We start from the raw sequence: 56,101 nt of genomic DNA, 5'->3' as shown, positions 1-56,101 counted from the left end.
GAGGAATCAAAAAAAACTTTCCGGAAGGGGTTGTATCCGCCGCCGAGGTTTGCGAATCTCTAGGTGGCGATCGGGACGGCCCGCAACACCGGCCTCTACAGACCGCCAGAACCCCTCCTCTCACCACAAGGTCCACACCAGGCAACTGGGAGTCGGCCCTTCCCGCGCGGAGGGATTCGTGAAAGCGTTCACATTCACAAGCACCCTGCATGTAAGACCCAAGGAGAGGTAGCAGCCATGGACTGGCGTCACAACGCCGTTTGCCGCGAGGAAGACCCCGAGCTGTTCTTCCCCATCGGCAACACCGGTCCTGCGCTGCTGCAGATCGAGGAAGCCAAGGCCGTCTGCCGTCGCTGCCCTGTCATTGAGCAGTGCCTGCAGTGGGCGCTCGAGTCCGGCCAGGACTCCGGCGTCTGGGGTGGCCTCAGCGAGGACGAGCGCCGCGCGATGAAGCGCCGCGCCGCCCGCAACCGGGCGCGCCAGGCCAGCGCCTGACGCCCACGCCCCCACGAGCCTGAGCCCGGCGGCGCGTACAGCGCGTACGCAACCCCCGCCCCCGAGCCGCAGCCGCGCAGCACCCCCGGTGCGCATCGCAACGTGAACAAGAAGCCCCGGACCCACCCGGTCCGGGGCTTCTTGCTGTGCGCGTCCGCCCGTGGCTTCTGGTGATGCGCGTCCGCTCCGGGCCTCCGGCGGTGCGCGCCGGGCGTCACTTGTCGGCGCGTACCGGGATGTCGAGGACGACGCGCGTGCCGCGCTCCGGGGCGCGGACCATGTCGAACGTGCCGCCCAGCTCGCCCTCGACGAGGGTGCGGACGATTTGCAGACCCAGATTGCCCGTGCGATGCGGATCGAAGCCTTCCGGCAGGCCGACGCCGTCGTCCTGGACGGTGATCAGCAGCCGGACCTCCTTGGAGGTGCCGCCGCGCACCGCGGACACCTCGACGGTGCCGGTGTCGCCCTCGCGGAAGCCGTGCTCCAGGGCGTTCTGCAGGATCTCGGTGAGGACCATCGACAGCGGCGTGGCGACCTCGGCGTCGAGGATGCCGAAGCGTCCCGTGCGCCGACCCGTCACCTTGCCGGGCGAGATCTCCGCGACCATCGCGAGGACGCGGTCGGCGATGTCGTCGAACTCCACGCGCTCGTCCAGGTTCTGCGAGAGCGTCTCGTGGACGATGGCGATGGAACCCACCCGGCGGACCGCCTCTTCGAGCGCCTCGCGGCCCGAGACGGAGTCGATGCGGCGCGCCTGGAGGCGCAGCAGGGCCGCGACCGTCTGGAGGTTGTTCTTCACCCGGTGGTGGATCTCCCGGATGGTGGCGTCCTTGGTGATCAACTCGCGCTCTCGGCGGCGCAGTTCGGTGACGTCGCGCAGGAGCACGAGCGACCCGATGCGCGGGCCCTTGGGCTTGAGCGGGATGGCGCGCAGCTGGATCACGCCGTCGCCGCCCTCGATCTCGAACTCGCGGGGCGCCCAGCCGCTGGCGAGCTTGATCAGCGCCTCGTCCACGGGCCCGCGGGACGGGGCGAGTTCGGCGGTCGCCTTGCCCAGGTGGTGGCCCACGAGGTCGGCGGCGAGACCGAGGCGGTGGTACGCGGACAGGGCGTTGGGGGACGCGTACTGCACGATGCCGTCCGCGTCGAGGCGGATCAGGCCGTCCCCCACGCGCGGGGACGCGTCCATGTCGACCTGCTGGTCGGGGAACGGGAAGGAGCCCGCCGCGATCATCTGCGCCAGGTCGGACGCCGACTGGAGGTAGGTGAGCTCCAGGCGTGACGGGGTGCGCACCGTCAGGAGGTTGGTGTTGCGGGCGATGACGCCGAGGACGCGGCCCTCCCTGCGCACGGGGATGGACTCGACCCGGACGGGGACCTCCTCGCGCCACTCCGGGTCGCCCTCGCGCACGATGCGGCCCTCGTCGAGGGCGGCGTCCAGGAGCGGGCGGCGGCCGCGCGGGACGAGGTGGCCGACCATGTCGTCCTGGTACGAGGTGGGGCCGGTGTTGGGCCGCATCTGCGCCACGGAGACATAGCGGGTGCCGTCGCGCGTGGGGACCCACAGGACGAGGTCGGCGAAGGACAGGTCGGAGAGCAGCTGCCACTCCGAGACCAGCAGGTGCAGCCACTCGAGGTCGGAGTCGCCGAGGGCTGTGTGCTGGCGTACGAGGTCGTTCATGGAGGGCACGTGTGCGAGCGTACCTGGCGCTCCGGGCAGGGCCCGAGGTCCGCTCCCCCGCGCGCGGAGGCAGTCGGCGCACCGACGGGCCGCGGCGCCAGGGCGGGACCCTCAACCCGTCCCCAACACCGCAGCCCTTTGGTGCATCGGCGGCCGGACTGTGCGGTATCGGCCGCCGATTCGGGAGAAGCCGACGCGGTCAGGGCAGAGAGCGCCGGTTCCTCGGTCCGCTCTCCTGTGCGGGGAGGGCGGAGCTTATACCCCGCATTGTGGACTAGACCATTCTCGTCTGTCTACGTACGGGGAGATGTTTGTTGCCGTGCCGCGCGGGAGGGGCCGGGACACGCCGTCTCAGCGCGCGGAACCCACCGGGTCGGACGCGGGCCAGGCCCGCATCGACACCTCCGCGACGGCCTCCAGCTCCTCGCGGGTGGCGCCGTCCCTCGACTGCTGGGACAGGCCCTGCAGGACGGCGCCCACATAGCGGGCGAGCGCCGCGGTGTCCGTGTCGCGGGGCAGCTCGCCGCTCGCGACCGCGGTCTTGATGCGGTCCTCGAACGAGGCGATGTTCGCGTTGCGCTGGTCGCGGAGGGTCTGCTCCACCTCGGGCGTCGCGCAGTTGACCGCGGCGTGGATGACGAGGCAGCCGTGCGGATGCGACGGGTCCGTGTACTCCGCGGCCGCCTCGCGCAGCATGCGCTCGACGCCCGCGCGCACGGTCGGCTCCTCGTCCATCGCGCGGGCGCCGAAGGCTCCGTACGAGACGGCGTAGCGCTGCAGGACCTCGGCGAACAGGGTCCGCTTGTCGCCGAAGGCCGCGTACAGGCTCGGCGCGCCGATGCCCAGCTCGCGGGTGAGGTCGGAGACGGACGTCGTCTCGTACCCCTGCTCCCAGAACGTGCGCAGGGCCTTCTCCAGGGCCGTCTCGCGGTCGAAGGAGCGGGGTCTGCCTCGCTGTTTCGTCGCCATGGGAAAAATTCTATAGCGGGCACTAGAAAAGAGGGAATGAGATCGGGTACGGTCTTTGTGTAGCGACCGCTAGAGAAAGAGGGGGGCGCCTGACCATGGGTGCGCTGAAGGGGAATGCGACGGGGGCGGCTTCCGGGGAGGCGACACCGGGGGCAGCCGGCCTGACGGCCGGATCCACGGCCGGATCCGCCGCGGGGCGGCTGGCGGGGAGGACCGCGCTCGTCACGGGCGGCAGCCGGGGCATCGGGCGGGGCATCGCCGAGCGGCTCGGCCGGGACGGCGCCCGGATCGCCGTGCACTACGGCAGCAACGAGGCGGCCGCGAAGGAGACCGTGGCCGCGATCGAGCGGGCGGGCGGCTCGGCGTTCGCGATCGGCGCGGAGCTCGGCAGGCCGGGGGACGCCGAGGCGCTGTGGTCGGCGTTCGACGCGCACGCGGACGGCGTCGACATCCTGGTGAACAACGCGGGCATCGGCACGTCACGCCCCTTCGCGGACACCGACGAGGCGGAGTTCGACCGGCTCTTCGCGGTGAACGCCAAGGCGCCGTACTTCATCACGCAGCTCGCCGCGGAGCGCCTGCGGGACGGCGGCCGGATCATCAACATCTCGTCCGGCGTCTCCCGCGCCGCCGTCATGCCGGACATCCTGACGTACGCGATGACGAAGGGCGCCCTGGACGTCTTCACGCGGAACCTGTCGAAGGTCCTCGGCCCCCGGGGCATCACGGTGAACTCGGTCGCCCCGGGCGTCGTGGACACGGACGTCAACGCCGCCTGGCTGCGCGGCGAGGGGAACGAGGCGGCGTGGGCGGGCGCGGCGGCCCTGTCCGCCCTCGGCAAGGTCGGCACGGTGGAAGACATAGCCGACGTGGTCGCGTTCCTGGCCTCGCCGGACGGGCGCTGGGTGACGGGCCAGTGGCTCGACGCCACGGGGGGTTCGCTGGCCTGAGGGGTCAGCGGGTCTCCGTCACCTTGGCCAGCGCCCTGGGCGCGTCGGGGTCCTGGCCGCGGGCGATCGTGACCTCGTAGGCGAGGAGTTGCAGGGGGATGATCTCCAGGATCGGCTGGAGCTCCTCGGCCACGCCCTCCGTCGGCAGCACGAATCCGGCGGACGCCTGCTCGACCTGGGCCTTGGGGCCGATGACCACCAGGTCGGCGCCGCGGCCGCGCAGCCGGTCGAGGACGGGCTGGAGCGCCTCCCCTCCCCTGCCGTCCGTGACCACCGCGATGACCGGCGAGATGTTGTCGACCATGGCGAGGGGGCCGTGCAGGAGGTCGGCGCCGGAGTAGGCGAGGGCGGGGATGTAGCTGGTCTCCATCAGCTTCAGGGCGGCTTCCTTGGCGGTGGGGTAGCCGTAGCCGCGCGAGGTGATCACCATGCGTTCGGCGAAGCGGTAGCGCGCGGCGAGGGTGCGGATCTCCTCGTGACGCGCCAGGAGGTCCGCGGCGAGGCCGGGCAGGGCCCCGGCCTGGGCGCCGTCGCTCCCGTGCAGGCCCTCGACGAAGAGGTACAGGGCGAGCAGGGACGCCGTGTAGGTCTTCGTCGCCGGGAGGGCCTTCTCCGGGCCCGCGAGGATGTCGATGTGGTGCTCGGAGACGGCGGCCAGGGGCGAGTCCGGGTTGTTGGTGACGGCGAGGGTGACGGCACCGGCCTCGCGGGCGGCCCGGGTGGAGGCCACCAGGTCCGGCGAGCCGCCCGACTGGCTCACGGTGATGACCAGGACGTCCCGCAGGTCGGGCTTGGCGGCGTAGGCCGTGGTGGTGGACATGGAGGTCAGCCCGCAGGGCAGGCCGAGACGGACTTCGAGGAGGTACTTGGCGTAGAGCGCGGCGTGGTCGGAGGTGCCGCGGGCGGTGAGCAGCACGAAGCGGGGGCGCTTCGCCGCGACCTCTTCGGCGGTCCGGCGGATCCGGGGGGCGCCGATGTCGAGGATGCGCCGCAGCACGTCGGGCTGCTCGGCCATCTCCCGGGACATGATGCGGCCCGGCTGCTCGCTGTACGGGGAGGAGGGGGTCACGGTCATGCGTACCACTCTGCTCGCTCCCGGCCCGGAGCGCTCCTTGTTCGCCGGGGACGGGGGGCTGCGCGGGCCGGGCCCGGGCGGGGTCCGTTCGCCGGGGCTCGTAGGCGCGGCGGGGCGGGGGCTCGTGGGCGCAGCGGCCGGGGGCGCGAGGGCGCAGCGGGCCGGGGGGCCGCCTCGCCGGGCGTCGTGGACGGGGAGGCGGAAGCATGGGTGCGGAAGGGCTGCGCCGCAGGGGGGCAGCTCTGCTAGATTGGTCTATACCACACCGTCCCCCTTCTCCAGATCGGCAGGCCCAGCGTGGAAGTTGTCATCGTCCCGGACGCCAAGGCAGGCGGCGAGCTCATCGCGGAGGCCATGGCCGCCCTGGTGCGCCGTAAGCCTGACGCCCTGCTCGGTGTCGCCACCGGCTCGACCCCGCTGCCCATCTACGAGGCCCTGACCGCCAAGGTCCGCGACGGTGCCGTGGACGTGGCGCGGGCGCGGATCTGCCAGCTCGACGAGTACGTCGGGCTTCCGGCCGGGCACCCGGAGTCGTACCGCTCGGTGGTGCTGCGTGAGGTCGTCGAGCCGCTCGGCCTGAGCGAGGCGGCCTTCATGGGTCCGGACGGCAGCGCCGAGGATGTACAGGGCGCCTGCGAGGCGTACGACCGCGCCCTCGCCGAGGCGGGCGGGGTGGACCTCCAGCTGCTCGGGATCGGCACGGACGGGCACATCGGGTTCAACGAGCCCTGCTCGTCGCTGGCCTCGCGGACGCGGATCAAGACCCTGACCGAGCAGACCCGGGTGGACAACGCGCGGTTCTTCGACGGCGACATCGACCAGGTCCCGCACCACGTCATCACGCAGGGCATCGGCACGATCCTGGAGGCGCGGCACCTGGTGCTGCTCGCGACGGGCGAGGGCAAGGCGGACGCCGTGGCGGCCACGGTCGAGGGGCCGGTGGCGTCCATCGTGCCCGCGTCGGCGCTGCAGCTGCATCCGCATGCGACGGTCGTGGTGGATGAGGCCGCGGCGTCCAAGCTGAAGCTGTCGGACTACTTCCGGCACACGTATGCCAACAAGCCTGCCTGGCAGGGGCTCTAGGCCTCCGGCCCGGTAAGCAGCTCGGCGCCGGGTCGCCCCTCCCTTCCAGGGTGGGGCGGCCCGGCGCCGTTGTGTTTGCGTACCGCTTGGTCCCGGGTGCGGGCCGGGGGCACAAACGGGCGTGGCTACGCGCCCGTGATGGCCTCCGCTGCTGCGGTGCCGCACACTCGGGCCGCGCCGTGGGTGGCGATGTGCAGGGCGCCCGTGGGCTTGGCCTGCGGGACGCCCATTTCCACGACGATGGTGTCGGGGCGGGTGGCGAGCAGGTGGTCGACGGCCGCCGTCATCCAGGGATGGCGGTGGGCGTCGCGGACGACGGCGACGATCCGCCGGTCCCCCGCCGCGGCCAGGGCCTCGCGGCCCGCGTCGGCGCCGGTGAAGGAGCCGGTCTCGGTGCCGGGCAGCCGGCGGCCGAGTTCGGCGGCGACGCCCCACGGGGTCTCGTCGCCGACGGCGATGTTGGCCACCGGCGTGAACGCGGCGACGTAGGGGGCGCTGGTCAGCGGACCCGCGTAGGTCTCGCTGTGGGTGACGGTCAGCGCGCGGCGGGCCGCGCGCAGGCCGATCTCGGTGTCGGGCACGCCCCCCGAACGCCCGGCCGCGCCCGACACCGAGGTCCAGTGCGCGAGCGCCCTGACCCGGGCAGCCGCGTCGGCGAGCCGCTCCTCGGGCAGCTCGCCCGCGCGCACCGCGGCCACGAGGGCGTCGCGCAGACGGCGTACCGTCAGCTCGTCGTGGAGGCCGCCGCCGACGCAGATGGCGTCGCAGCCGGCGGCGACGGCGAGGACGGTGCCGCGTTCGATGCCGTACGTCGAGGAGATGGCCTGCATCTCGATGCCGTCGGTGACGATCAGGCCGTCGAAGCCGAGCTCGCCGCGGAGCACGTCGGTGAGGATGCGCCGGGAGAGCGTCGCCGGGTACTCCGGGTCGAGGGCCGGGACGCTGATGTGGGCGCTCATGACGGCCTGCGTGCCCGCGGCGATCGCGGCCCGGAAGGGGGCGAGTTCGCGGGCGCCCAGGACGTCCGCGTCGACGCCGATGTGCGGCACGGCGTGGTGCGAGTCGACGGCCGTGTCGCCGTGGCCGGGGAAGTGCTTGGCGCAGGCGGCGACGCCGGAGGACTGCAGGCCCTCGATGTAGGCGGCGGTGTGCCGGGCCACCAGGTCCGGGTCCGCGCCGAAGGAGCGCACCCCGATGACCGGGTTGTCCGGGTCGGAGTTGACGTCCGCGGACGGCGCCCAGTTGAAGGTGACGCCGCACTCGGCGAGGCGGCGGCCCAGCTCGGCGGCGACGCCGCGGGTGAGCGCGGTGTCGTCCACCGCGCCGAGCGCGTGGTTGCCGGGGAAGGACGAGCCGGTGCGCACTTCGAGGCGGGTGACGTCACCGCTCTCCTCGTCGATGGCGACGATGAGGTCCTCGCGCTCGGCGCGCAGCTGGGCGGTGAGCGCGGCCACCTGCTCGGGCGTCTGGACGTTGCGGCCGAACAGGCCCACGGCGGCCAGGCCCTCGCCGATGTGGCGGAGCAGCCAGTCGGGGGCGGTGGTGCCGCCGAAGCCGGGCTGGAGGACGGTCAGGGCGTCGCGCGTCAGGGCGTCCGGCGCGGATGCGGTAGAGCTCATGGGTGTGCGTTATCCCTTCACGGCACCGTCGGTGAGGCCGGCGACGGCGCGCCGCTGGAGGAAGACGAAGAGGAGCAGGATCGGGATGGCGAAGATCGAGGAGGCCGCCATGGTGGCGCCCCAGTCGTCGCCGTAGACGGTCTGGAAGCTCGACAGCCAGGACGGGAGCGTCTTGGACTCCGGGTCCTTGTTGACGAGGAGGGCGATCGGGAACTCGTTCCAGGCGGTGATGAAGCCGAAGAGCGAGGTGGACATCAGGCCGGGGGCGAGCAGCGGCAGGATGACGCGGCGGAAGGCCTGCATGCGGGTGCAGCCGTCGACCATCGCCGACTCCTCCAGCTCCTTGGGCACGGCGGCGACGAAGCCGCGCAGCGTGAGGATCGTGAAGGGCAGGATCATCACCATGTAGAACAGCGTCAGCGGGACCAGGCTGTTCAGCATCTCCGCGTCGCGCACGATCATGTAGATCGAGATGACCATGACTTCCCAGGGCGCCATCTGGGCCAGCATGAAGCCGATGATGAAGCCCCGGCGGCCCTTGAACCGCATGCGGGCGAGGGCGAAGGCCGACAGCAGGGCGATGATGAGCGAGAAGACGACCGCGAGGACGGTGACGGTCACCGAGTTGATGACCATCTGCCAGAAGTGGTCGGCGTCGACGGCCGTCTTGAAGTGCTCGAAGGTGAAGTCGAACGGGATCCAGACCGGGTCTTCGCTGATGATGTCGCCGGTCGGCTTGAAGGCCGTGGCGAACATCCAGTAGACGGGGAAGACGAGGCCGATGAAGAGGATGACGGCGATGACGTTGGGCCAGACGCGGCCGAACAGGGAGCGCTTCACGCGTCCTCCTCTTGCTTGAGCACGATGCGCAGGTGGTACGCGGTCAGCACCAGCATGATGATGATGGTCAGCATGGCGATGGCGGAGCCCATGCCGTAGTGCTGGTTGCCCGAGCCCTCGATGTAGGCGTAGACCGGCAGGATCTCGGTGAGCCGCTCCGGACCGCCCTTGTTGATCGCGTAGACCTGGGCGAGGGCCTTGAAGACCCAGATGACCTCGAGGAAGGTCGTGGCGTACAGGAAGGGCCGCAGGAACGGCAGGGTCACCGAGGTGAACTGCTTCCAGGCACCGGCGCCGTCGAGGGACGCGGCCTCGTAGAGCTCCTTGGGGATCGTCGTGGTGGCGGCGTACAGATTGATCGCCACGAACGGGATCGACATCCACACGATCAGCGTGATGATCACGAAGAAGGTGGAGTACTGGCCGCCGAACCAGTCGTAGTCGGCCATGGAGCTGAAGCCGATCTTGGCGAGGACCCAGTTGACGACGCCGTAGCGCTGGGCGAAGAGCCACTGGTAGACGGTGGTGCCGCCGATGACGGGCATGGCCCAGGCGAGGACGAGGCCGAAGAGCAGCAGCCGTCGCATCTTGTTGCCGAGCTTGGCGAGCAGCAGTCCGATCAGGGTGCCGAGCACCATGATGAGGACGACGTTGATGGCGGTGAAGACGATCGACCGCCCGACGACGCGCCAGAAGTCCTCGCTCTTGAGGACCTCCTTGTAGTTGTCGACGCCGTTCCACTCGGTGAGATGCAGGATGACCTGTCTCATGTTGAGGTTCTGGAACGACAGGATCCCGTTGTTCACCAGCGGCCAGCCCAGGAACACCAGGGTGGCCACGAGTGCGGGAAGCAACAGCAGATACGGCGCCAGAGCCCCGGCCCTGGCGCGGGGCGTGCGCGGGGCCCCGGTGCGCCCGCCGCCCGACTTCACTACCTCCGGCGGGCCGGAGGGCGGCCGTTCGGTCTGTACGGTCATGCTCGCCATCTCTCTCATCGGCACGTCACACAGGAATGCGCCGGGGGCGGCGAGGCAGCGGGCCGCGGGCCGCGGGCACGACCCTGCCTGTTGTCACCGCCCCCGGCGGGGCGCTTCCTTACTGCTTCTGCGACAGGCGCTTGTTGAACTCGCCCTCGACCTTCTTGGCGGCGTCGGCGGGCGATTCGCCGTTCATGACCGCGGTCAGGTAGCTCTTGATCGGGTTGGGCTCGTTCTCGACGGCGGCCCACTCCGGGATCAGCGGGGTGATGCCACCGCCGGCGGCGGCCGGAGCCATGGCCTCGGCGGCCGGGTTGCCCTTGAGGTTGGACTCCAGGGCCTGCTTGTTCGGGATCACGCCGCCTTCCTTGGCGAGCTGGCCCTCGAACTTGTCGGACATCGCGATCTTCAGGAACTCCTTGGCGAGCTCCTGCTTCTTGCTGGTCGCGGCGACGGCGAGGTTGGAGCCGCCGAGGAAGACGCCCTCGGGCTTGTCGGCCGCGTCGCCCGGGATCGTGAAGTAGCCGATGTCCTTCTCGATCTTCTTGTTGGCCTTGATGGCCGTGGCGGCCTCCCAGCTCATGCCGATGAAGGCGCCGGTCTTGCCCTTGGCGAAGACCTCGGCCTGCTGCGGGGTGGCCTCGTCCTTGTTCTTCGGCGCCTTCGACAGGGCCTGGAACTTCTTGTACGTCTCGGCGGCCTTGGCGACCTTCGGGTCGTCCAGGTTGGAGACGTACTTGTCGCCGTCCTTCTTGACCAGCTCGCCGCCCTGTCCGATGACGAGGCCCACGAAGTGGTACCAGTTCTGGCCGGGCAGGTAGATCGGCTCCGCGTCGGTCTTGTCGCCGATCTTCTTCAGGTCGGCGTAGAACTCGTCGCGGGTCTTGGGCGTCTTCTTGATGCCCGCGTCGGCCCAGACCTTCTTGTTGTAGAGCACGACGCGGTTCAGGACGAACCACGGGGCGGCGTACTGCTTGCCGTCGACGACCGTGGACTTGTTGATCGAGTCGGTCCAGTCGGAGCCGATCGACTCCTTGAGGTCGCTCAGGTCGGCGAGGCCGCCGGACTTGGCGTACGCGGCCGTCTGGGTGTTGCCGATCTCGAAGACGTCCGGCGGGTTCTCCTCGGAGAGGGCGGCGGTCAGCTTCGGCTGGATGCCGTTCCAGTCCTGGACCTCGAGCTTGAGCTTGGCGCCCGTCTTCTTCTCGAAGGCCGTCTTGACGTCCTTGGTCCAGCCGTCCGGCGTCGAGCCGTCCATGGCCCAGAGCGTCAGCGTCTCACCCTTGAAGCCGTCCGCCCCGGACTTCTTCTTGTCGCCGTCGTCGCCACCGCAGGCCGCGATCGAGACCAACATGCCCGCGACACCGATCGCCGCGATGAGCTTCCGCTTCACGTCATCCTCCTTTGGATGCCAGCCAACCCCCCACCCGCAGCGACCAAGAGGACCGAAAGACTGCCCGTGGGACTGGACCTGGTCTTTAATGGTGTAGACCAGTACGGGGGAGCTTGGCCTAGACCTTTTGGGGTGTCAAGGGTGTATAAGAAGGGCAGTCGGCTCCGTTATCGGACCGACACCTGAGCGGCACGGCTCTCCCCCGACGGCTTCGCTCGAACAGGGGTGACCCCCCTGGGCCGGACCGTGCCACGATGTGAGCCGCGACAGACGGAGGAGCCGGTGACGGCAGCAGCACAGGAGCCGGTGAGAGCAGCACAGGAGCGGGAAAGGCGGAGCATGGGCACAGAGGCGGGCAGTACCCGGGCAGAGGTGGGCACCTCGGCGACGGCATCCGCGAGCGCGGCCGCCCCCACCCTCACGACGGGCGACGGCTCCGGCCCCGCCAAGTCCGTGCGCCCGGCCCGCGTGCCCAAGTACTACCGCCTGAAGCGGCACTTGCTGGACATGACCGAGACCCTGCCGCCGGGCACCCCGGTGCCGCCCGAGCGCACCCTCGCCGCCGAGTTCGACACCTCGCGCACGACGGTGCGCCAGGCCCTGCAGGAGCTGGTCGTCGAGGGCCGCCTGGAGCGCATCCAGGGCAAGGGCACGTTCGTGGCCAAGCCGAAGGTGTCGCAGGCGCTCCAACTCACCTCGTACACCGAGGACATGAAGGCCCAGGGCCTGGAGCCGACCTCCCAGCTCCTGGACATCGGGTACATCACCGCCGACGACACCCTGGCCGGCCTCCTGGACATCGCCGCCGGGGGGCGCGTCCTGCGCATCGAGCGGCTGCGGCTCGCCAGCGGCGAGCCGATGGCCATCGAGACCACGCACCTGTCCGCCAAGCGCTTCCCGGCGCTCAGACGCTCGCTCGTGAAGTACACGTCCCTGTACACGGCCCTCGCCGAGGTCTACGACGTGCACCTCGCCGAGGCCGAGGAGACCATCGAGACCTCCCTGGCGACCCCGCGCGAGGCGGGCCTGCTCGGCACCGACGTGGGCCTGCCGATGCTGATGCTGTCGCGGCACTCCGTGGACGGCGGCGGGCAGCCGGTGGAGTGGGTGCGCTCGGTGTACCGGGGCGACCGCTACAAGTTCGTGGCCCGGCTCAAGCGACCCCAGGACTGAGACCGCCCAAGCGGCCGCGGGGCGGGGACGTTCACGCGGCCGCGGGGCTGAGACCGCGGGGCCAAGCCCCAGGACCGAGGCCGCCCAAGCCCCCCGGGCCGCGGCGGCACCGCGTTTCACCCTGCCCGCCCCGTAGCGCGGATCACTTTCCTGCCCTACCGTCCTCCCGTCACCGCAGACACGCGACCGGGAGGACGGCCCGTGCGCACAGCCACCCCCAAGACCATCGCCCTCTGGAGCCTCGTCGCGCTGGTCGGCGCCGCGGGCTGGACCGTGCTCGCGCTCTCCCGGGACGAGGAGGTGTCCGCCGCCTGGATGGTGGCCGCCGCCCTCGGCTCGTACGCCATCGCCTACCGCTTCTACGCGAAGTTCATCGCGTACAAGGTCCTGCGCGTCGACAAGCGCAGGGCCACGCCCGCCGAGCGGCTCGACAACGGCATCGACTACCACCCGACCGACCGGCGCGTCCTGCTCGGCCACCACTTCGCGGCGATCGCGGGCGCCGGACCCCTCGTCGGACCGGTGCTCGCCGCCCAGATGGGGTACTTGCCCGGCACCATCTGGATCATCGCGGGAGTGATCTTCGCGGGGGCCGTGCAGGACATGGTGGTCCTGTTCTTCTCCACCCGCCGCGACGGCAAGTCGCTCGGCCAGATGGCGCGGGACGAGATCGGCCCGTTCGGCGGCGCCGCCGCCCTGCTCGCCACCTTCGCCATCATGATCATCCTGCTCGGGGTGCTCGCCCTGGTGATCGTGAACGCCCTCGCCGAGTCGCCCTGGGGCACCTTCTCCATCGCGATGACGATCCCGATCGCCCTGTTCATGGGCTTCTACCTGCGCGTCCTGCGCCCCGGCCGGGTCAGCGAGGTCTCGCTCATCGGCATCGCACTGCTGCTGCTCGCCCTGGTCGCGGGCCGCTGGGTGGCGGAGTCCTCGTGGGCGGAGGCCTTCACGCTCGCGCCGTCGACGCTGGTCATCTGGCTGGTGGCGTACGGCTTCATCGCGTCGATCCTGCCGGTGTGGATGCTGCTCGCGCCGCGCGACTACCTGTCCACGTTCATGAAGATCGGCACGATCGTGCTGCTCGCGCTCGGCGTGGTCGTCACCCTGCCGACGCTCAGGATGGACCCGGTCACCGACTTCGCCTCGCGCGGCGACGGACCGGTCTTCGCGGGCTCGCTCTTCCCGTTCGTGTTCATCACGATCGCGTGCGGCGCGCTCTCCGGCTTCCACGCCCTGATCTCCTCCGGTACGACGCCGAAGATGATCCAGAAGGAGACCCAGGTCCGGATGATCGGCTACGGCTCCATGCTGATGGAGTCGTCCGTGGCGGTGATGGCCCTGATCGCGGCGAGCATCATCGACCCGGGCCTGTACTTCGCGATGAACGCGCCCGCGGGCGTGGTCGGCGACACCGTCCAGGAGGCGTCACGGGCGGTCGCGAACTTCGGGTACACCATCTCCCCCGAGGACCTGGCGCGGGCCGCCGCGGACGTCGAGGAGAGCTCGCTGCTCTCGCGCACGGGCGGCGCCCCCACCCTCGCGATCGGCGTCTCGGAGATCTTCTCCAAGGTCACCGGGGACTCGCTGCGGGCCTTCTGGTACCACTTCGCGATCATGTTTGAGGCGCTGTTCATCCTCACCGCGCTCGACGCGGGCACGCGCGTGGGCCGGTTCATGCTCCAGGACATGCTGGGCAACGTCTACAAGCCCTTCAAGAACGTGAGTTGGAAGCCGGGCCTGGTGCTGACCAGCGCGGCCGTGACCGGCCTGTGGGGCTACTTCCTCTGGGTCGGCGTGCACGAGCCGCTCGGCGGCATCAACCAGCTCTTCCCGATCTTCGGCATCGCCAACCAGCTGCTCGCCGCCGTCGCCCTCGCCGTGTGCACCACGCTCCTGGTGAAGTCCGGACGGCTCAAGTGGGCCTGGATCACCGGGGTTCCGCTGGTCTGGGACGCGACGGTGACGCTCACGGCGAGCTGGCAGAAGGTGTTCTCCAGCGACCCGCGCGTGGGCTTCTTCAAGCAGCGCTCCGTCTACCAGGACGCCATCGACGACGGCAAGGTCCTGCCGCCCGCCAAGACCATGGACGACATGCACACCGTGGTCACCAACTCCACGGTGGACGGGGTGCTTTCGGCGGCCCTCGCGATCCTCGTCGTGATCGTGCTCCTGGACGCGGCCCGCGTCTGCGTCCGGCACGTCCGCGACCCGCTGTCCTCGCGCCTGAGCGAGACGCCGTTCGTGGAGTCGAGGACCGTCGCGCCCGCCGGGCTCGTCGCCACGAAGGAGGAGAAGGCGGAACTCGCGGCCTACGAGCGCGCCGAGGCGGGCTCGTCGTGACCGGGCCGCTGCGCCGCGCGCTGCGCGCCGTCCGTTGGTACGTACGGGAGTTGACGGACGAGTCCGCGTACGAGCGGTACGTGGCGCACGTCCGCAAGGAGCATCCGGCCGCGGCCGTGCCGACCCGGCGGGCGTTCGAGCGTATGCGGACGGACCGCCAGGAGTCGGACCCGCGGCAGGGGTTCCGCTGCTGCTGAGGAGCCCTTTCGGCCCTTCTGTGGCTCGTCCGTTATACGGACAGGGGTTCCGTAGCCCGAGACCGTCGCTTAGATTTCCCGCACGTTAAACACGGGATAAGTGAGCGAACGGAGCCGCGGTATGCCAGATGTGCCTGAAGTGCCGGTTGCGCCTGAAGTGAGACAGCCGGTGGTCACGCCGGTCCGTGTGGTCATCGCCCTCTGTCTCGTGGCGCCCTTCGTGGCCATGCTCTGGGTGAGCTCCTACGCGAAGGCCGACCCGGCCTTCATCGGCATCCCGTTCTTCTACTGGTACCAGATGCTGTGGGTGCTGATCTCGACCGCGCTCACGATGATCGCCTACCAGCTGTGGCAGCGTGACCAGCGCGGCCGCGCGGCCGCCCGCGCCCAGGGGGGTGCGCGGTCATGAACGACGGCGTGAACGGCGTCGCACTCGCCGTCTTCATCTTCTTCTTCCTCGCGGTGACGGTCATGGGCTTCCTGGCCTCCCGCTGGCGCCGGGCCGAGAACGAGCAGAGCCTCGACGAATGGGGCCTCGGCGGCCGGTCGTTCGGCACCTGGGTGACCTGGTTCCTGCTCGGCGGCGACCTCTACACGGCGTACACCTTCGTGGCCGTGCCCGCGGCGATCTACGCGGCGGGCGCCGCCGGGTTCTTCGCGGTGCCGTACACCATCCTCGTCTATCCGCTGATCTTCACCTTCCTGCCGCGCCTGTGGTCGGTGTCGCACAAGCACGGCTACGTCACCACCTCCGACTTCGTGCGCGGGCGCTTCGGCTCCAAGGGGCTCTCGCTCGCGGTGGCCGTCACCGGCATCCTCGCCACGATGCCGTACATCGCGCTCCAACTCGTCGGCATCCAGGCCGTGCTCGACGTGATGGGCGTCGGCGGCGGCGAGGACACCAACTGGTTCGTCAAGGACCTGCCGCTGCTCATCGCCTTCGGCGTGCTCGCCGCGTACACCTACTCCTCGGGCCTCAGGGCCCCGGCCCTGATCGCGTTCGTGAAGGACACCCTGATCTACATCGTGATCGCGGTGGCCATCATCTACATCCCCATCAAGCTGGGCGGGTTCGACGAGATCTTCCAGGCGGCGAACGAGAAGTTCTCGGCGACGAACGAGGCGACCGGCAAGCCCGTCGGCGCGCTCGTGCCCGGCGACGCGGGCACCTGGACGTACGCGACCCTGGCCCTCGGCTCGGCGCTCGCCCTGTTCATGTACCCCCACTCGATCACCGCGACGCTGTCCTCGCGCAGCCGTGACGTGATCCGCCGCAACACCACGATCCTGCCGCTGTACTCGCTGATGCTGGGCCTGCTCGCGCTGCTCGGCTTCATGGCGATCGCGGCCGGGGTGAAGGTCGAGAACGGACAGCTGGCGATTCCGCAGCTGTTCGAGGACATGTTCCCCGACTGGTTCACCGGCGTCGCGTTCGCGGCGATCGGCATCGGCGCGCTCGTGCCCGCCGCCATCATGTCCATCGCGGCCGCGAACCTCTTCACGCGCAACATCTACAAGGACTTCCTGAAGCCCGACGCGACGCCCGAGCAGGAGACCAAGGTCTCCAAGCTGGTCTCACTCCTGGTGAAGGTGGGCGCCCTCGCCTTCGTGCTCACCATGGACAAGACGGTCGCCATCAACTTCCAGCTGCTGGGCGGCATCTGGATCCTGCAGACCATGCCCGCGCTCGTCGGCGGCCTGTTCACCCGGTGGTTCCACCGGTGGGCGCTGCTCGCCGGCTGGGCGGTCGGCATGGTCTACGGGACGGTGGCCGCGTACGGCGTCGCCTCGCCGACGCAAGCGCACTTCGGCGGCTCCTCCAAGGAGATCCCCGGCATCGGCGAGATCGGCTACATCGGCCTGACGGCGTTCGTCCTGAACGTGGTCGTGACGGTCGTCCTCACCTTCGTCCTGAAGGCGCTCAAGGCCCCCGAGGGCGTCGACGAGACCTCCCCCGAGGACTACACGGCGGACGCCGGCGACAAGGGCGTGGCCACCGAACTGCCCAAGGTGGGGGCGGGCCACTGAACCAGGGCGGTACGCACGGACGGGGCCGGGGCACGGGCCGGCGGCGGGCGCATGCGAAAGGATGTACGCATGAGACGTTCCCGCCGCCTCCTCCCAGCTCTGCTCCTCGCCCCGCTCGCCCTCACCGGCTGCGGCTCGGACAGCCTCGACAGCGCGGCGCCGCCGGACCGCTCCGAGCTCAAGGCGCGCGCCGAGGCGGCGCAGACCGTCGTGGAGCACGTGTACGTGACGCAGGCCGACGGCTTCGAACTCGCCCGGCAGTCGGTGGGCGTGATCGGTGACTACGGCTTCCAGTCCACGTACGTGCGGGACAAGGGCGGCGCGCAGCTGACCCTCTCCGTCGACCGGGGCACCGTCACCGACAAGAACTGCCGCACGGTCCCGCCCGCCGCCGAGAGCTGCGAGAAGGACGGCAAGGGCTGGTACCGCGTCACGGGCTCCCGGCACGAGTACGTCCGCTCGGAGAACGGGCTGCGCGTCCAGCTCGCCGCCGACCGCGGCGCGGTGGACCGCGCCGTGCTGCGCGCCGCCGCCGAGGACGCCCACCCCGCCGACGACCGCGAGCTGGACGCCACCCTGCCCGAGCCCGCCGACCCCGGAGGCCCGGCCGCGGACGGCGGCGGGACGGGCCTTCCTCCGGACCGCGGCGACCTTCCCCCGGACGGGGACGGCGCCCCGCAGGACCCGCCGGGCGCGAGCGGCTGACCGGCCGGCGCGGGGGCTCTCGGGCACACTGCCGCGCATGGACATAGTCATCAGGCGGGCCCGGCCCGCCGAGTACGCGGCTCTCGGCGACCTCACCGTCGAGGCGTATCTGCGCGACGGGTTCCTGGCGTTCGGCGCCGAGGACGGCGGCTACCGGGACCACCTGCGCGACGTCGCGGGGCGGGCCGACGCGGCCGAGGTGCTCGTCGCGGTGGCGGGCGAGCAACTGCTCGGGGGCGTGACGTTCGTGCCCTCGGCCGGGCCCATGACGGACATCGCGCGCGCGGACGAGGCGGAGGTCCGGATGCTCGCCGTCGCGCGCGCGGCGCGCGGACGGGGTGCGGGCGAGGCCCTGGTGCGCGCCTGCGTCGAGCGGGCCAGGGCCGCGGAGCGCGCCGCGGTCGTCCTGTCCACGCAGCCGACGATGCGCGCGGCACAGCGGCTCTACGAGCGGCTCGGCTTCGTCCGCGCCCCGCGCCGGGACTGGGAACCGGTCCCCGGTCTGACCCTTCTCTCCTACGAGTTGACGCTCTGACGGGCACACGAGCGACCACACCCCGTGAGGAACCGGTCACCTCCGACACAACATCTAGGGGTGCCACCGAAACCCAGCACAAGATGTATGCTCGTCCTCGCTGTCGTCGCAGGGGAATCCGGTGCAAGTCCGGAACTGTCCCGCAACGGTGTACGTGTGCGCATTTGCGTACCCGCAAGTCCGAGGACCTGCCGACAGCACGCCCGTGCCGCCCGGTCCGGGCGCAGACGTCCGGGCCTCGTGGAATGGGCTGGTGGACGGCGTGCGTACCGCTGCCCGCGGTCGCTCCCGTGTGCCCTCGCCCCCCCTCGAAGCCCAGAGCCGAGCGAGGGAGAGCACCACGTGACCATCGCGCCCGCCGAGCCCGCGTCAGCGCAGGCCGAAGCCGGTCAGCAGCACGCCGAGCAGTCCGCGTCGTCCGCCGACGGCCCCGGAACCGCCCTGCTGCGCACCCTGACCGACCTCACCGCCGACCTCCCCGACGCCGACCCCGGTCGCGTCGCCGCGGCTGCCCTGCGCGGCCGCTCGGCGAAGGCCGACGAGGCCGAGTTGCGGGAGCTCGCCACCGAGGCGGCCGCCGGGCTCATCTCCGAGGACCCCGCGTACTCCCTGCTCGCCGCCCGGCTCCTGTCCATCGGCATCCGCGAGGAGGCCGCGTCGCAGGGCGTCACGTCGTTCTCCGGATCCGTCGCGGTCGGCCACCGCGAGGGCCTGATCGCCGACCGCACCGCCGCGTTCACGGAGCTGCACGGCGCCCGTCTGGACGGGCTCGTGGAGGCCGCGCTCGCCGACGGCGCCGACCGCCGCTTCGGCTACTTCGGCCTGCGCACGCTGCACAGCCGCTACCTGCTGCGCCACCCGATCACCCGCAAGGTCATCGAGACGCCGCAGCACTTCATGCTGCGCGTGGCCACCGGTCTCGCCGAGGACGAATCCGAGCGCGCGCTCGACGAGGTCGCCGCCCTGTACCGCCTGATGAGCCGTCTGGACTACCTGCCGTCCTCGCCGACGCTCTTCAATTCCGGCACCCGGCACCCGCAGATGTCGAGCTGCTACCTGCTCGACTCGCCGCTCGACGAGCTGGACTCGATCTACGACCGCTACCACCAGGTGGCGCGCCTGTCGAAGCACGCCGGCGGCATCGGCCTCTCGTACTCCCGCATCCGCTCGCGCGGTTCGCTGATCCGCGGCACGAACGGCCACTCCAACGGCATCGTGCCGTTCCTGAAGACGCTGGACGCCTCCGTCGCCGCCGTGAACCAGGGCGGCCGCCGCAAGGGCGCCGCCGCCGTCTACCTGGAGACCTGGCACTCCGACATCGAGGAGTTCCTGGAGCTGCGCGACAACACGGGCGAGGACGCCCGGCGCACCCACAACCTGAACCTGGCGCACTGGATCCCGGACGAGTTCATGCGCCGGGTCGCCGCCGACCAGGAGTGGTCGCTGTTCTCGCCCGCCGACGTGCCCGAGCTCGTCGACCTGTGGGGCGACGAGTTCGACGCGGCCTACCGCGCGGCGGAGGCCAAGGGCCTGGCCCGCAAGACCATGCCCGCCCGTGACCTGTACGGCCGCATGATGCGCACCCTGGCGCAGACCGGCAACGGCTGGATGACCTTCAAGGACGCCTCCAACCGCACGGCCAACCAGACCGCCGAGCCCGGCCACACCGTGCACTCCTCCAACCTGTGCACGGAGATCCTCGAAGTCACCGACGACGGCGAGACGGCCGTGTGCAACCTCGGCTCGGTGAACCTCGGCGCCTTCGTGGCCGACGGGGACATCGACTGGGAGCGCCTCGACGCCACCGTCCGCACCGCCGTGACGTTCCTCGACCGCGTCGTGGACATCAACTTCTACCCGACCGAGCAGGCCGGGCGCTCCAACGCCAAGTGGCGCCCGGTGGGCCTCGGCGCCATGGGTCTGCAGGACGTCTTCTTCCAGCTGCGGCTGCCCTTCGACTCCCCCGAGGCCAAGGCGCTGTCCACGAAGATCGCCGAGCGGATCATGCTCGCCGCCTACGAGGCCTCCGCGGACCTCGCCGAGCGCCACGGCCCGCTGCCCGCCTGGGAGAAGACCCGCACCGCGCGCGGCGTCCTGCACCCCGACCACTACGAGCACACCGCGGCCGAGCGCGCCTGGCCCGAGCGCTGGGAGGCGCTGCGGGAGCGCATCGGCAAGGTCGGCATGCGCAACTCGCTGCTCCTGGCCATCGCCCCGACCGCCACCATCGCGTCCATCGCGGGCGTCTACGAGTGCATCGAACCGCAGGTCTCCAACCTCTTCAAGCGCGAGACCCTGTCCGGCGAGTTCCTCCAGGTGAACTCCTACCTGGTGCAGGACCTCAAGAAGCTCGGCGTCTGGGACGCGCAGACCCGTGAGGCGCTGCGCGAGTCCAACGGCTCGGTGCAGGGCTTCACCTGGGTGCCCGCGGACGTGCGGAACCTGTACCGCACGGCCTGGGAGATCCCGCAGCGCGGCCTGATCGACATGGCCGCGGCGCGCACCCCGTACCTCGACCAGTCGCAGTCCCTGAACCTGTTCCTGGAGACGCCGACCATCGGCAAGCTCTCCTCGATGTACGCCTACGCCTGGCAGCAGGGCCTCAAGACCACGTACTACCTGCGCTCGCGCCCCGCGACGCGCATCGCCCGCGCCGCCGGTGGCTCCGCCGCCGCGGCCGCCCCCGTCCCCCAGCAGGTGACCGACCCCGAGGCGATCGCCTGCTCCCTGGAAAACCCCGAGTCCTGCGAGGCCTGCCAGTAATGTCCCAGTCGGAACTGCACACCACCACGACGACGGGCGAGAAGAACCTGCTCGACCCGGGCTTCGAGCTGACGCTCCGCCCGATGCGCTACCCGGACTTCTACGAGCGCTACCGCGACGCGATCAAGAACACCTGGACCGTGGAGGAGGTCGACCTCCACTCGGACGTGGCCGACCTGGCCAAGCTCACGCCCGAGGAGCAGCACCTGATCGGCCGCCTGGTCGCGTTCTTCGCGACCGGCGACTCGATCGTGGCGAACAACCTCGTGCTCACGCTGTACAAGCACATCAACTCCCCCGAGGCACGGCTCTACCTGAGCCGTCAGCTGTTCGAGGAGGCCGTGCACGTCCAGTTCTATCTGACGCTGCTCGACACCTACCTGCCGGACCCGGAGGACCGCGCCGCCGCCTTCGCGGCCGTGGAGAACATCCCCTCCATCCGCGAGAAGGCCGAGTTCTGCTTCAAGTGGATGGACTCGGTGGAGAAGCTGGACCGCCTGGAGTCCCAGGCCGACCGGCGCCGCTTCCTGCTGAACCTGATCTGCTTCGCGGCGTGCATCGAGGGCCTGTTCTTCTACGGCGCCTTCGCCTACGTCTACTGGCTGCGCAGCCGCGGTCTGCTGCACGGCCTCGCGACCGGCACCAACTGGGTGTTCCGCGACGAGACGATGCACATGTCCTTCGCCTTCGAGGTCGTGGACACCGTCCGCAAGGAGGAGCCCGAGCTCTTCGACGACGCGCTGCAGCAGCAGGTCACGGACATGCTGAAGGAGGCGGTCGACGCCGAGCTGCAGTTCGCGCGCGACCTGTGCGGTGAGGGCCTGCCCGGCATGAACACCGAGTCGATGCGCGAGTACCTGGAGTGCGTCGCCGACCAGCGCCTGGCGCGCCTCGGCTTCGCCCCGGTGTACGGCTCCGAGAACCCGTTCTCGTTCATGGAGCTGCAGGGCGTTCAGGAGCTGACCAACTTCTTCGAGCGGCGCCCGTCCGCGTACCAGGTCGCCGTGGAGGGCTCGGTCTCCTTCGACGACGAGTTCTGATCCTGCGGTCCGGGCCCGTGCTCGGCCTCCCGCAGCTGCCGGTCGATCCGGCGGTCGTGGGCGTGGCCGATCAGTGACGGCAGGGCCATGAGCAGGAAGACTCCGAGGACGGCCAGCGTGTCGAGTGCGTCGTGTGCGTTCATGACGACCACTCTCGCGCCGGCCGTCCTTCGGCGTGAGTGGCAGGACTGTCGCACAGCCTCGATTTCCTGCCAGCGGCAGGGCACACTGTCCCCATGTTGAGGAACGTGGCCGCCGTCGCGCTGGACGGCGTGCATCCCTTCGAACTCGGCGTGGTGTCCGAGGTGTTCGGACTCGACCGCAGCGACGAGGGTCTTCCGGTGTACGACTTCGCGCTCGTCTCGGCCGAGGGCCCGACGCTCTCCACCCACGCCGGCTTCACCATCTCCACGCCGTACGGCCTCGACCGGCTCGAAGAGGCCGACCTCATCACCGTCCCGGCGGGCGACTCCTATGTGACGCGGGACTTCCCGCCCGTGCTGCTCGACGCGCTGCGCCGCGCCGCCGACCGCGGCACCCGGGTGCTCAGCGTCTGCACCGGCGCCTTCGTGCTCGCGGCGGCCGGTCTCCTGGACGGGCGGCGCTGCGCGGTGCACTGGCGCCACGCCGAGGAGCTGGTCCGCCGCTACCCGCGCGCCGTCGTCGAGCCGGACGTGCTGTACGTCGACGAGGACCCGGTGATCACCTCCGCGGGCACCGCAGCGGGCATCGACGCGGCGCTGCACCTGGTCCGCAGGGAGAACGGCGCGGAGGTCGCCAACGCCATCGCCCGCCGGATGGTCGTGCCGCCGCACCGCGACGGCGGCCAGGCCCAGTACATCGAGCGCCCGCTGCCGCGCACCCGCTGCGACACCGTCGGCGAGGTCCTGGCGTGGATGGAGCGCCACCTCGACCAGGAGCTGACCGTGGACCAGCTCGCCGCCCGCGCCCACATGTCGCCGCGCACCTTCGCCCGCCGCTTCCAGCAGGAGACCGGCACCACCCCCTACCGCTGGCTGCTGCGCCAACGCCTGCTGCGCGCCCAGGAGTTGCTGGAGGCCACGGACCAGACCGTGGACGCGATCGCGTGGCGCTCCGGCTTCGCGAACGCGGCCGCGCTGCGCCATCAGTTCGTCCGCGTGCTCGGGACGACGCCGAACGCCTACCGGCGTACGTTCCGCGGGCCCGGGGCCGAGCCGGCGGCCTGACGCGCGCACCCGCACCGGCCCGGAGGCGGTGCGGGCACGCGGCGTGCCGGTGTCAGCGCGCCGTGGCGCGCAGCACCAGATCCCGCGGATGCAGCGTGATGCCGACCTTCGTGCGCGGGTCGGTCCGCGCCACCGGGGCCAGTCGCCACCGGGGGACGATCGTGGCCAGGATGAGGGTGAGTTCCGCCAGGCTGAAGTGATCGCCCGGGCACTTACGGTTGCCCACGCTGAAGGGCATCATGGCGAACTCCGGTACGCTCGCCGCGCGTTCCGGATTCCACCGGTCCGGGTCGAACTCCAGATGCCGCTCGAAGGAACGCGGATCGCGCTGCATCGCGTACACGCTGTACACGATGTCCGCGTCGGCCGGAATGCGATAGCCGCCGAGGGTGGTCTCGGCCACGGACCGCCGCGTGAAAATCCAGGCGGCCGGTCGTATACGCATCGCCTCCGTGACGACATTGCGCGTGTGCCGCAGCTCGCCGAGATCGGCGAAGGCGACCGGACGCCCTCGCGTCACGGAATTTACCTCTTCAACCAACCGCCTTTCGTGCTCCGGGTGTTCGGTGAGCAGATGGAAGGTCCATGCCAGTGTCGAGGCGACATTCTCGGCGCCCGCCACGACGAGCGAGACGACGTGGTCATGGATCTCCTGGTCCGTCAGCGGCTGCCCCGATTCGTCGCGGGCGGCGAGCAATACGGCCAGCAAGTCCTCTTCCGTGCCGTTTCCGCACCGGCGGCGTTCGGCAATGATCTCGTCGACGAGCGCGTGCAGATCGGCGAGCGCACGCTCGAAGCGCCGGTTGGCGGGCGTCGGTACGCGGTAGAGCGGTCCGACGGAAAGCACCATGCGGCGGTACAGGCCCTCGAAGACGGTGTGCAGCGAGTCGCTGAGACGGTCCGCCTTCTCGCCGATCGAGTCGACTTCGAGGAGCGAGCGGGAGACGACGCGCACGGCGGTGCGGAACATCTCCGCGCTCACGTCCACCGTGTCGCCGTCACTCCAGCGGGCCGCCGTCGCCTGGGCCTCCTCCGCCATCACGCGCGCGTATCCGGCGATGCGCTCGGGCCGGAACGCGGGCTGCATCATGCGCCGCTGGCGCCGGTGCAGCGGGCCGTTGCTGGTCGCCACGCCCTTGCCGAGCAGCACCTCCAGGGTGTCCCAGAGCGGCCCCCCGACGACGTACTCCGGGCTCTTGAGCAGCGCGCCCACGAGCTGTGGCGCGCACACCGCGTATGCCGTTTTGGGCCCTAGCCGGATCCGGACGAGATCCCCGTGATCACGCAGGTCCGCCAGGAAGCCGAGCGGATCGCGCACCAGGTTCCAGGCGTGGCCGAGAAGTGGCGCTCCACCGGAGACCAGTGGCGGCGTATTCAGCCGCTGGGAACCGGCCGGTGCGGGTATGGCGGACGCTGCGGATTCAACGGTCATTCCTGGCCTCCTGTCAGTTCGGGGCCTTGCAATTCACATTCCGGGAACTCGGGTCCCGGAGTGTCGGACACGTACGGGGGCAAGGATCGATCGTCCCAGTTGTCGACGCGGTATCTGCCGGATTCGTGGTGGAACCAGTAGACGGAACTGAACCAGTTCCGCATATTGAAGACGCACGATTGCAGTGCGGCACTCGCCTTCCGGCCCGCCGCGCTGCCGTCGATCAATTCATCCGCCAAACTGAGGACTTCCGGTTCCACCGCGAGAAAATCACTTACACAGTCACTGACGCGCCGGTGCACTTCCGCCACCGCCTGCTGCAGGGAAAGACCTTCGTGGTGGATGAGGGAAATTCCGAGGTTGTGCACCTCGTCCCCTGCCAATTCCTTCGGCAGTGAGCAGAGGTCGTTGTACCAGGCGGAGAAATCCTGGGTCGCGAGTGCCGCCGCGCGATAGGCGGGATGTTTCCGTACCGCGTCCGGCAGCTCCTGGCGCGCGGTGGGTTCGAGCAGGTCGATCCAGACCCAGTGCGCGAAGGTGAGCCGGCGCAGCTCGACGTACGCCTCGACGCTCGGCACGGTCCCGGTGCGGCGGTTGCCGAACTCGTGGTCGTAGGCGTCGATCACCGGGTGGAAGTGCCGGGCGAAGCGCCCGTTCCACCGCGGTCCGAGGTGCGCGTACAGCCTCAGGACGCAGTCTGCGAAGCCCGCGACCAGGGGGTCCTCGTGGTGCAGCTGCGCACGCGGGTCCTGAAGTGTCTCGTGTAGCCCGGCGCACAGGCGCCGCCAGCCCGTGGCCCTGCCGTGCACCGCGTCCCGGTCGTGCCGGTCGTCCCAGCCGAAGAACCAGGAGCTGAGGTCCGCGATGGCGGCGAGCAGCTCGTCGGGGGCACCGATGTAGTACCCAGCCACCAGGTCCGTGTAGCACAGGCTGTCGGCATATGCCGCGACCTTGTCCGGCGGCATGAGGCGCTTTTCCAGGAGCCATGCCCTGGACTTCTCCTGAAGCTTTGGCCAATACGGATGCAGATGCCGGGGAAACTCCGACTCCACCACCGGAAGGGCCAGTGCGGGCGGCACCGATACCGCCTGTCGAACTGGTGAGTGCATCGACTCGGACGGCTTCCGCCGTTGCCTCGGGACGCGTTCCGCCGCATATGCCGGAACCCGTGCCGGGGCACGTGTCGCCCAGTCCGACTGTGAAGTGCTGTGTGAGGAAGCAGGCACGAACAAACCCCTCTCGACCGCGCTGAGGCCCACGCCCCTCTTGCCGTGCCGGGCGCGCGCCGTTGCGTATCCCCGCGCTTTCCATTCAGCACCACAACTGACCGTTCAGGGAACACATTTGCGCCATTCACTACCCCAGCGTGCCGAGAACATCCCCTTACGTGACTGAATCTGGATCACGGGCGGCTGATCGTGGGCTAGTCCTGTCCGGTTCTGAGCGGGTACGCCAACGGCCCCTGGTCAGTGGGGTGTTCCCGACCAGGGGCCGCTGTCGTCACGCGCCTACCGTGCGCCTCAGTTGTGGCGCAGTTCAGTCATTCGGCACCACGGGGTAGCGCGGCGTGCCCTCCGCCATCTGCCGCAGCGCGTCCTTGCGCTCCCGCTTGGAGAGGCGGTCGATGTACAGATAGCCGTACAGGTGGTCCGTCTCGTGCTGGAGGCAGCGGGCGAAGTAGCCCGTGCCGCGCACCTTGATGGGGTTGCCCTTCTCGTCCTGACCGGTCACGACCGCGTAGTCCGGGCGGGCGAGCGGCGCGTACGCCGTCGGCACGGACAGGCAGCCCTCGCCCGAGTCGTCCAGGCTCCGCCGGTCCGCGGGCAGGTCCTGCAGGACCGGGTTGCAGACGACGCCCACGTGCCGCACGCCCTCGTCGTCCATGCAGTCGTACACGAACACCTTCAGGTCGACGCCGACCTGGTTCGCGGCGACGCCGACGCCCTGCGCGACGCGCTGGCTCGCGAACATGTCGTCGATCAGCTTCGCGAGCTCGTCGTCGAAGGCGGTGACGTCCTTGCACTCCTTGTGCAGCACCGGGTTGCCAACGACCGTGATGGGCCGGGACGTGCCGCGCTCGCGGTAGGCCGTCTCCCGCGCCTCGCAGTCCTCCGTGTCGATCACGAAGCCCTCGTCGTCGACCGGGAGCACCCCGTCCGCGTAACTCTGCTCAGTGTCCTGCGCCATGTCCGCCGTATGCCTTCTTCCTGGGTCGTGTACTGCCCGTACAGGGTACGGGCAGCGCCCCGCCGGAGCATCGGCCTCCGGGGCTAGCAGACCTCTTCGAGGTCCCGCCAGTCCCGGGAGTCCGGGCTGTCGGCCACCCAGCCGTCGAGGAGGCCCCGCACGAGCCCCGCGGGGGCGGCGATGCCGCACTCCCGCTCGGGGACCCACAGCGCTCCGGGGCTGCGGTGGCCGAGCGGCCCGGGGTGCCCCGGCTCGCTGTGGTCGTGCGGATCCAGGTGCTCCCCGTCGCCCTCGTCGCTGGGCATCCGCGACTCCGAGCACATCCGGCAGAGCAGCCGCACGGACGACGACCAGTCCTCGGCGGCGAAGCCGGCGTCGGCGGCGAGCTTCTCCAGGGCGTCCCGGTCCTCCTCGGTCGCGGCCTCCAGGAGGACGACCCAGGTGGGCACGGGCGACGGCGCCCACAGCTCGATCTCGTCGAAGACGGGGTACGCGTGCCCGGCGGCCGTGGTCCGCTCGCCGTGCGGCACGCCGTCGTGCAGGACGACCTCGCCCCAGCGCCGCCCGGAGGACGGCAGCGGAATGGACAGCACCTCCATGCGGGCCGGGTCCAGCCTGCGGCCCCAGACGACCTCCGCCTCGCCCTCGGGCGAGAGCCGCACGGCCGCGCTGCCCAGGTCCATCCCCGCGGGCTCCCCCGTCGCGGCGACGCCGCCGGGCACCTTGAGGCCGTACGCCTGCCAGGCCCTGCGCGCCAGCGGCCAGTCCTGCAGGGCGGTGGCCGCGATGCCCACGTTCCACCAGTCAGGGGCCCCCGCCGAGCGGTCGAGCAGCGCCACGGCCCGCAGGCCCGCGGCCCGCGCCTGCTCCCAGTCGTGCCGGAACTTGTGCAGGAGCGCGAGGTTGAACCAGGACTCCGACAGCCAGGGTTCGAGATCGGCGGCGCGCGTCAGGAGCGCGCCCGCGTCCTCGTAGCGACCGTCGCCGATGAGCGTGAACGCCCTGTCGGTGGCCTGCCGCCAGGAGGCGGAGGGCCGGTGCCGTCCCTTGCCGAAGATCCTCACGATTCCCGCCTGCCAGCTCTTGTCGGGATGTCCCCGCCGCCGCGCTGCCGCGCGGCCCCGCTTCTCTTTCGCATCCAACCACGTACGGTCGGACGGCCGCTCATTACCCATGGGTTACCCAGCGGGGCCCGAGGTCAGACGACCCGTCCCCGGCGCCTTCGCCGGGCGCCCCGAGGCCGCCCCCGGGCGCCTCGGGCGCTCCGCTCCCGGACCCCCCGATCGTGTGGGGGCCCGTACAGGGCCGGGGCGGCGTGCCCGCGCGCGGGGCGCGCTCAGAGGGTCCGGCGGGGCGCCCCCGCGAGGGCCCTGGCCAGGGCCTCCACCACCTCTGTCTGGTACTCACGGCCGGTCGCGAGCCGCAGCCGCTCCAGGGCGGCCAGTGGCCCTTGGGGTCCGTGTTCCCGGGCCATCTCGTCGTATGCGTTCGCGGTCCGCACGATGCGCGCGGTGAGCGGCTGCTCGCGGTACGGATCGGCCTGGCGCTCCACGACGACGGCGACGTCGGCGGCCACGCCGGTCTGCCGGACGACGGCGCCGCCGAGCAGGGCGATGCGCCGCTGCTCGGGGACGGGAAGGCGGGCCGTGGCGCCCGCGGGCACGGGGTCGACGAGGGAGAGCTGCCCGATGTCGTGCATCAGCGCCGCGTACTCCAGGACGGTCAGGTCGGCCCCGGAGAGCCCCAGCTCGCGCCCCATGGCCCGGCTGAGGTCCGCGACGCGCCTGGCGTGCCCCGCCGGGGTGTACCCGGCGATCTCGGTGGCGCGGGCCAGGGAGGCGATGGTCTGCCGGTAGGTGGCCCGCACGGCGGCGTACCGGCGGACGGCCAGCTGGGTGAGCAGCAGCGGGCAGCTGAACACCGGCAGCGCCCAGAGCCCCGCCACGGCCACGGCTAGCGCCATTACGGCCCCCGTGGCGCACACGGCGGAGCCGATGCCGGGCATGCGCCGCAGCTCGTCCCGGAGCAGCGGCCCGAACGGCCACCCCCTGCGGGCGTGCGCCAGGGCCGCCGCGAGCACGGCGTCGCACAGCGCGGTGAGCGCGAGCAGGGCCACCACCACGGCGGCGTACCACGAGCCGTAGCCCGCCCAGTCCTCCAGGCGGCCCGAGTTGTACAGCGGCTGGAAGCACACGGCGGCGAAGGCGACCGTGAGCACGCGCCGGGCCAGGGTGTCGGGCGCGGGCCCGCGGCCGAGCGCGACGTGCGGCACGGCGCCCACGAGCCCCGCCGCCACGACGACGGCGACCACCTGGAGCACCCCGTGGTGGGTCGGGTGCCCGCCGCTCTCCCCCAGCAGCGCGTACGCGAGCGCGCCCGCGGCCCCCAGGGGTGCGGGCTCCCGCTCGCCGCCGCTGCCCCACCGGGCCAGCTCGCCCACGGCTATGAGCACGCCGAAGGCGAGGGCGGTCCTGTGCTCGTCGACGCCGTACCAGAGGGTGCCGCCGAGCGCGGTGACCGCGGCGAGCAGTGCGGCGCCGCGGATCACGGCGGCCACCACGGCGGCGGGCCGCCCCGCGGGCTCGTGCGTCACCGGGCGGCCGGGCCGCGGGCCACGGGGGCGCCGGACGCCACGCTCTCGACCGGGCCGGCCGGGCCCGCGTCCCGGTCCGCGGCCGGAGCGCTTGCGCCGCCCCCTGCCGTGACCTCCGCGTCCCAGCCGCACCGGTCGAGCGCCCGGGCCAGGGCGCCGACCACGGCCGGGTCGAACTGGGCACCCGCGCACCGCCGGAGTTCGGCGACGGCGGCCACGACGGGGCGGGCGCGGCGGTAGGAGCGCGAGGAGGTCATGGCGTCGAAGGCGTCGGCGACGGCCACCACCCGGGCACACTCCGGGATCTGATGCCCCATCAGGCCGTAGGGGTAGCCGCTGCCGTCGATGCGCTCGTGGTGGTGCAGGATCGCCGCCCTCGCCTCCCCGAGGAAGCCGATGCCGCGCACCATCTCGTGGCCGTACTCGGGGTGCAGCTCGATCACGCGCCGCTCCTGCGGGGTCAGCGGCCCCTCCTTGCGCAGCAGCCGGGTGGGGACGCCGAGCTTGCCCACGTCGTGCAGGATCCCGGCGAAGCGGAGCAGCTCCACGCGCGCGTCGTCCATGCCCAGCTCGCGGGCGATCAGCACGGAGGCGCGGCCGACCCGCTCGCTGTGGCCCCGGGTGTAGCGGTCCTTGATGTCGACGGCCTGCACGAGCGCGCGGATGGTGGCCTGGTGGGCGGAGCGCTCGCGGTGGTACTGGGCGAACACCCAGCACGAGACGCCCATCGGCAGCAGGACGAGCAGCGCGGCCAGCGGGCCGTACCGGCTGTTCCACAGGACGGCCATCATCAGCCCGGCGAGCCCGTGCACGGCGACGGGGGCGAGCGAGCCGGGCAGCAGTCCGCGCCAGGCGTGCCGCGGCGGCACCCGCTCCGCCGCCACCAGGATGCCGCCGTCGAGGGCGGCGATGACCGCGGCGAAGCAGAGCACGGTGACCGCGGCGGGCAGCAGGACGTACGGGAAGTCGGGGGGCGCGGAGGCCGCCGCGGGCCCGTCGAGCGCGGCGTACGTCCACCCCGAGGTCCAGGCGGCGAGGGCCAGCTGGGCGGCCCGCCAGAGGCGGCGCAGCCACCGGGGCTGCCGTTCGACGCGGGCGAGCAGGGCGCCGGGGACGGCGACGAGCGCGGCCGCGGCGGGCGGCAGCAGGAACACCGCGGCGAGCAGCACCGGGTAGAAGGCGGGCACGGCCGGGCCGCTGCGGACGACGGTGCGCTCCCCGCCCGCGTACAGGAGGGCGAGCAGGCCCACGACGGGCCACGCCGTGCCGGGGCCGAACGCGGGCGCCGCGCAGGCGGCCCCGCCGAGCGCGGCGCACAGGACGTAGCCGCGGGCCCACACCGGCACCGACCGCATAGGCGTTCTCCTCCCGATCCAGGTCGGGAGACTAGAACGGGCCATGACCACGCCAGCGTCAGCGGGCGCGAATTAGCACCTTCGAGTGAGAAACCCCTGCAGAAACAGAGAGAAACGTTCAACTAGCGGGTGAACGGCAGCCCCACGGGGAACGCGGGACGCACCCGCTCAGGACCCGTACGTAGAACCGTACGCAGAACCGTCCGCAGGACCCGCGCTCAGGACCCGGGGGCCAGATCCACCCCGTCGTCCGGAACCGCCTGGCCGGAGCGGATCAGATCGATCCGGCCCATGACCTTCGCCCGCAGGTCGGCGGGTACGTCGTCCTGGCCGCAGCAGCGCTTGACGAGCTTCTTCACCGCCTGTTCGAGGCCGTACTTCTCCAGGCACGGGGAGCACTCCTCGAAGTGCGTCTCGAACTTGGTGCAGTCGCTGTCCGGCATCTCCCGGTCCAGGAACTCATAGAGGTGGTCCAGGACCTCACTGCAGTCAGTCTCGTGCGGCTCTCCGCAGCTCATGAGCCCGAGCCTTTCGCTTCGTTCGAGTCTCCGGCACCGGCCGGGACCAAGCCGCGGTCACGCGCGTAGTCCTCGAGCATGCCGCGGAGTTGGCGGCGGCCGCGGTGAAGACGGGACATCACCGTACCGATGGGTGTACCCATGATGTCCGCGATCTCCTTGTACGCAAAGCCCTCCACGTCCGCGAGATACACGGCGATGCGGAATTCCTCCGGGATGGCCTGGAGGGCGTTCTTCACGTCGGAGTCCGGCAGGTGGTCGAGCGCCTGCGACTCGGCCGAGCGCAGTCCGGTGGACATGTGCGACTCGGCGCGCGCCAGCTGCCAGTCCTCGATCTCCTCGGCGGCGCTGCGCTGGGGCTCGCGCTGCTTCTTGCGGTACGAGTTGATGAACGTGTTCGTGAGGATGCGGTACAGCCAGGCCTTGAGGTTGGTGCCCTCGCGGAACTGGTGGAACGACGCGTACGCCTTCGCGTAGGTCTCCTGGACCAGGTCCTCCGCGTCCGCCGGGTTGCGCGTCATCCGGAGCGCCGCCGAGTACATCTGGTCGAGGAACATCAGCGCGTCCCGCTCGAAGCGGGCCGTGCGCTCCGCGGCCGTCTCGGAATCCATGCCGGGACGCTCCGGCTGCTCGGAGTGACCGTGCTCAGTGCCTGCGTCGGTCCCAGTGACCGGACCCACCTCCTCCAACGACGTGGTGGGGCCGTAGCCGGTCCCACTGGTTTCGGAGGATAGACGACGACCTGCTTTGCGCGCCGCTCGAATAGGGGCCGCCTTGGGCGAGCTCAGCACGCTCCACTCCAGGTCAGGAGTGGTGGAGCGGTCCGGGCAGATGGTCGTTCCCATGCGGCGGTCTCCCTCTCGTACGCACACTGTTTGCGGTCCGTACGGGAGAACAGTCGTCATGTGCTCAACATTCCCGGCGCGCCCGTCCACGCGACGACGGCGTCCGTGATCCGCTTCACAGCTTCCTCCTGGCCGATGTCGGCCCGCTTGGGCACGGCGAAGGAGTGGTCGCCGAAGGGGATCTCGACGAGTTCGTACGCCCACCCGTCTCCCACCACCGCCCTTGTACCGTCGCGCTTCGCGCGGCCCCTCCCGATGTCGGGAAACTCCGCGGGCCTGCCGAAGGGATCGTTGCCGCCCTGCACCACGAGCGTCGGCACCCCGGCGCCGAGCAGCTCGTCGGCCCGGGACTTCTCCGGCCTGCCCGGCGGGTGCAGCGGGAAGCTCAGCGCGAGCACGGCGGCCGCGCCCAGCTCGGTGGCCGTGCGGCAGGCGACGCGGGCCCCGGCGCTGCGGCCGCCCGCGAGCACGGGCAGGCCGGGCTTCGCGAGGGCGGGCCACACACCGCGCCAGCCGGTGTCCAGCGTCTTCGGCGCGGGCGCCACCTTCTTGCCCGCCACCCGCCAGGGCTGCTCCACCAGAGCGACGGTCACGCCGTGCGCGGGCAGGGCGGAGGCGATGGCCCGCAGGTCCCTGGCCTCGATGCCGCCGCCCGCCCCGTGGCTGACGGCGAGCACGGACCGGGCCTTCCGTGCGGGGTGCCAGGTGATCCGGGCGGTCCCGGCGTCGGTCTCGACGAGTTCGCTGTGGGTCTCACTGTGCGTCACGTCAGAAGAGTGTGCCCTCTTCGGGGGCTTCCAGTTCCTTCAGCAGCTCCGGGCCGTTGTTGCGGACGTTGCTGACGGCCGTCGACACGGGGAACGCGCGCATGAGCCCGGTGGGCGGCGGCTCCAGGAGCGTGCGCAGGTCCTCCGTGTCGGTGCGCGCCGGGTCGAGCCAGGCGTCCCAGCGGTCGGGCGTGAGCATCAGCGGCATGCGCGGGTGGATGTCCGCGAGGGAGCCGGGGCCGCTCTCCGGGGCCACGGCGAGCGGCGCGGTCTCCGCCTCCGTGGTGATCACCGAGCAGGTCACCCACCAGGCGAGCGGGTGCTCGTCGGGCAGGGTGCGGTCCCGCCAGAACTCGTACAGGCCGGCCATCGCGAACACCGACCCGTCGGCGGGCAGCACGAAGTACGGCTGCTTGCGGGGCCGCTTCTTCTTGCCCTCGACCTCCAGGTCGCGCTCGGCGGCGGCCGTCACCCACTCGTAATAGCCGTCGGCGGGCAGGATGCAGCGGCGCGCGGCGAAGGCCCGGCGGAAGGAGGGCTTCTCGTGCACGGTCTCGGCACGCGCGTTGATCATCCGCGCGCCGCCCTCCGGCGTCTTCGCCCAGGACGGGACGAGTCCCCACTTCAGCCTGCGCAGCTGACGAACCGGACGTTTGTCCTCGGCGTCCTTAAGGGGACGGTCGAGCACGGCGTAGACCTCTTTCGTGGGAGCGACGTTGTAGTCCGCCTCCAGGGCCTCTTCCGGCTCCCACTTCTCGATCTCAAAGACTCCTGCGAGATCCTCGGGCCTACGACTCGATGCATACCGTCCGCACATACGTGCCACACTGCCACGCCGTGGCCGACGACAGGGAGCCGACCGAGCAATGCACACCACCGCTTCCGCAAGCCTGAGCGATCTGTGGGACCGCGTCGTCGGCACCCAGTCCGCGCCCGAGCAGTGGCTGGTGATCGCCACCGGCGTCGTCGCGCTCGCCGCCGTCGTCCCGCACGGCGTGTGGCGCGTGGCCCGCAACGCCATCACCATCGCCCACGAGGGCGGCCACGGCCTGGTCGCCCTGCTCACCGGGCGCCGCCTGGACGGCATCCGGCTGCACTCCGACACCAGCGGCCTGACCGTCAGCCGCGGCAAGCCCTCGGGCCTCGGCATGGTCCTCACCGCCGCCGCGGGCTACACCGCTCCCCCGCTGCTCGGCCTCGGCGGCGCCGCGCTGCTCTCCCAGGGGCACATCACGGCCTTCCTGTGGATCGCCACGGCCCTGCTCGCCGCGATGCTGGTGATGATCCGCAACGCGTACGGCGCGCTCACGATGGTCCTGGCGGGCGGCGCCTTCCTGGTCGTCTCCTGGCTGGCGAGCACCGACGTGCAGGCCGCCTTCGCGTACGCGGTGGTGTGGTTCCTGCTCCTGGGGGGCGTGCGGCCCGCCTTCGAGCTCCAGGCGAAGCGGCGGCACGGGGGCGCCGGTGACTCGGACGCGGACCAGTTGGCGCGTCTGACGCACGTTCCCGCCGGAATGTGGCTCTTTCTTTTCCATGCCGTGTCGCTGTGCTCGCTGATAGGCGGCGGCCGCTGGCTGCTCACCGTGTGACCTGACGTTCGAGCCCGGCACGACACCCTCCGGTCGCCCCGCCGACACTCGGCCGGCGGGGCGGGCTCCCCACCAGTTCTCTGTTTCGCCTGGATTTCACCACTTTTGATCAAGATCTGCGGTCGTCGCCAACCACTAAAGTGAAGGCATGACCGTGAACCCGACGCACACCGCCCTCTGGCCCGCCCCGCACGCGAGCGGAGCCGTCGCCGCGACGGTCCACGTGCCGGGCTCCAAGTCGGTCACCAACCGCGCCCTCGTGCTTGCCGCCCTGGCCGCCGAGCCCGGCTGGCTGCGCCGCCCGCTGCGCTCCCGCGACACCCTCCTGATGGCGGGCGCCCTGCGCGCCATGGGCGTCGGCATCGAGGAGACCGTGTCGTCCAGCTCCGCCGGCGCGGGCGGCCCGGACGGCTCCGGCGAGGCCTGGCGCGTCATCCCGTCGGGCCTGCACGGCCCGGTCACGGTCGACGTGGGCAACGCGGGCACGGTGATGCGCTTCCTGCCGCCGGTCGCCGCCCTCGCCGACGGCCCGATCCGCTTCGACGGCGACCCGCGCTCCTACGAGCGTCCGCTGCACGGCGTGATCGACGCGCTGCGCGCCCTCGGCGCCCGCGTCGACGACGACGGGCGCGGCGCGCTGCCCCTGACGGTGCACGGCGGCGGCGCCCTGGACGGCGGCCAGGTGGAGATCGACGCCTCCTCGTCGTCCCAGTTCGTGAGCGCGCTGCTGCTCTCGGGCCCGCGCTTCAACCAGGGCGTGGAGGTGCGCCACGTGGGCAGCACCCTGCCGTCCATGCCGCACATCCGCATGACCGTCGACATGCTGCGCTCCGCGGGCGCCCAGGTCGACACCCCCGAGGCGGGCGGCGAGCCGAACGTCTGGCGGGTCACGCCCGGCGCGCTGCTCGGCCGCGACCTCACCGTCGAGCCGGACCTGTCGAACGCCCAGCCGTTCCTGGCGGCGGCCCTGATCACCGGCGGCCGCGTGACGATCCCGGACTGGCCGACGCGCACCACCCAGCCCGGCGACGCGCTGCGGCAGCTGTTCACGGAGATGGGCGGCTCCTGCGAACTGACCGAGCACGGCCTGACGTTCACCGGCTCCGGCTCGGTGCACGGCATCGATGCCGACCTCAGCGAGGTCGGCGAGCTGACCCCGGGCATCGCGGCCGTCGCGGCCCTCGCCGACTCGCCGTCCACGCTGCGCGGCGTCGCCCATCTGCGCCTGCACGAGACGGACCGGCTCGCCGCCCTCACCAAGGAAATCAACGAGCTGGGCGGTGACGTCACCGAGACCGCCGACGGCCTGCACATCCGCCCGCGCAAGCTGCACGGCGGCATCTTCCACACCTACGACGACCACCGCATGGCCACGGCGGGCGCAATCATCGGCCTCGCCGTGCCGGGCGTACAGATCGAGAACGTCGCGACGACGGCGAAGACGCTGCCCGACTTCCCCGACCTGTGGACCGGGATGCTCGGGAACTGACGGGCGGACTGGAACCATGCGCCGCTACGGCAAGCACACCGACGAGGACGACGTCCGGGTCCGCCCCAACCGCAAGGGCAACCGTCCCCGTACGAACATCCGCCCCAAGCACGAGGACGCGGCCGACGGAATGGTCCTCACCGTCGACCGCGGCCGGCTGACCTGCCTGGTCGACGACCGGATCGTGGTCGCGATGAAGGCCCGCGAGCTCGGCCGCAAGGCCGCGGTGGTCGGCGACCAGGTCGCCCTCGTGGGCGACCTGTCCGGCGACAAGGACACCCTCGCCCGCATCGTGCGCATCACCCCGCGCACCTCGGTGCTCCGCCGCACCGCGGACGACGACGACCCGTTCGAGCGCGTGGTCGTCGCCAACGCCGACCAGCTCGCCATCGTCACCGCCCTCGCCGACCCCGAGCCGCGGCCGCGTCTGATCGACCGCTGTCTGGTCGCCGCGTTCGACGGCGGGCTGACCCCGCTGCTGATCATGACCAAGTCGGACCTGGCCCCGCCGGACAAACTCCTGGATCTGTACGGCGACTTGGACATCCCCTACGTCGTCACCAGCCGCGAGGAGCTGGAGAACGGGACGGCGGTGGCGCGCGTGCGCGCCGAACTCGACGGCAAGATCACGGCGTTCGTCGGACACTCCGGCGTCGGCAAGACCACCCTGGTGAACGCGCTGGTCCCCGAGGAGCGGCGGCGCAGCACCGGCCATGTGAACGCGGTCACGGGCCGCGGCCGGCACACCACCACGTCCGCGCTCGCGCTGCCCCTGGCGGGCGACGAGGGCTGGGTGATCGACACCCCGGGCGTGCGCTCCTTCGGCCTGCACCACGTGGACCCCTCCCGGGTCATCCACGCCTTCCCCGACCTGGAGCCCGGCACCGAGAACTGCCCGCGCGCGTGCAGCCACGACGAACCGGACTGCGCGCTGGACGCGTGGGTGGCCGAGGGCCACGCGGACCCGGCGCGGCTCTACTCACTGCGCAGGCTGCTCGCCACCCGGGAGCGGACCGACGGCGACTGACCGGCCCCCGGCGAAGCCGGGCCGGTCCGCCCGGCGAAGCCGGATCACCCCGGACGTCCGCGGAACTCCCCGGGTCTCCCCGGATCTCCTGCGAGTGACGCGACCTTCGCGTTGTTTACGCCTGCGCCGCTTCGGTAAGTGCATAATCGCACCAAGATTGTTCCAAGCTTTGGCGAAGCGGTCACGGAACGTACGAGTCGTACGGATGCGGGAGGCACAACCATGGCGTGGCTGCTGGTCATCGTCGCCGGGATCCTCGAGACGGGCTTCGCGGTCTGCCTGAAGCTGTCGCACGGCTTCACCCGCGTCTGGCCCACCATCGCCTTCGCGTGCTTCGCCCTGGGCAGCTTCGGCCTGCTCACGCTGGCCCTGAAGAAGCTGGACGTGGGCCCGGCGTACGCGGTGTGGACGGGCATCGGCGCCGCGGGCACGGCCATCTACGGCATGATCTTCCTCGGCGACTTGGTCTCCGCGCTGAAGATCATCTCGATCTCGCTGGTGATCGCCGGCGTCATCGGCCTCCAGCTGTCGGGCTCGGCCCACTGAGGCTGCGCAGCACGACGCGGCGGACCAGCTGGACCGACTCCTCGTCCCGGCCCCCGGGCGCCACGACGTAGGACAGCGCCACCCGCACCGCGCTCTCGCAGGCCCGCGCGAGCTCCTCCGTCTCCGAGGGGCGGCCGCGCTCGGTCAGGGCGGCCATCGCCCGGTCGCGCACCTGGACGAGCAGTTCGGCCGGGCTCGGTACGCCCGCGTCCGCGCGGCGCTGCGCGGGCACCGGCGAGCTGGACACCGCGGCCCGGCTCGGCGTGGGCAGGCGCTCGCTCCAGAAGCCGGTGAGCACCGCCCGCACCAGCACGTTGTCGCGGGCGGCGCCGATCGTCCAGGCGCTCACGGCGGCAAGCCGGTCCACGGGGTCGCGGGCCTGGGCGAGCGCCCGCTCCACCCCCCGCAGATACGCGTCGGTCTCGCGGCGGAGCAAGGCCCGCGCGAGGCCGTCCTTGCTGCCGAACTCGTTGTACAGGGTCTGCCGGGACACCCCGGCCACCGCCGCCACGTCGACCATCCGTACGCCCGCCCACGGCCTGCGGGCCAGTGCGGTGTACGCCGCGTCGAGCAGTGATTCCCGCGCTGCAGGCATCGTCGCCTCCCGCTGCCCAGGGCCGGGCGGCCCGTGCGGTTCTGCTGGCCAGGTTTGACGTGCCACGGGGCACTGTCAAGGGGTACGGCGGGCGCCGCCCGATACGCGCTGTGGCTCGCGCGAAACGGGATCGATACTGTTCACCCATGCCCGACTACCACGATGATCTGCGCCTGGCCCACGTCCTCGCGGACGCCGCCGACGCCGCGACGATGGACCGGTTCAAGGCCCTCGACCTCCGGGTGGAGACCAAGCCGGACATGACGCCGGTGAGCGAGGCCGACAAGGCCGCCGAGGAGCTGATCCGCGGGCATCTCCAGCGCGCCCGGCCCCGGGACGCGATCCTCGGCGAGGAGTACGGCGTCGAGGGCACGGGCCCGCGCCGCTGGGTCATCGACCCGATCGACGGCACCAAGAACTACGTGCGCGGCGTCCCGGTCTGGGCCACGCTCATCTCCCTGATGGAGGCGGGCGAGGGCGGCTACCAGCCCGTCGTCGGCGTCGTCTCCGCGCCCGCGCTCGGCCGCCGCTGGTGGGCGGCGAAGGGCAGCGGCGCCTTCACCGGCCGCAGCCTGTCGTCCGCGAGCCGGCTGCGCGTCTCCGACGTGGGCGGGCTCCAGGACGCGTCCTTCGCGTACTCCTCGCTCAGCGGCTGGGAGGAGCAGGGGCGCCTGGACGGCTTCCTCGACCTCACGCGCGCCTGCTGGCGCACCCGTGCCTACGGCGACTTCTGGCCGTACATGATGGTCGCCGAGGGCTCGGTCGACTTCTGCGCGGAGCCGGAGCTGTCCCTGTGGGACATGGCGGCGACCGCGATCGTGGTGACGGAGGCGGGCGGCCGCTTCACCGGCCTCGACGGCACCCCCGGCCCGCACAGCGGCAACGCGGCGGCGTCGAACGGGCTGCTCCACGACGAGATGCTCGCGTTCCTGAACCGGGGCTAGGCCGGGGCGGGTCCGGGGCTGGCCCGGCGCGGAACCGGGGCTGACCCGGCACGGAACCGGGGCTAGCCCGGTGCGGGACCGGCATCCGCGCGGCGCCGGAACCCGGCCCGGGGCCGTCTACCCCTGAACTGGGCGCACCCGCCCCCTTGTTGGCATTCCGTTTCGCTGCGACTCTGAGAGTCCCCCCCGCTTGTGAACTTGTGAATCCTTTCTCTTGGCAATGCGGCTCCCCACTCCAGGCATGTCAGGGGCAAAGGGCTCACCAAGGAGGTGGCTCAAGCCCATGCTCGTCCGTGACGCCATGAGCACATTGGTCCTCACCATCGGCCCCGCGCACACCCTCCGTCAGGCGGCCCGGCTGATGTCGGCGCGCCGCGTCGGCGCGGCCGTCGTCCTCGACCCCGACACCTGCGGCATCGGCATCCTGACCGAGCGCGACGTCCTCAACTCCCTCGGCCGCGGCCAGAACCCGGACTTCGAGACCGCGAGCGCGCACACGACGACCGACGTCGTCTTCGCGGGCCCGGCCTGGACCCTGGAGGACGCCGCCGACGCCATGTCCCACGGCGGCTTCCGGCATCTGATCGTGCTCGACCACGACGAGCCGGTGGGCATCGTCTCCGTCCGCGACATCATCCGCTGCTGGGCCCCGGGCCGCCGCCGGGCCGCCGCCGCCCCGGTGGCCGAGTTCACGGCCCCCTGAGCACCGCCCGCACACGGCGAACGGGCCGGATCCCCGAGGGGATCCGGCCCGTCACCTACGGCAAGGGCTTGGGTGTTAGCCGCGCAGGGCCTGGACCGCGGCCTCCAGGCGCTTGCCGAAACCTTCGTCCGCCCGGCGGAAGTTGTCGATGGCGCGCTCGGCGATGTCGGCGCGCGAGACGCCCGCGATGCTGCCCGCGAGGTTCTCGACCAGCCGCGCCCGCTCGTCCTCCGACATCAGGCGGTACAGATTGCCCGCCTGGACGAAGTCGTCGTCCTCGGCGTGCACGGGCGCCTCGTGGTTGCCCGTGCTCCCGGTGACGGCGGTCGGGGCCCACAGCGGCCGGCCCGTCTGGGCGGGGCCGCCGAAGGAGTTGGGCTCGTAGTTCTTGGCGCCCTTGTGGCGGCCGTCGTACAGATAGCCGTCACGGCTGTACGAGCGGGCCTCCGTGGCGTGCGGGCGGTTCACCGGCAGGTGGTCGGCGTTGATGCCGACGCGGTAGCGGTGGGCGTCGGCGTACGCGAACAGGCGGCCCTGGAGCATCTTGTCCGGCGAGGGGCCGATGCCGGGGACGAAGTGCGCGGGCGAGAAGATCGCCTGCTCGACCTCGGCGAAGACGTTCTCCGGGTTGCGGTTGAGCTCCAGCTTGCCGATCTCGACCGGCGGGTAGTCCTCGTGCGGCCACACCTTGGTGAGGTCGAACGGGTTGAAGCGGTAGGTCGCCGCGTCGGCCACGGGCATGATCTGGACCTGCACGGTCCAGGTCGGGAACTCGCCGCGCTCGATGGACTCGCGCAGATCGCGCTGGTGCGAGTCGGGGTCCTTGCCCGCGAGGACCTCCGCCTCCTGGGCGGTCAGGTTCTTGATGCCCTGGTCGGTCTTGAAGTGGTACTTGACCCAGAAGGCCTCGCCCGCCTCGTTGCTCCACTGGAAGGTGTGCGAGCCGAAGCCGTCCATGTGCCGGTACGACGCCGGGATGCCGCGGTCGCCGAACAGCCAGGTCACCTGGTGCGTGGCCTCCGGGCTCAGCCCCCAGAAGTCCCAGACGTTGTCCGCTTCCTGGGAGCCCGTGTACGGGTCGCGCTTCTGGGTGTGGATGAAGTCGGGGAACTTGATGGCGTCCCTGATGAAAAAGACCGGGGTGTTGTTGCCGACGAGGTCGTAATTGCCCTCCTCGGTGTAGAACTTCAGCGAGAAGCCGCGCGGGTCACGCACCGCGTCGGCCGCGCCGAGGTTGCCCGCGACCGTGGAGAAGCGCAGGAAGACCTCGGTCTCCTTGCCGATCTCGGAGAGGAACGCGGCGCGCGTGTACGGGGTGACGTCCGCGGTCACCTTGAACGTGCCGTAGGCGCCCGCACCGCGCGCGTGCACCACGCGCTCCGGGATCCGCTCGCGGTTGAAGTGCGCCAGCTTCTCCAGGAGGTGCTGGTCCTGGAGCAGCATGGGACCGCCGACGCCCGCGGTCTCGCTGTTCTGGTTGTCGGCCACCGGCGCGCCGGCCTCGGTGGTGAGGGGTCCCTGCGTCACGTGCGCCTCCTGCGTCATTTCCTGCAAGTCCTGTCCCTTGGATGATGCCGAACTCGATCCTACGATAGACATTGTCTAAGTCAAGTGGCCTTCCAAAGTCACACTCGGTCGGGACCTAGGTCCCCTGCCTGTTAGGCTGGATGTATGAGCGACCTGTTGGAACGGCTGCGCGGACGCGGCTGGCGGATGACCGCGCAGCGGCGCGTCGTGGCCGAGGTCCTCGATGGGGACCATGTGCATCTGACGGCGGACGAGGTGCACGCCCGCGCGATCGTGAAGCTGCCGGAGATCTCCCGGGCGACCGTCTACAACACCCTGGGTGAGCTGGTCTCGCTCGGCGAGATCCTCGAAGTGAGCACGGACCGCAGAGCCAAGCGCTACGACCCGAACGCGCACCGGCCGCACCAGCACCTGGTGTGCTCCCAGTGCGGCGCGATCCGCGACGTCCACCCGACGGGCAATCCGCTCTCGGTCCTCCCCGACTCCGAGCGCTTCGGCTTCACGATCTCTGACGTGGAGGTCACGTACCGGGGCGTGTGCCCTTCGTGCGCGACGGCCGCCTGAGCGGACGACATGGCTGAGGCCCGGCACCCAAGGGGTGCCGGGCCTCAGCCATGCGTGAACCACCGGCTCGCGCGAGTAGCGGGGACAGGATTTGAACCTGCGACCTCTGGGTTATGAGCCCAGCGAGCTACCGAGCTGCTCCACCCCGCGTCGGTGAACCCAACAGTACGCCAAGCCCCCGACCAGCGCAAACCGCTTCACCCGCGACGCCGCGCACCGCACCCCACCCCGCCCGGCGCAAGGCGCGGGCTCGCTACGCCGAAAGCTCCTGCCGCAGCGCCTCGCCGAGCCGAGCCGCCCGCTCGGCGACCTCCGCGGGGCCGAGCTCCACCGCCCGAGAGGCCCACCGCTGCCCCTCCGCGAGCTGCCCCCGGCGCGCGTAGAGCAGGGCGAGCCGCAGCGCGGCCCGGCCGTGCCCGGCGTCCGCCGCGCGCGTCCACCACAGCGCCGCCTCCGGCTCACTGCCCTCGCGGGCGAGCAGCAGGCCCAGATTGAACGCGCCGTTCCGGCTCCCGGCCTCCGCCGCGAGGCGGTACCACCGCGCGGCCTCGACCACGTCGCCCCGCCCGGCGGCGAGCATCCCGACCCGCACCTGGGCCCGGCGGTGCCCCTGCTGGGCCGCGCGCTCGTACCACTCCTCGCACTCCGACTTGCGCGCAGCGGGCTCCCCGAGCGCGGGCGCCGCCGCGGCCGGGCGGCGCGCGTCGAGCACGGTGCCGAGCCGGTAGGCGGCCTCCGCGCTGCCGCCGCCCGCGGCGCACCGCAGGTGCCGCTCGGCCTCCCGCTCGTCGCCGTCGCGCAGGCGTGCCGTGCCGACCTGGAGCGCGGCGTCGGTGTGCCCGGCCGCCGCGGCCCGCTCGTACCAGCGCAGCGCGGCCGTGTCGTCGCCCCGGCCCGCGTACAGGATCCCGAGGTTGAAGGCGGCGTCCACGCTGCCGGCCTCGGCGGCCTTGGAGAACCACGGCTCGGCGCCGAGCGCGTCGCCGCCCTGGAGCAGCAGCACGGCGAGCGCGTTGGCCGCCTCGCGGTGCCCGGCGTAGGCGGCGCGGCGGTACCACTGGTCGGCCTGCGCGGTGCGCTTCTGCTCGGCGCACAGCAGGCCCAGGTTGTACGCGCCGTTCACGTCGCCCGCGTCGAGCGCCGCGCGGTACCAGCGCTCGGCGGTCTGGGTCTCGCCCCGCTCGGCGTGCAGCGCGCCGAGGGCGTTGGCCGCGTTGCCGTCGCCGTCCTGGGCGGCCTTGAGCCACCACACGGCGGCGTTCGTCTCGTCGCCCGCGTCCCGCAGCAGGAAGCCGAGGGCGCAGGCGGCTTTGGCCTCGCCGTCCTTGGCGGAGGTCAGGTACCAGCGCCCGGCCTCCTTGAGCTCGCCGCGCTTCTCCAGGATGGCGCCGAGGTGCAGCGCGGCGCGCCGGTGGCCGCGCGCGGCGGCCTGGCGGTACCACTGCTCGGCCTCGTCGAGCAGCGAGCGGCCCGCCCGGGGGCGGGCCTCGGTCTCACCGGGGGGCTCCTGCTCGGCGCGCCGGTCGAGGGCGCGCGCGAGGCGGTACGCGGCTTCGCGGTGCCCGCGCTCGGCGGCGGTGCGCATCCAGCGCTCGGCGCCGACGTCGCCGCGGTGCTCCAGGAGGTCGGCGAGCGCGTACGCGCCGAGGGTGTGGCCCTGCTCGGCGGACTGGCGCAGCCAGTACTCGGCCGCGGGCTCGTCGCCGCGCTCGCGGTGGTGCCTGCCGAGCGCGTGGGCGGCGGCGGCCGAGCCGGCGACGGCGGCGATCCGCCACCATCCGGCGGCCTCCTCCACATAGCCGCGCTGGTGCAGGAGGACGCCCAGGTTGTTGGCCGCCGCGCGGTCACCGGCGGCGGTCGCCGCGCGCAGCAAGGATTCGGCACCGTCGAGATCGCCGCGACGCAGCAGCAAGCTGCCCAGGACGCTCATCGCGTCCACGTCGCCGGCCTCGGCCGCGACCCGGTGCTGCATCTCTTCCGCGGCGGCCCCCGGATCATCCCGGTCGGCCGACGGCGCAAAACGCCCAGTCTCCAACAGAGTTGCCTTGTCCCCCATAACGTCCATCGTCGCACCACCTGCAACCTGGGTACACCTGGTATACCGCAGCCAGTGAGGTCACTTCAGCGTTTTGTCGACATGCCCACAGAGAGATAAGTGAAACACAGCTTCCCTCAACTCCCCCCGCCCGGACCACTCTTCGCACGAACCCCACCGCACTGGCATGGGACACCGGCATGAGCGCGTACCGAAGGGGGCGCGCCGGGCATGACGAAGGCCCGGATCCTCTGGAGGATCCGGGCCTTCGACGGTGAGTAGCGGGGACAGGATTTGAACCTGCGACCTCTGGGTTATGAGCCCAGCGAGCTACCGAGCTGCTCCACCCCGCGCCGTTGTGTACACACCGTATCACGGCGCGGGGTGGCGTCCGCGCGCTCTGCGCGCGCTCCGGGCGTCCCTGCGGCTACCCGCCGCTCCCTCCGCCCTTGTCGTTCTTCTTCGGGTCCTCGGACTGGGCGTCCTCGGCGCGCTGGAGGGCTTCCTGGAGCTTGGCCTGCGCCTTGCCGTAGGCCTCCCAGTCGTCGTCCTTGAGGGCCTCCTTGCCTTCGTCGATCGCCTTCTGGGCGTCGTCGATGGCCTTCTGGAGGTCGGGGTTGTCCGACGTCGGCGGCTTCTCCTTGTCGGGCTTCTCCTTGTCACCGCTGCCCGGTTTGTCCGGTGGCTCGACGGGAGTGGCCCCTTCGGTTCCGAAGACCACGTTGAGCGCCTTGTCCAGGGTGCTCTCGAAGGCGATCTTGTCTCCGTAGGTGACGAGGACCCTCTTCAGGAGCGGGTACTTCAGCCCACCGCCCTTGACGTAGACCGGCTCCACATAGAGCAGGCCGCCATCCAGGGGCACCGTCAGCAGATTGCCGTAGTCGACCTCCGAGTCGCCGCCCTTCAGAAGTCTGATCTGCTCCGCGATGTCCTTGTCGGAGTTGAACTGACTCTGGACGAGCTTCGGACCGTCGACGGTTCTGTCGGTCGGCATCTTCAAGATCTGCATCTTGCCGTAGTCCGGTGAGCCGGCGTCCGCGTTGACCGCCATGAAGGCGCTCAGGTTGTTCCGCTTGTTGGGCACGAAGGTCGTCGTCAGCGAGAAGTCCTGCTTCTTGCTGCCCGGCATCTTCATGCTCAGGTAGTACGGCGGAACCGCGCTGGACGTCTGGTTCGTCGGGTCGCTCGGGACCTCCCACACCTCGCTGCCGCTGAGGAACGTGTCGGCGTCCTTCACGTGGTAGCGGGTGAGCAGCTCGCGCTGGACCTTGAACAGGTCCTGCGGGTAGCGCAGGTGGTCCATCAGGGCCGGAGAGATCTCGCTCTTGTCCTTGACGGTGTCCGGGAACGCCTTGCGCCACGTCTTCAGAATGGGGTCCTCGGTGTCCCACTCGTACAACTTGACGTCACCGCTGTACGCGTCGACGGTCGCCTTCACCGAGTTGCGGATGTAGTTGACCTGGTTCTGCTGGGCGACCACCTGGCGCTGGTTGTTCCGCGCCGTCAGGGAGTCGGCCGTGGTGTCGCCGAGCGTGGTGCGCGACGCGTACGGATAGCCGTTCGTCGTCGTGTACGCGTCGACGATCCACTGGATCTTCCCGTCGACCACCGCTGGGTAGGCGTCGCCGTCGATCGTCAGCCAGGGGGCCACCGCCTCGACGCGCTCCTTGGGCGTGCGGTTGTACAGGATCCGCGAGCCCTCGCCGATCGCGCCCGAGTACAGCATCTGGGGCTCGCCGAACGACACCGCGTACGCGGCCCGGTTGATCGGGTTGGAGAGGTTGACGCCGCTCTTGCCCTTGTAGCTGGTCGTCTTCTCGCCGCTGTCGTCCGAGTAGTCGATCTCCTTCTGCGGACCGCCGACGATCGAGTACTGGGTGGTCTTCTCGCCGTAGTAGATGCGCTGCTGGTACCGGGGCAGGCTGCCCTTCGACGGCAGGTCGGACTCGGTGAAGACCGGCTCGCCCGACCCCTTCGCCTCCGTGCCCTTGGCCGCGACGACGCCGTAGCCGTGGGTGTAGCGGAAGTGGTCGTTGATCCAGTTGTTCTTCTGGACGCCCTTGAGGTCCAGCTCGCGCAGGCCGATAACGGTGTCCTGCTCCTTGCCGTCCTTGTCCTTGTAGCGGTCGACGTCCAGGTTCGACGGGAAGCCGTAGTAGGCCTTCATCTGCTGGAGCTGCTGGAACGTCGGCGAGACGATGTTCGGGTCGAGCAGGCGGAAGCTGGCGGCGTCGGTCGCGGCGGTGCGCAGCTTCGACGTGTCCTGGGTGTTGCTCACGCCCGGGTACTTCTTCACGTCGGTGCCGCCGATGTCGTACGCCTTGCGCGTCGCTTCCAGGTTCTTCTCGACGTACGGGGCTTCCTTCGCCTGCTCGTTCGGCTGGACCTGGAACTTCTGGACGATGGCCGGGTACAGGCCGCCGATCAGGATCGCGGAGAGCACCATCAGGCCGAAGCCGATGACCGGCAGCTGCCAGGTGCGCCGCCACAGCGTCGCGAAGAACAGCAGCGCGCAGATGACGGCGATGCAGAACAGGATCGTCTTCGCCGGCAGATAGGCGTTGGCGTCGACGTACCTGAGGCCCGTCCAGTTGTCGGTCGCCTTGAAGTCACTGGACTTCACCGCGAGGCCGTACCGGTCGAGCCAGTACGCGACGGCCTTGAGCGCCACGAAGATGCCGATGAGCACCGAGAGGTGGCCGGTGGCCGCGGCCGTGGCCCGGCCGCCGGGGCTGGTGATGCGCAGGCCGCCGTACAGGTAGTGCGTGAGGGCGGCGGCGATCACCGAGAGGACCGTGGCCGCGAAGCCGAAGCCCAGCAGGAAGCGGTACCACGGCAGGTCGAAGGCGAAGAAGGAGACGTCCAGGTGGAACTGGGGGTCCTTCTGGCCGAAGGACACGCCGTTGACCCACATCAGCCAGGTGCGCCACTGGCCCGCGGCGGACGCGCCCGCGATCAGGCCGACGAGCGCGGTGATGCCGATGAGGAGCCACTTCTTGTACGGCGCGATCGCCATGCGGTACCGGTCGAGGCTCTGCTGCTCCATCGACATGGCGCTCAGCGGCGGGCGCAGCCGGTGCGCCAGCCAGATGTTCACTCCGACCGCGGCCGCCATGAGGAGGCCGAAGACGAAGAACAGGCCGATCTTGGTCGACAGGGTCGTCGTGAAGACCGATGAGTAGCCGACCGAGCGGAACCAGAGCCAGTCCGTCCAGAACCCCGCGAACATGACGAACGCCATGGCCAGCACGGCCAGGACGCCGAGCGTCAAAAGCAGGGTCCGGACACGACGGGACGGTCGGCCCACTCTGATCCGTGGCCCCGTCGGGCCTCCGCCGCGGTCCGGCATCTGGAAAGCCAAGGTGCGCACCTCGAAGTTCGCTGTAGCTGTAGCTCTGGCTGAATCAGGCCCCGCGATCGTAGAGCCCACTCATGCAACTTACCGACGCTTTACTCAGTTCCCGTTCCGGGGTCTGAACCAGGCAGGATATTGGGCATGCCCAACGTTTCTCCCTCCGGCCCTCCGATGGCCGCGAGCCCCCTCACCCGTGCCGTGCTCGAAATCGACGAGTATGTCGCGAGCCTCGGCTGGGATCAGCCCGCCCGTCTCTTCGCCCTCGTGGACACCGCGCGCCTGCGCGTCCAGGAGCCCGGCCTCGCCGACCGCCTCGGCCTCCCCGACGACGGCTCCGCCGCGCCGCTCACCCCCATCGAGCAGGACGAGCTGCCCGCGGGGGCGGCGCTCGACGAGTTCCTCGGCACCATCGCCTGGCCCGACTCCGTCGCGGGCTGCGCCCTCACCGTGGAGCGCCTGATGCTCCCGCCGTCGGCGGAGGCGTCCGTTCCGCAGGATCTGAGCCAGAAGCAGCTCGCCGCGTGGGTGGCCCGCCACCCCGAGCGCCAGGAGGTCCGCATGACGGTCGCGGTGCTGCGCGACGGTGCGCGCGACTCGGCCCTGCGGCTGCGCGAGAAGGACTCCGCCACGGAGGTCCTGACGGGCTCCGACCTGGTGCCGGGGCTCGCCGACGCACTGACCGCGACGTTCGCGGAGTAGTCGCTCCGCGGGTTCTCCACACCATCTGACCGGGTACGTGGCCGGGGCCGGGGTCGACCGCCCCGGCCACGGCCGTTCCCGGGGGATCAGCCCTTGGTGCCGCACTGCGGCAGGCTGTCGGTGTCTCCCTTGCGGATCTTGTCGAGGGACTTCACCGCGTCGGCGATGGTGTCCACCTTGATCAGCGTGAGCCCGTCCGGGACGTCGCTCGCGGCGGCCGCGCAGTTGTCCTTGGGCGTGAGGAAGTACTCCGCGCCCTTGTCGCGCGCGCCCACGGTCTTCATCTCGATGCCGCCGATCGGGCCGACCTTGCCGTCGTCGTCGATCGTGCCGGTGCCCGCGACGAACTTGCCGCCCGTGAGGTCACCGGGCGTGATCTTGTCGACGATCCCGAGCGCGAACATCAGGCCCGCGCTCGGCCCGCCCACGTCCGCGAGCTTGATGTCGATGGTGAACGGGAAGGTGTGGTCGGTCCCGGCCTGGATGCCGACGATCGCCCGGGCCTTGCCCTCGTCGTCGGACTTCGCCGTGGTGATCTTGACGTCCTCGGTGCGGGTGGGCTCCTTGCCCGCCTTCTCCGCGGCGGCCGCCTCCTTGACCGGTACGACGGTGAACGTGACGGCCTGACCGGGCTTGTGGCGGGTGACGAGCTTCGCGACGTCCGTGGTCTTCTTCACGGCCGTGCCGTCCACGCTCTTGATGACGTCGCCCGCGTGCAGCCGGCCCTCGGCCGGACTGTCCTTGAAGACGCTGCCGACGACGACCTGGGACTTCACCGGGATGTCCAGTTGCCTGAGGGCCGCGACCTTCGCGCTCTCCTGGGACTGGCTGAACTCCTCGGCGTTCTCCCGGGTCGACTGCTGCTCGGTCTTGCCGTCCGGGTACAGCGTCTCGTGCGGCACGACGATGTTGTCGTGCGCGAGCCAGCCGTAGACGGCCTCGGCGAGGTTCATCTTGTAGTCGGCGCTGGTGACCCGGACGGTCGTCATGTTCAGGTGACCGGTCGTCGGGTACGTCTTGCGGCCCGAGATCTGCAGCACCGGCTCGCCGTCGTGGTCACCCAGGGTGTTCACCGTCGGCCCGGGGGACATCTCCGAGTACGGCACTTTGATGAGCACTCCCGCGCAGAGCAGCGCGATGAGCATCAGGGTGGAGGCGAGCAGCGTCGCCGTGCGGCGTGGCATGGAACGACAGTACGGGACGGTCCTGTGAGGGCACCCCCGGGGCCGGTCCGTACGGGCCGGGCGAGCGGGCCGCTGGGCGGTCCCCCGGGCGTCGCGGGGACCGCGGATCAGACGGCGTCGGTACCCGAGTGGGTCTTCTCCATCGCCTTGCGGAACGCCGCGTAGCCGTTCAGCTCGCTGATGTCGCCGGTCTTCCCGCTCTCGCGGTTGCGGTGGGCCAAAAGGGCCCACAGACCGGCGCCGACCGCCGCCAGAAGTGGAATGAGCAACCAGGCAAGTGATGCCATGTCGACCTCCCGACCCCATGAGCGACCACAACTGACTGATCAGCAGATTAACCCGCCGCTCCGACAACGCTCACGGCAGGGGTCCGGTTACGCAACCGGAGCTCCGCGGACGCACCACCTGCGGCGTTCCGTACGAGCGGCGGCCGGCGGGCCCTAGCAGGCCCCGACCCACTCCTCCTGGCCGTCGGAGAACGTCTGGTGCTTCCAGATGGGCACCTCGTGCTTGAGGTCGTCGATCAGCTTGCGGCAGGCCGCGAAGGCCTCGGCCCGGTGCGGGCAGGAGACGGCGACGACGACCGCGAGGTCGCCGACGGCGAGGTCGCCGACGCGGTGGACGGCGGCCAGGGCCCGCACGGGGAAGTCCGCGACGACCTTCTCCGCGACCCGCCGCAGCTCCGCCTCGGCGGTGGGGTGGCTGGAGTACGCGAGCGCGTCCACGTCCGCGCCCCCGTCGTGGTCGCGCACCGTCCCGACGAACAGTGCCGTGCCGCCCGCGGCGTCGTCGCCGACGGCCCGGAAGACCTCGTCGAGCGACAGCGGCGTGTCCCGGATCGCAAGGAGTCGAATCGGCTCCTCGGCCGCCTGCTCACCCGGGTGATCGATCGGAGTACGTGCCATGGGGCCATGGTGCCGCACGCGACGGACCCGACGGAATAGCCCTATCCCCCAGCCCACACGCGGACCGCTTGGCCGTCTCTACGACTCCCGCTCCCGGCTGCGGCAGCTCTTCTCGCCCCCCGCTGTGGGCAGCTGGTCCGCCCAGGGGGCGGAACGGGTGGGCACAGCCCACAGCGGCGCTCAGCCGGAGCACAAAAGGAGCCCGGGCGCCGTCAGAGCCGCCGCCGCGCCTTCCGGGCCCGCCGCACCAGGGCGGCCGTACCCAGCAGCGCCACGGTCGCCCCCGCGGCCCCCGCCGCCGTCGCGTCCTTGCGCCCGAGCCGCCGCCCCGCCACGGTCCGCCGCCCCGCGACCTCCTCGAGGAGCTCCGCGAGGACCTCCTCGTTGGTCCACTGCGGCCGCCACCCCGCGTCGTGCAGCCGGCTGCCGCTGACGACCCAGGGGTACATCGTGTACGCGAGGTCCCCGGCCGGGGACGGCGTGAGCCCGATGCGGTGCAGCCGCGCGGCCGCCCCGAGGGCGACGGCGGACGGCAGCTCCATGCGCCGGATCCCGCTGAGCTCCTCGACCTCCTCCTGCTCCAGCCATCCGTCGCAGCCGACGGCCAGCTCGCCCTCGACCTTCTCCAGGACGGCGTACTCCAGGGCGCTGCACAGGTCGTCGACGTGGCAGAACTGCCAGGCGGGCCGGGACCCGGCGACGACGAGCAGCCGGGGCGACTCGAAGTACCGGGTCAGCGCGGTGTCGGTGCCGCCGACGAGGACGGCGGGCCGCACCACGGTGACGTTCAGGCCGGGGTGCGCCCGGGGCGCGCGCCGGGCGAGCCGCTCGATCTCCAGCAGGTCGCCGACGCCGGTGGCCTCCGCGGTCGCCCGCAGTTCGGCGTCTTCGGAGAGGGGCAGTTCGTTGTCGGCGAGGGCTCCATAGACCATCGCCGAGGTGCACAGCACGACCCGGTGCACCCCCGCGGCTGCGGCCGCGGTCAGCACGGTCTGGGTGCCGCGTACGTTGTACGCGGTACGGGCCGCCCCGTCGGTCTCCAGGTCGAGGTCCAGCGCGAGGTGCACGACGACGTCCGCGCCGCGCAGCTTCTCGGCGATCGCCGGATCACGGACGTCCAGGATGTGCCACTGGGCCGCCGCGCACTCGCCGCGCCGCTCGTCGATGGCCACGACCTGCTTGATCTCGTCGGACTCGGCCAGGCGCTCGGTCAGCAGCGCGCCGACGCCCGCCGCGGCGCCGGTCACGGCGACGACAGGCCCGCGTACGGGGGCCGGGGTCGAAGGGTTTCGCGCTGCGCGAACCTGCGGATCTGGGGAACTCACCGGGCGTCTCCAGCGGTTGTCTTTAGTACGTATGCGAATGACGCGTACGTACCAGGTGGCATCCATCCTGCCGCAGCCCCCGAGGCGGCGAAGCACCGAGGCCCGATCCCGTCACGGTGTCTACGCTGGGGGGTGTTGTCGGGCAGCCGCCGCCGGACCCAGATCCGGTGGCCTTACGAGCCGAGGAAACCCGTGAGTGACACCCCATTCGGATTCGGCCTTCCGCCGGAGGAGCCGGAAGACGGCGACGAGGGCAAGAAGAAGGACACCCCCGGAGGGGGACAGGGTTCCGGTGGCCCTGGGAACCCGTTCGGCTTCGGTGTGCCCGGACTGGGCGGCCCCGGCGGCGGGGACAACCCGTTCGCCGCGATGTTCGGTTCCATGAACCCCAGCGACCTGGGCGCCGCCTTCCAGCAGCTCGGCCAGATGCTGTCGTACGAGGGCGGTCCCGTGAACTGGGACATGGCCAAGGACATCGCCCGCCAGACCGTCGCCCAGGGCACGGCGGACGGCACCAAGGACGCCAGCGTCGGCCCCGCCGAGCGGACCGCCGTCGAGGAGGCCGTGCGCCTGGCCGACCTCTGGCTGGACGACGCCACCTCCCTGCCCTCCGGCTCCGGCACGGCCGTGGCCTGGAGCCGCGCCGAGTGGGTCGAAGCGACCCTGCCGGCCTGGAAGGAGCTCGTCGACCCCGTCGCCGAGCGCGTCGGCATGGCCATGGGTGACGTCCTGCCCGAGGAGATGCAGGCCATGGCGGGCCCGCTGATCGGCATGATGCGCTCCATGGGCGGCGCCATGTTCGGCCAGCAGATCGGCCAGGCCGTGGGCGTCCTCGCGGGCGAGGTCGTCGGCTCCACGGACATCGGCCTGCCCCTCGGCCCGGCGGGCCGCGCGGCCCTCCTGCCGGTCAACGTGGCCGCGTTCGGCAAGGACCTCAGCGTCCCCATGGACGAGGTGCGGCTGTATCTGGCCCTGCGCGAGGCCGCCCACCAGCGGCTCTTCGCACACGTGCCGTGGCTGCGCTCGCACCTGTTCGGCGCCGTCGAGGGCTACGCCCGCGGCATCAAGGTCGACACGACCAAGCTGGAAGACGTCGTCGGCCAGTTCGACCCGCAGAACCCCGAGCAGCTGCAGGAAGCCCTCCAGCAGGGCATGTTCCAGCCCGAGGACTCCCCCGAGCAGAAGGTCGCCCTGGCCCGCCTGGAGACGGCCCTCGCGCTCGTCGAGGGCTGGGTCGACGCGGTCGTGCACGCGGCCGCCAAGCCGCGCCTGTCGTCGGCCGACGCGCTGCGCGAGACGCTGCGCCGCCGCCGCGCCACCGGCGGTCCCGCCGAGCAGACGTTCGCGACGCTCATCGGCCTTGAGCTGCGCCCGCGCCGCCTGCGGGACGCCTCGCGCCTGTGGGCCTCCCTCACGGACGCGCGCGGCGTGGACGGCCGCGACGGCCTGTGGGCGCACCCGGACATGCTCCCGACGGCCTCCGACCTGGACGACCCGGACGGCTTCGTGCACCGCGAGCAGCTGGACTTCTCCGAGCTGGACAAGATGCTCGGCGAGGCGGCGCACGGCGGCGCGTCCGGCAAGCCGGACCTCACGAAGGGCGACTCCCCCGAGGACGGATCCTCCGAGAGCGGCTCCCCCGAGGGCAAGGACGACGACGGCAAGTGACTCTCCGCGACGACGCGGTGCTCGTCCTGAAGGCGTACGAGCACCAGGAAGACCTGCGGCAGTACTACTTGGACCATCTGTCGGCCCACCCCGAGGACGGCATGTGGAAGGCCTGCACGGACGGGCACGTGACCGCCAGCGCGCTGGTCGTCGACCCGTCCCGCGGGCGCGTGCTGCTCACGCTGCACAAGAAGCTGGGCATGTGGCTCCAGATGGGCGGCCACTGCGAGCCGGGCGACGCCACCCTCGCGGAGGCGGCGCTGCGCGAGGCCACCGAGGAGTCCGGCGTCCAGGGCCTGACCCTGCTGCCGGGCGGCCCGGTGCGCCTGGACCGCCACCCGATCCCGGGCCCCTGCACCCAGCACCTGGACGTGCAGTACGCCGCCCTCGCGCCGTCCGGCGCGGTGGCGGCGATCAGCGACGAGTCCCTGGACCTGCGCTGGTTCGCGTACGACGAGGTGGCGGGCGTGGCCGACACGTCCGTCGTCCGGCTCGTGGAGGCCACGCGGGAGCGCCTGCCGGTGTAACGGCGTCCCGCCGTGCGGCATGGGTAAGGGGCGGTCGCCATGGCGACCGCCCCTTACCCATGTCTGCCGAGTAGCTGCCGGGTGCCTGCCGGGCTCAGTTCCAGACGTTGCTCTGGTTCTGCCCCCGCGCGCCCTGCTGGCCCATGCCGAACTGGGCGCGTGCCCCCTGGCCGACCTGGGCGTGCTGCGGCGGCAGCAGCTCGCTGGGCTGGACGAGCGCGTAGCCCTGTCCCATGAAGCTGAGCTCCCAGCCCTCGCCGGTGTTGCCGCGGCGCCGCCACACGCCCGAGGAGTGCGTCTGTGCCTGCATCTGCACCCGCAGACCGCTGGACCAGGCGACGATCGCGTCCGCGTCGGCGTTGACGTACCGGTCCGGGGTGACCTGGAGCATCAGCGGCTGCCCCGAGGTCATCAGGGCCACCTTGCCGCGCCCGGTGATGTTCAGCTGGTACTTGCCGGAGCCGGAGATCCCGTACTGGCTGTCCACCGCGATCACCTGGTGGGACAGCGAGGAGTCCATGGCGAGGACGTAGGAGCTGTCGACCGTCAGGCCGTCCTGCTCCACGTCCACGACGTGGATGTACTGGGCGAGGTTCGCGAAGTAGACGGTGCCCTGGCCGTGGCAGCGCATCAGGTCGAGGCCCTCACCGGTGTGCGCGCGGGCCCGCCGCTGTCCGCCGCTCTGGAACTCGGCGTCGAACTCGACGAGCCCCTGGTAGGCGACCATGGCGCCCTTGCGGGCGAGGACGTCGTCGTGCCCCTCCAGGGCGACGCGCAGCAGTTGCGGGTTCTGGACGGTGTAGCGCTCCTGGGACTGCTGCTCGGAGTGCGCGAAAAGCGAGCTCTGCATGGTGGTGCTCCCCCTCAGCTCCGGATCCGGAGGCGGTCGGTGCTGTCCTCACTGGGCTGTACGACGACGATGCCCTCCCCGGAGAAGCCCATCTGGTAGGCCTCGCCGCTGCCGCGCCCGATGAGGGAACCGGCCTTGAAGCTGCGCTTGCCCTTCACCTTCAGGTTCGGCGACCAGGCGATCAGGGCGTCGGGGTCCACGTACGTCTCGTCCTCGCCGCGGCCGCAGTCGACGACGATGGGCGTGCCGCGGGAGGTCAGCGCCACCCAGCCCTGGCCGGAGACCTTGATGTTCCACAGGCCCTGGCCCGCGAACTTCGCGAGGCCCTTGACCCGCTCGACGCCCCACTGGAGGCCCGCGTCGAAGGCGAGGAGGTTGGTGCCGTTCACCGACAGCGAGTCGCCCGCCAGGTTGATGACGACGACGTCCGCCCCGTAGTCGGCGAGGTACAGCAGGCCGTCTCCGGAGCACTTCATCAGCGGGGCGCCCTCACCGGTGATCCAGTCACGGGCGATCTGGCGGACGGCGGGCGGGTTCGGCTCGTACTGCACGAACCCTTCGTAGGCGACCATCGATCCCACGCGCGCGAAGAGGTCGTTTCCGGTCTGCATGGCGACCTTGACCATGTGGTGGCCGTGGTTCTCCATGCGTGCGGCGACGGGGGCCGGGGCAAAGCCCGCGAGCGGCTGGTTCATGACGGGCTCCCTCAGACCTCGTACGGCTGGACGACGATGAAATTGCCGGGCGCACCACGGAACTGGAGGTTCACGCTCTCCCCCGTGGAGCCCGCGGAGGCGTTGGCGCGCAGCCGGACCTGGCTGGACACGATGGCCTGCGCGGCGGCCGACCAGGCGACGACGGCGTGGCAGTCGGCGAAGGTGGTCGGGGTCACCGGCAGCACGACGGGCGTGCCGTGCGTCTTCACGACGACGGTGCCGCTCCCCTGGAACTGCATGACGAACAGCGCGCCACCAGGGATGCCGTGCCCCTCGATGCGGCGCACCTCGTGCTGGAGGGACTCGTCGAAGGCGAGGACGTTCTCCGCGGAGACGCAGATGGCGTCCCCCTGGAGCTCGATGGGGTGCAGGTGGGTGCCCTCTTCGGCGAGGAACACCTGGCCGCGGCCCGTGCAGCGCATCAGCTGCATCTCCTGGCCGGTGGCGTTGCCCACGACGCGGCCCGCGAAGCCCGCGCCCTTGTAGCTGAACTCGACCTTGCCCTGGTAGAGGACCATGCTGCCCTGCCGGGCGAGCACGGGCTGGCCGCCGACGTTCAGGTCGATGCGGACCATCTTTTCGTTCTGCTGCGTCCAGCGCTGGCCGGTGCCCGCCTCGCGGTACTTCTGCAGCGCGGCGGCCACACCGGCGGCCTGCGGGGCCGCCTGCGGCACGCCGGGGGCGCCCTGGCCGAAGGGAGGCTGCGCCTGGCCGGGGACCGGCGCCGGGGGCTGCTGGCCGTAGCCGGGCGGCGGCGGAGGCGCGGCGGGCTGGCCGTACCCCGGGGGCGGCGGCGCGGAGGGCTGGCCGTAGCCGGGCGGCAGGGGTGCCGAGGGCTGCTGGCCGTAGCCCTGCGGCTGGCCGTACGGGGCCGGGGCCGGGGCCTGAGGAGGCACCGGGTCCTGGGGCGGCACCGGGGCCTGGGGCGGCACCGGGCCGCCGGGCTGGCCCAGCGGGGCCACGATGGTCTGCGCGGAGTGCACCGACGGGTCGGCCGGGACCGGCGCGGGCGGCGGCGTCACGCTCGCCGGAGGCGGCGTGTGCTGCGCGGGCGCGGGGGCCGGGGTGTGCTGCACGGGGGC

At 71.4% G+C, this 56,101-nt stretch carries 52 protein-coding genes, 2 tRNA genes and 1 riboswitch; of the genes, 23 read left to right on the top strand and 31 right to left on the bottom strand.

The genetic code is table 11. The features are described from left to right. Window positions 1-237 precede the first annotated feature (237 nt). Entirely contained in the window at window positions 238-495 is a 258-nt protein-coding gene (locus IG74_RS0128960) for a WhiB family transcriptional regulator (RefSeq protein WP_003992873.1), read from the top strand. A gap of 214 nt (window positions 496-709) precedes the next feature. Here the strand turns inward: IG74_RS0128960 and IG74_RS0128955 are convergent, their stop codons facing one another. Both IG74_RS0128955 and IG74_RS0128950 read right to left on the bottom strand, forming a co-directional pair. Further along, window positions 710-2,176, bottom strand: a complete 1,467-nt coding sequence (locus IG74_RS0128955; RefSeq protein WP_030683367.1) for a sensor histidine kinase — start codon at window positions 2,174-2,176, stop codon at window positions 710-712. A gap of 351 nt (window positions 2,177-2,527) precedes the next feature. After that, a complete protein-coding gene (locus tag IG74_RS0128950; protein ID WP_037826181.1) occupies window positions 2,528-3,145 on the bottom strand; it encodes a TetR/AcrR family transcriptional regulator in 618 nt (205 codons plus the stop codon). 95 nt (window positions 3,146-3,240) lie between these two features. On the opposite strand from IG74_RS0128950, the gene IG74_RS0128945 reads away from it, so the two are divergent. Then, window positions 3,241-4,095, top strand: coding sequence for an SDR family oxidoreductase (locus IG74_RS0128945; RefSeq protein ID WP_078869112.1), 855 nt, complete (start codon window positions 3,241-3,243; stop codon window positions 4,093-4,095). 4 nt (window positions 4,096-4,099) lie between these two features. Here the strand turns inward: IG74_RS0128945 and IG74_RS0128940 are convergent, their stop codons facing one another. Then, window positions 4,100-5,170 (bottom strand): SIS domain-containing protein, encoded by a 1,071-nt coding sequence (locus tag IG74_RS0128940; RefSeq protein ID WP_030683360.1) that lies wholly within the window; start codon window positions 5,168-5,170, stop codon window positions 4,100-4,102. 297 nt (window positions 5,171-5,467) lie between these two features. On the opposite strand from IG74_RS0128940, the gene nagB reads away from it, so the two are divergent. Then, entirely contained in the window at window positions 5,468-6,253 is a 786-nt protein-coding gene (gene nagB, locus IG74_RS0128935) for a glucosamine-6-phosphate deaminase (protein WP_030683358.1), read from the top strand. Between the two features lie 125 nt (window positions 6,254-6,378). On the opposite strand, the gene IG74_RS0128930 is transcribed toward nagB, so the two are convergent. The 4 genes from IG74_RS0128930 to IG74_RS0128915 all read right to left on the bottom strand — a co-directional run bounded on the left by IG74_RS0128930 (window position 6,379) and on the right by IG74_RS0128915 (window position 11,082). Next, a complete protein-coding gene (locus tag IG74_RS0128930; RefSeq protein WP_030683357.1) occupies window positions 6,379-7,872 on the bottom strand; it encodes a glycoside hydrolase family 3 protein in 1,494 nt (497 codons plus the stop codon). Window positions 7,873-7,881: 9 nt separating this feature from the next. Beyond that, a complete protein-coding gene (locus IG74_RS0128925; protein ID WP_030683356.1) occupies window positions 7,882-8,712 on the bottom strand; it encodes a carbohydrate ABC transporter permease in 831 nt (276 codons plus the stop codon). Beyond that, the gene (locus tag IG74_RS0128920) at window positions 8,709-9,689 is read right to left on the bottom strand and encodes a carbohydrate ABC transporter permease (protein ID WP_030683355.1); all 981 of its coding nucleotides are present in this window, start codon (window positions 9,687-9,689) and stop codon (window positions 8,709-8,711) included. Before IG74_RS0128920 ends, IG74_RS0128925 begins: the two co-directional genes overlap by 4 nt. 118 nt (window positions 9,690-9,807) lie before the next feature. Then, complete coding sequence (locus IG74_RS0128915) at window positions 9,808-11,082, bottom strand: extracellular solute-binding protein (RefSeq protein WP_030683353.1); 1,275 nt, start codon at window positions 11,080-11,082, stop codon at window positions 9,808-9,810. A 339-nt stretch (window positions 11,083-11,421) separates the two neighbouring features. On the opposite strand from IG74_RS0128915, the gene IG74_RS0128910 reads away from it, so the two are divergent. The 9 genes from IG74_RS0128910 to IG74_RS0128870 all read left to right on the top strand — a co-directional run bounded on the left by IG74_RS0128910 (window position 11,422) and on the right by IG74_RS0128870 (window position 21,866). Then, complete coding sequence (locus tag IG74_RS0128910; protein WP_030683351.1) at window positions 11,422-12,255, top strand: GntR family transcriptional regulator; 834 nt, start codon at window positions 11,422-11,424, stop codon at window positions 12,253-12,255. Between the two features lie 201 nt (window positions 12,256-12,456). Further along, entirely contained in the window at window positions 12,457-14,598 is a 2,142-nt protein-coding gene (locus IG74_RS0128905) for a carbon starvation CstA family protein (RefSeq protein ID WP_030683348.1), read from the top strand. Continuing rightward, a complete protein-coding gene (locus tag IG74_RS0128900) occupies window positions 14,595-14,795 on the top strand; it encodes a YbdD/YjiX family protein (RefSeq protein WP_030683345.1) in 201 nt (66 codons plus the stop codon). Before IG74_RS0128905 ends, IG74_RS0128900 begins: the two co-directional genes overlap by 4 nt. Window positions 14,796-14,916: 121 nt before the next feature. Beyond that, window positions 14,917-15,204: a DUF3311 domain-containing protein gene (locus tag IG74_RS0128895; RefSeq protein ID WP_078869111.1), complete on the top strand. Its 288-nt coding sequence runs from the start codon at window positions 14,917-14,919 to the stop codon at window positions 15,202-15,204. Continuing rightward, a complete protein-coding gene (mctP, locus tag IG74_RS0128890; RefSeq protein ID WP_030683342.1) occupies window positions 15,201-16,823 on the top strand; it encodes a monocarboxylate uptake permease MctP in 1,623 nt (540 codons plus the stop codon). Before IG74_RS0128895 ends, mctP begins: the two co-directional genes overlap by 4 nt. A 69-nt stretch (window positions 16,824-16,892) precedes the next feature. After that, complete coding sequence (locus IG74_RS0128885; protein WP_051855592.1) at window positions 16,893-17,528, top strand: hypothetical protein; 636 nt, start codon at window positions 16,893-16,895, stop codon at window positions 17,526-17,528. Between the two features lie 37 nt (window positions 17,529-17,565). Next, window positions 17,566-18,063 carry a GNAT family N-acetyltransferase gene (locus IG74_RS0128880; RefSeq protein ID WP_030683337.1) on the top strand — a complete coding sequence of 166 codons (498 nt, stop codon included), beginning with the start codon at window positions 17,566-17,568 and terminating at the stop codon, window positions 18,061-18,063. Window positions 18,064-18,133: 70 nt separating this feature from the next. Then, a riboswitch (cobalamin riboswitch) is annotated at window positions 18,134-18,274 on the top strand. 131 nt (window positions 18,275-18,405) lie between these two features. Further along, complete coding sequence (locus IG74_RS0128875; RefSeq protein WP_030683336.1) at window positions 18,406-20,826, top strand: ribonucleoside-diphosphate reductase subunit alpha; 2,421 nt, start codon at window positions 18,406-18,408, stop codon at window positions 20,824-20,826. Beyond that, a complete protein-coding gene (locus tag IG74_RS0128870) occupies window positions 20,826-21,866 on the top strand; it encodes a ribonucleotide-diphosphate reductase subunit beta (protein ID WP_030683334.1) in 1,041 nt (346 codons plus the stop codon). Before IG74_RS0128875 ends, IG74_RS0128870 begins: the two co-directional genes overlap by 1 nt. Here IG74_RS0128870 and IG74_RS0128865 read toward each other — a convergent pair. After that, a complete protein-coding gene (locus IG74_RS0128865; RefSeq protein ID WP_078869116.1) occupies window positions 21,779-22,009 on the bottom strand; it encodes a hypothetical protein in 231 nt (76 codons plus the stop codon). The genes IG74_RS0128870 and IG74_RS0128865 overlap by 88 nt on opposite strands. Window positions 22,010-22,102: 93 nt before the next feature. On the opposite strand from IG74_RS0128865, the gene IG74_RS0128860 reads away from it, so the two are divergent. Then, complete coding sequence (locus IG74_RS0128860; protein ID WP_030683330.1) at window positions 22,103-23,074, top strand: GlxA family transcriptional regulator; 972 nt, start codon at window positions 22,103-22,105, stop codon at window positions 23,072-23,074. 52 nt (window positions 23,075-23,126) lie between these two features. On the opposite strand, the gene IG74_RS0128855 is transcribed toward IG74_RS0128860, so the two are convergent. The 10 genes from IG74_RS0128855 to IG74_RS0128810 all read right to left on the bottom strand — a co-directional run bounded on the left by IG74_RS0128855 (window position 23,127) and on the right by IG74_RS0128810 (window position 33,588). After that, window positions 23,127-24,506, bottom strand: a complete 1,380-nt coding sequence (locus IG74_RS0128855; RefSeq protein WP_030683328.1) for a cytochrome P450 — start codon at window positions 24,504-24,506, stop codon at window positions 23,127-23,129. Beyond that, window positions 24,503-25,615 carry a terpene synthase family protein gene (locus IG74_RS0128850; RefSeq protein ID WP_051855589.1) on the bottom strand — a complete coding sequence of 371 codons (1,113 nt, stop codon included), beginning with the start codon at window positions 25,613-25,615 and terminating at the stop codon, window positions 24,503-24,505. Before IG74_RS0128850 ends, IG74_RS0128855 begins: the two co-directional genes overlap by 4 nt. Before the next feature lie 427 nt (window positions 25,616-26,042). Then, window positions 26,043-26,693, bottom strand: coding sequence for a peptide deformylase (def, locus tag IG74_RS0128845; protein WP_030683326.1), 651 nt, complete (start codon window positions 26,691-26,693; stop codon window positions 26,043-26,045). 83 nt (window positions 26,694-26,776) lie between these two features. Next, a complete protein-coding gene (locus IG74_RS0128840; RefSeq protein WP_030683325.1) occupies window positions 26,777-27,757 on the bottom strand; it encodes a tetratricopeptide repeat protein in 981 nt (326 codons plus the stop codon). A 272-nt stretch (window positions 27,758-28,029) separates the two neighbouring features. Next, the gene (locus tag IG74_RS0128835; protein WP_051855586.1) at window positions 28,030-29,286 is read right to left on the bottom strand and encodes an HD domain-containing protein; all 1,257 of its coding nucleotides are present in this window, start codon (window positions 29,284-29,286) and stop codon (window positions 28,030-28,032) included. After that, on the bottom strand, window positions 29,283-30,641 hold the full coding sequence (locus IG74_RS0128830) for an HD-GYP domain-containing protein (protein WP_078869110.1): 1,359 nt from the start codon (window positions 30,639-30,641) through the stop codon (window positions 29,283-29,285). Before IG74_RS0128830 ends, IG74_RS0128835 begins: the two co-directional genes overlap by 4 nt. 218 nt (window positions 30,642-30,859) lie before the next feature. Beyond that, a complete protein-coding gene (gene rsrA / locus IG74_RS0128825) occupies window positions 30,860-31,159 on the bottom strand; it encodes a mycothiol system anti-sigma-R factor (RefSeq protein WP_030683322.1) in 300 nt (99 codons plus the stop codon). Then, window positions 31,156-31,839: an RNA polymerase sigma factor SigR gene (sigR, locus tag IG74_RS0128820; protein WP_030683321.1), complete on the bottom strand. Its 684-nt coding sequence runs from the start codon at window positions 31,837-31,839 to the stop codon at window positions 31,156-31,158. Before sigR ends, rsrA begins: the two co-directional genes overlap by 4 nt. A gap of 221 nt (window positions 31,840-32,060) precedes the next feature. Further along, window positions 32,061-32,771 carry an alpha/beta family hydrolase gene (locus IG74_RS0128815; RefSeq protein WP_030683320.1) on the bottom strand — a complete coding sequence of 237 codons (711 nt, stop codon included), beginning with the start codon at window positions 32,769-32,771 and terminating at the stop codon, window positions 32,061-32,063. 1 nt (window position 32,772) lies between these two features. Continuing rightward, entirely contained in the window at window positions 32,773-33,588 is an 816-nt protein-coding gene (locus IG74_RS0128810; RefSeq protein WP_030683318.1) for an SOS response-associated peptidase, read from the bottom strand. Between the two features lie 49 nt (window positions 33,589-33,637). Between IG74_RS0128810 and IG74_RS0128805 the strand changes: the two genes are divergently transcribed. The 4 genes from IG74_RS0128805 to IG74_RS0128790 all read left to right on the top strand — a co-directional run bounded on the left by IG74_RS0128805 (window position 33,638) and on the right by IG74_RS0128790 (window position 37,422). After that, window positions 33,638-34,360: a M50 family metallopeptidase gene (locus IG74_RS0128805; RefSeq protein ID WP_030683315.1), complete on the top strand. Its 723-nt coding sequence runs from the start codon at window positions 33,638-33,640 to the stop codon at window positions 34,358-34,360. A gap of 148 nt (window positions 34,361-34,508) precedes the next feature. Further along, window positions 34,509-35,849, top strand: coding sequence for a 3-phosphoshikimate 1-carboxyvinyltransferase (aroA, locus tag IG74_RS0128800; protein ID WP_030683311.1), 1,341 nt, complete (start codon window positions 34,509-34,511; stop codon window positions 35,847-35,849). Between the two features lie 16 nt (window positions 35,850-35,865). Next, on the top strand, window positions 35,866-36,876 hold the full coding sequence (gene rsgA, locus IG74_RS0128795; RefSeq protein WP_030683310.1) for a ribosome small subunit-dependent GTPase A: 1,011 nt from the start codon (window positions 35,866-35,868) through the stop codon (window positions 36,874-36,876). A gap of 222 nt (window positions 36,877-37,098) precedes the next feature. Next, on the top strand, window positions 37,099-37,422 hold the full coding sequence (locus IG74_RS0128790) for a DMT family transporter (RefSeq protein WP_030683309.1): 324 nt from the start codon (window positions 37,099-37,101) through the stop codon (window positions 37,420-37,422). On the opposite strand, the gene IG74_RS0128785 is transcribed toward IG74_RS0128790, so the two are convergent. Beyond that, window positions 37,388-38,017, bottom strand: a complete 630-nt coding sequence (locus IG74_RS0128785) for a TetR/AcrR family transcriptional regulator (RefSeq protein ID WP_030683308.1) — start codon at window positions 38,015-38,017, stop codon at window positions 37,388-37,390. The two genes, IG74_RS0128790 and IG74_RS0128785, sit on opposite strands and share 35 nt — an antisense overlap. Window positions 38,018-38,163: 146 nt before the next feature. Between IG74_RS0128785 and hisN the strand changes: the two genes are divergently transcribed. Both hisN and IG74_RS0128775 read left to right on the top strand, forming a co-directional pair. Further along, entirely contained in the window at window positions 38,164-38,961 is a 798-nt protein-coding gene (gene hisN, locus IG74_RS0128780; RefSeq protein ID WP_030683306.1) for a histidinol-phosphatase, read from the top strand. A gap of 283 nt (window positions 38,962-39,244) precedes the next feature. Then, a complete protein-coding gene (locus IG74_RS0128775) occupies window positions 39,245-39,664 on the top strand; it encodes a cyclic nucleotide-binding/CBS domain-containing protein (RefSeq protein WP_030683300.1) in 420 nt (139 codons plus the stop codon). 75 nt (window positions 39,665-39,739) lie between these two features. Here the strand turns inward: IG74_RS0128775 and IG74_RS0128770 are convergent, their stop codons facing one another. Further along, the gene (locus IG74_RS0128770; RefSeq protein ID WP_030683292.1) at window positions 39,740-41,191 is read right to left on the bottom strand and encodes a catalase; all 1,452 of its coding nucleotides are present in this window, start codon (window positions 41,189-41,191) and stop codon (window positions 39,740-39,742) included. 144 nt (window positions 41,192-41,335) lie between these two features. Here IG74_RS0128770 and IG74_RS0128765 point away from each other — a divergent pair, with 144 nt between their 5' ends. Next, a complete protein-coding gene (locus IG74_RS0128765) occupies window positions 41,336-41,755 on the top strand; it encodes a Fur family transcriptional regulator (protein ID WP_030683284.1) in 420 nt (139 codons plus the stop codon). A gap of 76 nt (window positions 41,756-41,831) precedes the next feature. Here IG74_RS0128765 and IG74_RS0128760 read toward each other — a convergent pair. From IG74_RS0128760 to IG74_RS0128745, 4 genes are all read right to left on the bottom strand, one after another. Further along, window positions 41,832-41,905, bottom strand: a tRNA-Met gene (locus IG74_RS0128760). Window positions 41,906-42,008: 103 nt separating this feature from the next. Continuing rightward, window positions 42,009-43,820, bottom strand: a complete 1,812-nt coding sequence (locus tag IG74_RS0128755) for a tetratricopeptide repeat protein (protein WP_030683283.1) — start codon at window positions 43,818-43,820, stop codon at window positions 42,009-42,011. Between the two features lie 249 nt (window positions 43,821-44,069). Then, window positions 44,070-44,143, bottom strand: a tRNA-Met gene (locus tag IG74_RS0128750). A 74-nt stretch (window positions 44,144-44,217) separates the two neighbouring features. Next, a complete protein-coding gene (locus IG74_RS0128745) occupies window positions 44,218-47,160 on the bottom strand; it encodes a UPF0182 family protein (protein WP_030683282.1) in 2,943 nt (980 codons plus the stop codon). Between the two features lie 126 nt (window positions 47,161-47,286). Between IG74_RS0128745 and IG74_RS0128740 the strand changes: the two genes are divergently transcribed. Continuing rightward, the gene (locus tag IG74_RS0128740; protein WP_030683281.1) at window positions 47,287-47,844 is read left to right on the top strand and encodes a PPA1309 family protein; all 558 of its coding nucleotides are present in this window, start codon (window positions 47,287-47,289) and stop codon (window positions 47,842-47,844) included. Window positions 47,845-47,930: 86 nt separating this feature from the next. Here IG74_RS0128740 and IG74_RS0128735 read toward each other — a convergent pair whose 3' ends face one another. The 4 genes from IG74_RS0128735 to IG74_RS0128720 all read right to left on the bottom strand — a co-directional run bounded on the left by IG74_RS0128735 (window position 47,931) and on the right by IG74_RS0128720 (window position 51,258). Continuing rightward, window positions 47,931-49,028 carry a PDZ domain-containing protein gene (locus tag IG74_RS0128735; protein WP_030683280.1) on the bottom strand — a complete coding sequence of 366 codons (1,098 nt, stop codon included), beginning with the start codon at window positions 49,026-49,028 and terminating at the stop codon, window positions 47,931-47,933. Window positions 49,029-49,135: 107 nt separating this feature from the next. Continuing rightward, the gene (locus IG74_RS0128730) at window positions 49,136-49,315 is read right to left on the bottom strand and encodes a hypothetical protein (RefSeq protein ID WP_030683279.1); all 180 of its coding nucleotides are present in this window, start codon (window positions 49,313-49,315) and stop codon (window positions 49,136-49,138) included. Between the two features lie 153 nt (window positions 49,316-49,468). Then, window positions 49,469-49,933 (bottom strand): molybdenum cofactor biosynthesis protein MoaE, encoded by a 465-nt coding sequence (locus IG74_RS0128725; protein ID WP_030683274.1) that lies wholly within the window; start codon window positions 49,931-49,933, stop codon window positions 49,469-49,471. 212 nt (window positions 49,934-50,145) lie between these two features. Continuing rightward, window positions 50,146-51,258, bottom strand: a complete 1,113-nt coding sequence (locus IG74_RS0128720) for an SDR family oxidoreductase (protein ID WP_030683273.1) — start codon at window positions 51,256-51,258, stop codon at window positions 50,146-50,148. Between the two features lie 192 nt (window positions 51,259-51,450). Here IG74_RS0128720 and IG74_RS0128715 point away from each other — a divergent pair, with 192 nt between their 5' ends. Together IG74_RS0128715 and IG74_RS0128710 are read left to right on the top strand one after the other, a co-directional pair. Further along, window positions 51,451-52,926 (top strand): zinc-dependent metalloprotease, encoded by a 1,476-nt coding sequence (locus IG74_RS0128715; protein ID WP_030683272.1) that lies wholly within the window; start codon window positions 51,451-51,453, stop codon window positions 52,924-52,926. Next, window positions 52,923-53,453, top strand: a complete 531-nt coding sequence (locus IG74_RS0128710; RefSeq protein WP_030683268.1) for an NUDIX hydrolase — start codon at window positions 52,923-52,925, stop codon at window positions 53,451-53,453. Before IG74_RS0128715 ends, IG74_RS0128710 begins: the two co-directional genes overlap by 4 nt. 94 nt (window positions 53,454-53,547) lie before the next feature. Here the strand turns inward: IG74_RS0128710 and IG74_RS0128705 are convergent, their stop codons facing one another. The 3 genes from IG74_RS0128705 to IG74_RS0128695 all read right to left on the bottom strand — a co-directional run. Then, window positions 53,548-54,303 (bottom strand): AIM24 family protein, encoded by a 756-nt coding sequence (locus IG74_RS0128705; protein WP_030683266.1) that lies wholly within the window; start codon window positions 54,301-54,303, stop codon window positions 53,548-53,550. Between the two features lie 14 nt (window positions 54,304-54,317). Beyond that, complete coding sequence (locus IG74_RS0128700; RefSeq protein WP_030683264.1) at window positions 54,318-54,998, bottom strand: AIM24 family protein; 681 nt, start codon at window positions 54,996-54,998, stop codon at window positions 54,318-54,320. Between the two features lie 11 nt (window positions 54,999-55,009). Beyond that, window positions 55,010-56,101, bottom strand: a 1,092-nt coding sequence (locus tag IG74_RS0128695; RefSeq protein ID WP_030683262.1) for an AIM24 family protein, incomplete at its 5' end; no start/stop codon positions are given.

Origin of the sequence: Streptomyces sp. NRRL B-1347 (assembly GCF_000720325.1) — a bacterium.
Taxonomy (GTDB): Bacteria; Actinomycetota; Actinomycetes; order Streptomycetales; family Streptomycetaceae; genus Streptomyces.
The sequence above is the reverse complement of the archived record's forward strand: the minus strand, read 5'-3'. Positions and strand labels throughout refer to the sequence as shown.

Bases quoted from the DNA above. Each gene is read 5' to 3' on its own strand.
- IG74_RS0128955 (WP_030683367.1), bottom strand. From the start codon at position 2,176: ATGAACGACCTCGTACGCCAGCACACAGCCCTCGGCGACTCCGACCTC.
- IG74_RS0128785 (WP_030683308.1), bottom strand. From the start codon at position 38,017: ATGCCTGCAGCGCGGGAATCACTGCTCGACGCGGCGTACACCGCACTG.
- IG74_RS0128705 (WP_030683266.1), bottom strand. From the start codon at position 54,303: ATGCAGAGCTCGCTTTTCGCGCACTCCGAGCAGCAGTCCCAGGAGCGC.
- mctP (WP_030683342.1), top strand. From the start codon at position 15,201: ATGAACGACGGCGTGAACGGCGTCGCACTCGCCGTCTTCATCTTCTTC.
- IG74_RS0128870 (WP_030683334.1), top strand. From the start codon at position 20,826: ATGTCCCAGTCGGAACTGCACACCACCACGACGACGGGCGAGAAGAAC.
- IG74_RS0128945 (WP_078869112.1), top strand. From the start codon at position 3,241: ATGGGTGCGCTGAAGGGGAATGCGACGGGGGCGGCTTCCGGGGAGGCG.
- IG74_RS0128860 (WP_030683330.1), top strand. From the start codon at position 22,103: ATGTTGAGGAACGTGGCCGCCGTCGCGCTGGACGGCGTGCATCCCTTC.
- IG74_RS0128920 (WP_030683355.1), bottom strand. From the start codon at position 9,689: ATGACCGTACAGACCGAACGGCCGCCCTCCGGCCCGCCGGAGGTAGTG.
- rsgA (WP_030683310.1), top strand. From the start codon at position 35,866: ATGCGCCGCTACGGCAAGCACACCGACGAGGACGACGTCCGGGTCCGC.
- IG74_RS0128910 (WP_030683351.1), top strand. From the start codon at position 11,422: ATGGGCACAGAGGCGGGCAGTACCCGGGCAGAGGTGGGCACCTCGGCG.
- hisN (WP_030683306.1), top strand. From the start codon at position 38,164: ATGCCCGACTACCACGATGATCTGCGCCTGGCCCACGTCCTCGCGGAC.
- IG74_RS0128880 (WP_030683337.1), top strand. From the start codon at position 17,566: ATGGACATAGTCATCAGGCGGGCCCGGCCCGCCGAGTACGCGGCTCTC.
- aroA (WP_030683311.1), top strand. From the start codon at position 34,509: ATGACCGTGAACCCGACGCACACCGCCCTCTGGCCCGCCCCGCACGCG.
- IG74_RS0128895 (WP_078869111.1), top strand. From the start codon at position 14,917: ATGCCAGATGTGCCTGAAGTGCCGGTTGCGCCTGAAGTGAGACAGCCG.
- IG74_RS0128755 (WP_030683283.1), bottom strand. From the start codon at position 43,820: ATGGACGTTATGGGGGACAAGGCAACTCTGTTGGAGACTGGGCGTTTT.
- IG74_RS0128700 (WP_030683264.1), bottom strand. From the start codon at position 54,998: ATGAACCAGCCGCTCGCGGGCTTTGCCCCGGCCCCCGTCGCCGCACGC.
- IG74_RS0128885 (WP_051855592.1), top strand. From the start codon at position 16,893: ATGAGACGTTCCCGCCGCCTCCTCCCAGCTCTGCTCCTCGCCCCGCTC.
- IG74_RS0128960 (WP_003992873.1), top strand. From the start codon at position 238: ATGGACTGGCGTCACAACGCCGTTTGCCGCGAGGAAGACCCCGAGCTG.
- IG74_RS0128805 (WP_030683315.1), top strand. From the start codon at position 33,638: ATGCACACCACCGCTTCCGCAAGCCTGAGCGATCTGTGGGACCGCGTC.
- IG74_RS0128850 (WP_051855589.1), bottom strand. From the start codon at position 25,615: ATGCACTCACCAGTTCGACAGGCGGTATCGGTGCCGCCCGCACTGGCC.
- IG74_RS0128725 (WP_030683274.1), bottom strand. From the start codon at position 49,933: ATGGCACGTACTCCGATCGATCACCCGGGTGAGCAGGCGGCCGAGGAG.
- IG74_RS0128810 (WP_030683318.1), bottom strand. From the start codon at position 33,588: ATGTGCGGACGGTATGCATCGAGTCGTAGGCCCGAGGATCTCGCAGGA.
- IG74_RS0128830 (WP_078869110.1), bottom strand. From the start codon at position 30,641: ATGCGGTCGGTGCCGGTGTGGGCCCGCGGCTACGTCCTGTGCGCCGCG.
- IG74_RS0128790 (WP_030683309.1), top strand. From the start codon at position 37,099: ATGGCGTGGCTGCTGGTCATCGTCGCCGGGATCCTCGAGACGGGCTTC.
- IG74_RS0128865 (WP_078869116.1), bottom strand. From the start codon at position 22,009: ATGAACGCACACGACGCACTCGACACGCTGGCCGTCCTCGGAGTCTTC.
- IG74_RS0128730 (WP_030683279.1), bottom strand. From the start codon at position 49,315: ATGGCATCACTTGCCTGGTTGCTCATTCCACTTCTGGCGGCGGTCGGC.
- IG74_RS0128765 (WP_030683284.1), top strand. From the start codon at position 41,336: ATGAGCGACCTGTTGGAACGGCTGCGCGGACGCGGCTGGCGGATGACC.
- IG74_RS0128940 (WP_030683360.1), bottom strand. From the start codon at position 5,170: ATGACCGTGACCCCCTCCTCCCCGTACAGCGAGCAGCCGGGCCGCATC.
- IG74_RS0128950 (WP_037826181.1), bottom strand. From the start codon at position 3,145: ATGGCGACGAAACAGCGAGGCAGACCCCGCTCCTTCGACCGCGAGACG.
- IG74_RS0128735 (WP_030683280.1), bottom strand. From the start codon at position 49,028: ATGCCACGCCGCACGGCGACGCTGCTCGCCTCCACCCTGATGCTCATC.
- def (WP_030683326.1), bottom strand. From the start codon at position 26,693: ATGGCGCAGGACACTGAGCAGAGTTACGCGGACGGGGTGCTCCCGGTC.
- IG74_RS0128775 (WP_030683300.1), top strand. From the start codon at position 39,245: ATGCTCGTCCGTGACGCCATGAGCACATTGGTCCTCACCATCGGCCCC.
- IG74_RS0128740 (WP_030683281.1), top strand. From the start codon at position 47,287: ATGCCCAACGTTTCTCCCTCCGGCCCTCCGATGGCCGCGAGCCCCCTC.
- IG74_RS0128855 (WP_030683328.1), bottom strand. From the start codon at position 24,506: ATGACCGTTGAATCCGCAGCGTCCGCCATACCCGCACCGGCCGGTTCC.
- rsrA (WP_030683322.1), bottom strand. From the start codon at position 31,159: ATGAGCTGCGGAGAGCCGCACGAGACTGACTGCAGTGAGGTCCTGGAC.
- IG74_RS0128930 (WP_030683357.1), bottom strand. From the start codon at position 7,872: ATGAGCTCTACCGCATCCGCGCCGGACGCCCTGACGCGCGACGCCCTG.